Origin of the sequence: Microbacterium sp. MMO-56, assembly GCF_037146215.1 — a bacterium.
Classification (GTDB): domain Bacteria; phylum Actinomycetota; class Actinomycetes; order Actinomycetales; family Microbacteriaceae; genus Microbacterium.
Window position 1 is genome coordinate 57232 of sequence record NZ_JBBCVW010000002.1, and the last position, 57457, is coordinate 114688.

50 protein-coding genes and 2 tRNA genes (2 of these 52 running past the window's edge) are annotated in these 57457 nt (G+C 72.1%); 32 read left to right on the forward strand and 20 right to left on the reverse strand.

Annotated elements, in window-relative coordinates; all coding sequences use genetic code 11:
- On the reverse strand, positions 1–1497 hold the 5' portion of the coding sequence (locus WFI00_RS01985; protein WP_336630887.1) for a DHA2 family efflux MFS transporter permease subunit. The gene continues 120 nt to the left of window position 1, outside the view; 1497 of the gene's 1617 nt are visible here — the first part of the coding sequence; it begins with the start codon at positions 1495–1497; the stop codon falls past the left edge of the window.
- A gap of 136 nt (positions 1498–1633) precedes the next feature.
- Here WFI00_RS01985 and WFI00_RS01990 point away from each other — a divergent pair, with 136 nt between their 5' ends.
- The 3 genes from WFI00_RS01990 to WFI00_RS02000 are packed head-to-tail and all read left to right on the forward strand — an operon-like array spanning position 1634 to position 4518.
- Positions 1634–2506 carry an alpha/beta hydrolase gene (locus WFI00_RS01990; protein ID WP_336630888.1) on the forward strand — a complete coding sequence of 291 codons (873 nt, stop codon included), beginning with the start codon at positions 1634–1636 and terminating at the stop codon, positions 2504–2506.
- Positions 2507–2539: 33 nt separating this feature from the next.
- Positions 2540–3589, forward strand: coding sequence for a lipoate--protein ligase family protein (locus WFI00_RS01995; protein ID WP_336630889.1), 1050 nt, complete (start codon positions 2540–2542; stop codon positions 3587–3589).
- Positions 3568–4518 carry a DNA-methyltransferase gene (locus WFI00_RS02000; RefSeq protein WP_336630890.1) on the forward strand — a complete coding sequence of 317 codons (951 nt, stop codon included), beginning with the start codon at positions 3568–3570 and terminating at the stop codon, positions 4516–4518. Before WFI00_RS01995 ends, WFI00_RS02000 begins: the two co-directional genes overlap by 22 nt.
- Before the next feature lie 19 nt (positions 4519–4537).
- On the opposite strand, the gene WFI00_RS02005 is transcribed toward WFI00_RS02000, so the two are convergent.
- The 6 genes from WFI00_RS02005 to WFI00_RS02030 form a co-directional block, all read right to left on the reverse strand.
- Positions 4538–5191: a YdcF family protein gene (locus tag WFI00_RS02005; RefSeq protein ID WP_336630891.1), complete on the reverse strand. Its 654-nt coding sequence runs from the start codon at positions 5189–5191 to the stop codon at positions 4538–4540.
- A 14-nt stretch (positions 5192–5205) separates the two neighbouring features.
- A complete protein-coding gene (locus tag WFI00_RS02010) occupies positions 5206–6057 on the reverse strand; it encodes an alpha/beta fold hydrolase (RefSeq protein ID WP_336630892.1) in 852 nt (283 codons plus the stop codon).
- 99 nt (positions 6058–6156) lie between these two features.
- Positions 6157–6423, reverse strand: a complete 267-nt coding sequence (locus WFI00_RS02015) for a hypothetical protein (protein ID WP_336630893.1) — start codon at positions 6421–6423, stop codon at positions 6157–6159.
- Positions 6420–7628 (reverse strand): carboxylesterase/lipase family protein, encoded by a 1209-nt coding sequence (locus tag WFI00_RS02020; RefSeq protein ID WP_336630894.1) that lies wholly within the window; start codon positions 7626–7628, stop codon positions 6420–6422. The genes WFI00_RS02015 and WFI00_RS02020 overlap by 4 nt, the downstream gene beginning before the upstream one ends.
- Before the next feature lie 29 nt (positions 7629–7657).
- Positions 7658–8974: an MFS transporter gene (locus WFI00_RS02025; RefSeq protein ID WP_336630895.1), complete on the reverse strand. Its 1317-nt coding sequence runs from the start codon at positions 8972–8974 to the stop codon at positions 7658–7660.
- A 68-nt stretch (positions 8975–9042) separates the two neighbouring features.
- Positions 9043–10905, reverse strand: coding sequence for a glycoside hydrolase family 3 protein (locus WFI00_RS02030; protein WP_336630896.1), 1863 nt, complete (start codon positions 10903–10905; stop codon positions 9043–9045).
- Between the two features lie 104 nt (positions 10906–11009).
- Here WFI00_RS02030 and WFI00_RS02035 point away from each other — a divergent pair, with 104 nt between their 5' ends.
- Positions 11010–11669 (forward strand): TetR/AcrR family transcriptional regulator, encoded by a 660-nt coding sequence (locus WFI00_RS02035; RefSeq protein ID WP_336630897.1) that lies wholly within the window; start codon positions 11010–11012, stop codon positions 11667–11669.
- Between the two features lie 16 nt (positions 11670–11685).
- Here the strand turns inward: WFI00_RS02035 and galK are convergent, their stop codons facing one another.
- Both galK and galT read right to left on the reverse strand, forming a co-directional pair.
- Positions 11686–12834, reverse strand: coding sequence for a galactokinase (galK, locus tag WFI00_RS02040; RefSeq protein WP_336630898.1), 1149 nt, complete (start codon positions 12832–12834; stop codon positions 11686–11688).
- Positions 12831–14000, reverse strand: a complete 1170-nt coding sequence (galT, locus tag WFI00_RS02045; protein WP_336630899.1) for a galactose-1-phosphate uridylyltransferase — start codon at positions 13998–14000, stop codon at positions 12831–12833. Before galT ends, galK begins: the two co-directional genes overlap by 4 nt.
- Positions 14001–14124: 124 nt before the next feature.
- On the opposite strand from galT, the gene WFI00_RS02050 reads away from it, so the two are divergent.
- The gene (locus WFI00_RS02050) at positions 14125–15069 is read left to right on the forward strand and encodes a LacI family DNA-binding transcriptional regulator (RefSeq protein ID WP_336630900.1); all 945 of its coding nucleotides are present in this window, start codon (positions 14125–14127) and stop codon (positions 15067–15069) included.
- A 32-nt stretch (positions 15070–15101) separates the two neighbouring features.
- Here WFI00_RS02050 and galE read toward each other — a convergent pair whose 3' ends face one another.
- Positions 15102–16079: a UDP-glucose 4-epimerase GalE gene (gene galE / locus WFI00_RS02055; RefSeq protein ID WP_336630901.1), complete on the reverse strand. Its 978-nt coding sequence runs from the start codon at positions 16077–16079 to the stop codon at positions 15102–15104.
- A 27-nt stretch (positions 16080–16106) separates the two neighbouring features.
- Complete coding sequence (locus tag WFI00_RS02060; protein WP_336630902.1) at positions 16107–17861, reverse strand: glycoside hydrolase family 35 protein; 1755 nt, start codon at positions 17859–17861, stop codon at positions 16107–16109.
- Between the two features lie 139 nt (positions 17862–18000).
- Between WFI00_RS02060 and WFI00_RS02065 the strand changes: the two genes are divergently transcribed.
- From WFI00_RS02065 to WFI00_RS02105, 9 genes are all read left to right on the forward strand, one after another.
- Complete coding sequence (locus WFI00_RS02065; RefSeq protein WP_336630903.1) at positions 18001–19041, forward strand: LacI family DNA-binding transcriptional regulator; 1041 nt, start codon at positions 18001–18003, stop codon at positions 19039–19041.
- The gene (gene arfA, locus WFI00_RS02070; protein WP_336630904.1) at positions 19038–20537 is read left to right on the forward strand and encodes an arabinosylfuranosidase ArfA; all 1500 of its coding nucleotides are present in this window, start codon (positions 19038–19040) and stop codon (positions 20535–20537) included. Before WFI00_RS02065 ends, arfA begins: the two co-directional genes overlap by 4 nt.
- A 188-nt stretch (positions 20538–20725) precedes the next feature.
- Positions 20726–22756 carry a glycoside hydrolase family 31 protein gene (locus WFI00_RS02075; protein ID WP_336630905.1) on the forward strand — a complete coding sequence of 677 codons (2031 nt, stop codon included), beginning with the start codon at positions 20726–20728 and terminating at the stop codon, positions 22754–22756.
- 46 nt (positions 22757–22802) lie between these two features.
- Positions 22803–24254, forward strand: a complete 1452-nt coding sequence (locus WFI00_RS02080; RefSeq protein ID WP_336630906.1) for an alpha-N-arabinofuranosidase — start codon at positions 22803–22805, stop codon at positions 24252–24254.
- Positions 24255–24308: 54 nt separating this feature from the next.
- The gene (locus WFI00_RS02085; RefSeq protein WP_336631142.1) at positions 24309–25325 is read left to right on the forward strand and encodes a LacI family DNA-binding transcriptional regulator; all 1017 of its coding nucleotides are present in this window, start codon (positions 24309–24311) and stop codon (positions 25323–25325) included.
- A 131-nt stretch (positions 25326–25456) separates the two neighbouring features.
- Positions 25457–26722 (forward strand): ABC transporter substrate-binding protein, encoded by a 1266-nt coding sequence (locus WFI00_RS02090; RefSeq protein ID WP_336630907.1) that lies wholly within the window; start codon positions 25457–25459, stop codon positions 26720–26722.
- A 2-nt stretch (positions 26723–26724) separates the two neighbouring features.
- On the forward strand, positions 26725–27723 hold the full coding sequence (locus tag WFI00_RS02095) for a carbohydrate ABC transporter permease (protein ID WP_336630908.1): 999 nt from the start codon (positions 26725–26727) through the stop codon (positions 27721–27723).
- A 1-nt stretch (position 27724) separates the two neighbouring features.
- The gene (locus WFI00_RS02100) at positions 27725–28573 is read left to right on the forward strand and encodes a carbohydrate ABC transporter permease (protein WP_336630909.1); all 849 of its coding nucleotides are present in this window, start codon (positions 27725–27727) and stop codon (positions 28571–28573) included.
- A complete protein-coding gene (locus tag WFI00_RS02105) occupies positions 28574–29938 on the forward strand; it encodes an ROK family protein (protein ID WP_336630910.1) in 1365 nt (454 codons plus the stop codon).
- A 10-nt stretch (positions 29939–29948) separates the two neighbouring features.
- Here WFI00_RS02105 and WFI00_RS02110 read toward each other — a convergent pair whose 3' ends face one another.
- Complete coding sequence (locus WFI00_RS02110; RefSeq protein WP_336630911.1) at positions 29949–31718, reverse strand: ABC transporter ATP-binding protein; 1770 nt, start codon at positions 31716–31718, stop codon at positions 29949–29951.
- A gap of 98 nt (positions 31719–31816) precedes the next feature.
- Here WFI00_RS02110 and WFI00_RS02115 point away from each other — a divergent pair, with 98 nt between their 5' ends.
- On the forward strand, positions 31817–32986 hold the full coding sequence (locus tag WFI00_RS02115; RefSeq protein ID WP_336630912.1) for a glycerate kinase: 1170 nt from the start codon (positions 31817–31819) through the stop codon (positions 32984–32986).
- A 769-nt stretch (positions 32987–33755) separates the two neighbouring features.
- Here WFI00_RS02115 and pgm read toward each other — a convergent pair.
- From pgm to WFI00_RS02130, 3 genes are all read right to left on the reverse strand, one after another.
- Entirely contained in the window at positions 33756–35399 is a 1644-nt protein-coding gene (gene pgm / locus WFI00_RS02120; RefSeq protein ID WP_336630913.1) for a phosphoglucomutase (alpha-D-glucose-1,6-bisphosphate-dependent), read from the reverse strand.
- Between the two features lie 55 nt (positions 35400–35454).
- Entirely contained in the window at positions 35455–36126 is a 672-nt protein-coding gene (locus tag WFI00_RS02125; protein ID WP_336630914.1) for a hypothetical protein, read from the reverse strand.
- A 132-nt stretch (positions 36127–36258) separates the two neighbouring features.
- Positions 36259–36906, reverse strand: a complete 648-nt coding sequence (locus tag WFI00_RS02130) for a hypothetical protein (RefSeq protein ID WP_336630915.1) — start codon at positions 36904–36906, stop codon at positions 36259–36261.
- A 143-nt stretch (positions 36907–37049) separates the two neighbouring features.
- Here WFI00_RS02130 and pheA point away from each other — a divergent pair, with 143 nt between their 5' ends.
- Positions 37050–38051, forward strand: coding sequence for a prephenate dehydratase (gene pheA / locus WFI00_RS02135; protein ID WP_336631143.1), 1002 nt, complete (start codon positions 37050–37052; stop codon positions 38049–38051).
- 61 nt (positions 38052–38112) lie between these two features.
- Here pheA and WFI00_RS02140 read toward each other — a convergent pair whose 3' ends face one another.
- From WFI00_RS02140 to WFI00_RS02150, 3 genes are all read right to left on the reverse strand, one after another.
- Positions 38113–39162 (reverse strand): LLM class flavin-dependent oxidoreductase, encoded by a 1050-nt coding sequence (locus WFI00_RS02140; RefSeq protein ID WP_336630916.1) that lies wholly within the window; start codon positions 39160–39162, stop codon positions 38113–38115.
- Between the two features lie 618 nt (positions 39163–39780).
- Positions 39781–41136 (reverse strand): cryptochrome/photolyase family protein, encoded by a 1356-nt coding sequence (locus WFI00_RS02145; RefSeq protein WP_336630917.1) that lies wholly within the window; start codon positions 41134–41136, stop codon positions 39781–39783.
- 137 nt (positions 41137–41273) lie between these two features.
- Positions 41274–42272, reverse strand: a complete 999-nt coding sequence (locus WFI00_RS02150) for a diacylglycerol/lipid kinase family protein (protein WP_336630918.1) — start codon at positions 42270–42272, stop codon at positions 41274–41276.
- 23 nt (positions 42273–42295) lie between these two features.
- Between WFI00_RS02150 and serS the strand changes: the two genes are divergently transcribed.
- The 8 genes from serS (at position 42296) to WFI00_RS02190 (ending at position 48057) form a co-directional block, all read left to right on the forward strand.
- Positions 42296–43579: a serine--tRNA ligase gene (gene serS / locus WFI00_RS02155; protein ID WP_336630919.1), complete on the forward strand. Its 1284-nt coding sequence runs from the start codon at positions 42296–42298 to the stop codon at positions 43577–43579.
- On the forward strand, positions 43576–44496 hold the full coding sequence (locus WFI00_RS02160; RefSeq protein WP_336630920.1) for an HAD family hydrolase: 921 nt from the start codon (positions 43576–43578) through the stop codon (positions 44494–44496). The genes serS and WFI00_RS02160 overlap by 4 nt, the downstream gene beginning before the upstream one ends.
- Before the next feature lie 131 nt (positions 44497–44627).
- A tRNA-Ser gene (locus WFI00_RS02165) sits at positions 44628–44712 on the forward strand.
- A gap of 44 nt (positions 44713–44756) precedes the next feature.
- Complete coding sequence (locus tag WFI00_RS02170; protein ID WP_336630921.1) at positions 44757–46043, forward strand: LCP family protein; 1287 nt, start codon at positions 44757–44759, stop codon at positions 46041–46043.
- Between the two features lie 81 nt (positions 46044–46124).
- Positions 46125–46216, forward strand: a tRNA-Ser gene (locus WFI00_RS02175).
- A 175-nt stretch (positions 46217–46391) separates the two neighbouring features.
- A complete protein-coding gene (locus WFI00_RS02180; RefSeq protein ID WP_336630922.1) occupies positions 46392–46532 on the forward strand; it encodes a hypothetical protein in 141 nt (46 codons plus the stop codon).
- Positions 46522–46971, forward strand: a complete 450-nt coding sequence (locus WFI00_RS02185) for a hypothetical protein (protein ID WP_336630923.1) — start codon at positions 46522–46524, stop codon at positions 46969–46971. The genes WFI00_RS02180 and WFI00_RS02185 overlap by 11 nt, the downstream gene beginning before the upstream one ends.
- A 126-nt stretch (positions 46972–47097) precedes the next feature.
- The gene (locus WFI00_RS02190) at positions 47098–48057 is read left to right on the forward strand and encodes a S41 family peptidase (protein ID WP_336630924.1); all 960 of its coding nucleotides are present in this window, start codon (positions 47098–47100) and stop codon (positions 48055–48057) included.
- A gap of 77 nt (positions 48058–48134) precedes the next feature.
- On the opposite strand, the gene WFI00_RS02195 is transcribed toward WFI00_RS02190, so the two are convergent.
- Positions 48135–48734 (reverse strand): TetR/AcrR family transcriptional regulator, encoded by a 600-nt coding sequence (locus tag WFI00_RS02195; protein ID WP_336630925.1) that lies wholly within the window; start codon positions 48732–48734, stop codon positions 48135–48137.
- 101 nt (positions 48735–48835) lie between these two features.
- Here WFI00_RS02195 and WFI00_RS02200 point away from each other — a divergent pair, with 101 nt between their 5' ends.
- The 3 genes from WFI00_RS02200 (at position 48836) to WFI00_RS02210 (ending at position 51450) form a co-directional block, all read left to right on the forward strand.
- Positions 48836–49222 carry a DUF1304 domain-containing protein gene (locus WFI00_RS02200; protein WP_336630926.1) on the forward strand — a complete coding sequence of 129 codons (387 nt, stop codon included), beginning with the start codon at positions 48836–48838 and terminating at the stop codon, positions 49220–49222.
- A gap of 73 nt (positions 49223–49295) precedes the next feature.
- Entirely contained in the window at positions 49296–50312 is a 1017-nt protein-coding gene (locus WFI00_RS02205; protein ID WP_336630927.1) for an NADP-dependent oxidoreductase, read from the forward strand.
- Between the two features lie 55 nt (positions 50313–50367).
- Complete coding sequence (locus tag WFI00_RS02210; RefSeq protein WP_336630928.1) at positions 50368–51450, forward strand: GNAT family N-acetyltransferase; 1083 nt, start codon at positions 50368–50370, stop codon at positions 51448–51450.
- Between the two features lie 36 nt (positions 51451–51486).
- Here the strand turns inward: WFI00_RS02210 and WFI00_RS02215 are convergent, their stop codons facing one another.
- Positions 51487–53496 carry an acyltransferase family protein gene (locus WFI00_RS02215; RefSeq protein WP_336630929.1) on the reverse strand — a complete coding sequence of 670 codons (2010 nt, stop codon included), beginning with the start codon at positions 53494–53496 and terminating at the stop codon, positions 51487–51489.
- 141 nt (positions 53497–53637) lie between these two features.
- Here WFI00_RS02215 and WFI00_RS02220 point away from each other — a divergent pair, with 141 nt between their 5' ends.
- From WFI00_RS02220 to WFI00_RS02240, 5 genes are all read left to right on the forward strand, one after another.
- Positions 53638–54528 carry a carbohydrate kinase family protein gene (locus tag WFI00_RS02220; RefSeq protein WP_336630930.1) on the forward strand — a complete coding sequence of 297 codons (891 nt, stop codon included), beginning with the start codon at positions 53638–53640 and terminating at the stop codon, positions 54526–54528.
- A gap of 4 nt (positions 54529–54532) precedes the next feature.
- The gene (locus tag WFI00_RS02225; RefSeq protein ID WP_336630931.1) at positions 54533–55387 is read left to right on the forward strand and encodes a tRNA pseudouridine synthase A; all 855 of its coding nucleotides are present in this window, start codon (positions 54533–54535) and stop codon (positions 55385–55387) included.
- Positions 55388–55475: 88 nt separating this feature from the next.
- Positions 55476–56165: an endonuclease/exonuclease/phosphatase family protein gene (locus WFI00_RS02230; RefSeq protein WP_336630932.1), complete on the forward strand. Its 690-nt coding sequence runs from the start codon at positions 55476–55478 to the stop codon at positions 56163–56165.
- Positions 56166–56322: 157 nt separating this feature from the next.
- Positions 56323–56931: a hypothetical protein gene (locus WFI00_RS02235; RefSeq protein WP_336630933.1), complete on the forward strand. Its 609-nt coding sequence runs from the start codon at positions 56323–56325 to the stop codon at positions 56929–56931.
- A gap of 118 nt (positions 56932–57049) precedes the next feature.
- Positions 57050–57457, forward strand: the 5' portion of a protein-coding gene (locus WFI00_RS02240; protein ID WP_336630934.1) for a fructose 1,6-bisphosphatase. The gene runs 312 nt beyond the window's last position; only the first 408 of its 720 coding nucleotides appear in the window; its start codon is at positions 57050–57052; its stop codon lies beyond the right edge, outside the window.

Sequence of the window (57457 nt, forward strand, 5' to 3'; positions counted from 1 at the left end):
GGCATCCGAGAACGCGACCTTGGCGTCGTCGGCGATCGCGGCGGTGGCGGGGTCTGCAGCGAGTCCGGCGATCGCGCCGCCCGAACTGTTGACGACCGCCGAGACGATCTGATCGCGCTGCGCGGGCGGCAGTCCGCGGTCGTCGAGCGTGGTGGAGAGGATGCCCGCCGTGCCGGAGAACAGAACCGTGCCGAGGATCGCGATGCCGAGCGCCGCTCCGACCTGGCGTGCGGTGGACTGCGTGCCCGACCCCTGGCCGGACAGCTCCACGGGAACGTCCTGGAGGATGAGGCCCGTCAGCTGTGCCGTGGCGAGACCCACGCCGAGGCCGTAGACGAACAGGGAGGGCAGCAGCCAGCCCCAGGCGCCCCGAGTGCCGGCGTCCGCTCCGACGACGATGCCGACGAGCACGACGCCGACGATCTCGGCGACCAGGCCAGCGCGCACGACGAGAAGGGGGCGGACTCTGCCGCTTGCCGCTCCGGCGACGCCGCTCGCGACGAAGGATCCGGCGGCCAGCGAGATGAGAACGAGCCCGGTCTGCACCGCTTCGAACCCGAGGACGAACTGGAGCCAGAGCGGCAACGAGAGGATGATCCCGAACTCGCCGAGAGCGACGACGAGCGCGGCGATGTTGCCGTTGCGGAAGGTCGCTATGGAGAACAGGCGCGGGTCCAGGAGCGTCGGCCGGCCGGCGTGCGCCTGGCGACGGGACCAGGCGACGAACCCCGCCAGTGACGCGAGGGCGACCGCGAAGGCGACCGGCACCGGTGAGAGCGACCAGGGCCAGGTCCACCCGCCGATCCGGAACGGGTCGGCCGTCGTCCACCAGCCGAGGGTGCGTCCCTCGATCAGCCCGAACACGAGGCTGCCGAACAGGGCGATCGAGAGCAGTGCTCCGACCGCGTCGAGGGGGCCGATGCGGTCGGAGCGCGACTCCGTCACGGCCCAGAGGATGCCGGCGACGATGACGATCCCGAGGGGGATGTTGATCCCGAACGCCCAGCGCCAGGAGAACGACGTGGTGAGCCATCCGCCGAGCAGAGGGCCGACGGCCGCCATGCCCCCGATCGTCGAGCCCCACACCGCGAAGGCGATCCCGCGCTCCCGACCGTGGAAGGTGGCGTTCAACAGCGACAGCGTGCTCGGGAGCATCATCGCCCCGCCCACGCCCTGGACCAGCCGCGAGAGGATGAGCAGATCGCCGCTGGGCGCGAGGGCCGCCGCGACGGACGCTCCGGAGAACAGGGCGACGCCGATCAGCAGCAGTCGTCGGCGTCCGACGCGGTCGGCGAGCGACCCGAACATCAGGAGGAGCGACGCGAACACCAGGGTGTACGCCTCCTGCACCCACTGCACCTGCGTCGAGGTGATCCCGAGGTCGTCGACGATCGCGGGGATGGCGACGTTCACGATCGTCGAGTCGACGATGATCAGCGCGACGGCAAGGCTGATGAAGATCAGGCCGAACCAGCGGCGGGAGGAGCGCTCTTCCATGAAACGCTAGTTTATCTAGCTATTAGTCCGAGGGAAAGGCCCTCTCGCACTCATCGGGGGCGAACAGGCGATCGAACACTGAGTCCACGGCCGGGGCCGCTCCGTCGTCATCCGCGCCGCCCCTAGACTCGCCCCCATGGCGACGTCATCGCGCGAGGAGCGCACGTTCACCGACGCGTGGGGCATCCGCATCTTCTACGACGTCTACGCACCCGAGGGGCCGCCCCGCGCCGTCGTCCAGCTCCTGCACGGCGTGGGGGACCACGCAGCGCGCTACGCCCACGTCGCCGCCGCGCTGACGGCGGCGGGCTATCTCGTCTACGCCGATGACCATCGTGGTCACGGGCGCACGGGGATGGCCCAGCACGGCGGTGACCGCACGCGCCTGGGGCGGCTCGGGCCGGGCGGCCTGCGCGCTGCGACGGCCGCGTGCGCGCAGCTGACGGAGCAGATCCACGCCGAGCACCCCGACCTCCCGCTCGTGGTGGTCGGGCATTCGTGGGGATCGATCCTCGCGCAGATGCTGCTCGATCGGACTCCCGACGCCTACGACGGGATCGTGCTCACCGGCACCGCCCTGCGCTGGCCCGGCTCGATGAACGCCGGCGACCTGAATGCGCCGTGGAAGGCACCCGGGGCGATGGGCACGGAATGGCTCGCGTCCGACCTCTCCGTCGGCCGGGCCTTCCTCGACGACCCGCTCACGTCGACCGAGACGGTGCGGACCCTGTTCGGCGTCGTCGACGGGGCGCGGATGTTCGGGCGCCCGGCGCGTGCGCTGGGCCACGACGTGCCCGTGCTCATCGCGGTCGGACGAGACGACACCCTCGGCGGTCCGCGCAGCGCGCACCGCCTCGCCGACGCCTACCGCGCCCGCTCCGGACTGACCGACGTCACCACGCTCGTGTACCCCGACGTCCGCCATGAGATCTTCAACGACGTCAGCCGCGACGAGGTGATCGCCGACCTGCTCGCCTGGCTGGGCGCGCGCTTCCCGTCCCGGGCCTGAGCGCGCGGCGCGCCCAGCTCCTAGGCTGGAGGCATGCACGGGGAGTACAAGGTTCCGGGCGGCAAGCTCGTCGTCGTCGATCTCGAGGTCGAGGGCGGCCGCATCGCCGACTTCCACCTGGCGGGGGACTTCTTCCTCGAGCCCGATGACGCCCTCGGCGCCATCGACGCGGCCGTGACGGGTCTTCCCGTCGAGTCGGATGCGGCCGCCATCGCCGCCGCCGTGCGCGGGGCTCTCCCCGAGGGGGCGCAGCTGCTCGGGTTCACCCCCGAGTCGGTCGGCACCGCCGTGCGCCGGGCGCTGGTCACCGCGCCCGGCTGGAAGGACTTCACCTGGGAGATCGTGCACGACGGCGCCGTGTCGCCGCGCATGAACCTGGCGCTGGACGAGGTCCTCACCGCGCGGGTCGGCGCGGGTCTGCGCAACCCCACTCTGCGCATCTGGGAGTGGAACGAGTCGGCCGTCGTGATCGGCTCGTTCCAGTCGTACCGCAACGAGGTCGACCCGGACGGCGTCGCGCGTCACGGCTACGACGTCGTGCGCCGCATCTCCGGCGGCGGCGCGATGATGATGGGCGCCGACTCGATCGTCACCTACTCGCTCTACGTCCCGGCGTCCCTCGTGGCGGGGATGACGTTCGCCGACTCGTACGCCTTCCTCGACGACTGGGTGCTCCAGGCGCTGCGCTCGCTCGGCATCGACGCCACCTATCAGCCGCTCAACGACATCGCCTCGCCCACGGGGAAGATCGGCGGGGCCGCGCAGAAGCGACTGGCCGGCGGCGGGGTCCTGCACCACGCCACGATGTCGTACGACATGGACGGCGAGGTGATGACCGAGGTGCTCCGCATCGGGCGGGAGAAGCTCAGCGACAAGGGGACGACCTCCGCGGCCAAGCGCGTCGATCCGCTGCGCAGCCAGACCGGGCTCCCGCGCGAGGCGATCATCGCCCGACTCAAGGAGACCTTCGCCACCCTGTACGGCGCTGAGACCGGGCATATCACCGATGAGGAATACGCCGAGGCCGAGGCGCTGGTGACCTCGAAGTTCGCCACCGAGGCGTGGCTGCACCGCGTCCCGTGACGGCCGCGGTGCCGATCGGCGCGCCTGCCCCGGGCCGCGTCGAGATCGTCCAGGGGGACAATCTCGCGGTGGCGCGCACGCTGCCGGACGCCGGATTCACCCTCATCTACCTGGATCCCCCCTTCAACACCGGGAAGCGTCAGGGGCGGGTCATCGAGACTGCGTTCACAACTCCGGATTCTTCGGCCGCAGAACCCGCGCCGCCCGCCGATCCGTCGGAGCTGTCGCCCGATCTCCGGAGATATGAACGCGCACCGGTCAAAAGGGGCTTCCGCGGCACGGACTACGCCCGCCTGCGGGGCGACCTGCGGGCCTACGACGACCGGTTCGACGACTACTGGGACTTCCTCGAGCCGCGGCTGCGCGAGGCCTGGCGTCTGCTCGCCGACGACGGCACCCTCTACGTGCACCTGGACTACCGGGAGGCCCACTACGCGAAGGTGCTGCTGGATGCCCTCTTCGGCCGCGACTGCTTCCTGAACGAGCTGATCTGGGCGTACGACTACGGCGCCAAGTCGCGTCGGCGGTGGCCCACCAAGCACGACACGATCCTCGTCTACGTCAAGGATCCGCGCGCCTACTGGTTCGACTCCGAGGCCGTCGACCGCGAGCCGTACATGGCGCCGGGCCTCGTCACGCCGGAGAAGGCGGCGCGCGGCAAGCTCCCGACGGACGTCTGGTGGCACACCATCGTCCCCACCAGCGGTCGCGAGAAGACCGGGTACCCCACCCAGAAGCCGGAGGGCATCCTGCGGCGCATCGTGCAGGCCTCCACCCGCCCGGGCGACCGCGTGCTCGACCTGTTCGCGGGAAGCGGCACGACGGGGGCCGTGGCCGCCGCCCTCGGGCGCCACGCCGTGCTCGTCGACGACAACCCCGAGGCGATCGAGGTGATGCGCCGGCGCCTGCCCGAGGCCACCGTGCGCTGAGCGACCGGACCTCGGCGCCTCAGCCGCCGTCCCTCTCGCCGCGGGCCGCCCGCCGGGCGGCGACCGCGTCGTAGAAGGTCACGGCGAGGCGGAGAGGCCCGAGCTCCAGCGGGACGACGTCGCGCGTCCGCCGCAGCCGCCGCCACAGCCCGGGATCGAGCTCCCGCAGGTACCGGCGGGCGCGACGGGCGTGCGAGGTGTTCGACGCGAGGCGGATCGTGCGCGCGGCGCGCAGCCACGGCAGCGATCGCGAGAGGTTCTCGCGGGTGCTGCGCGCCTCCGGCTCGATCGCGATGTCGTCCGGTGCGATGCCGAGGCGACTCGTGGCGATGCGCGCCATGACGACGGCTTCCGGCTCGGGGCCGCGGACGGCTCCCCCCGAGAAGACGAACAGCGCCCCGGGCGGCGCCGAGCGCGCCGCGATCCGCGTGCGCCAGGTCTGCACGGCGTTCGGGCGTCCGTCCTCGCGCGAGCGGAACCCCAGCACGAGGACGACGTCTCGTCCGTCCCCCGGGCCCTGCCGGCGCTGCGCGCGAGAGGGGTACTCCGCGCGGGACGCCCACCACGCCTGCACCTCGCCGAACGCGAGGAGTCCGACGCCGAGGACACCGAGCGGCGCGAGCGCGCGACGGACGGACGGGCGGGCCGTCGCCCGTCGCCGCACGCCGTTCATCCGCTGCGCCGACCTCAGCCGCGGAGGAACGGGAGCAGAGCCTCGTTGACCTCGGCGCCGTGCGTGCGCAGGAGGCCGTGCGGTGCGCCCTCGACCTCCACGTAGGTGAGTGGTGTGCCCTCCGGCACCAGCTCCTTGAAGCGGCGGGCCGTCTTGTCGATCGGCAGGATGTTGTCGGCGGTGCCGTGCAGGATGAGCGTCGGGACCGTGATGGCGGGGATGTCCCCGCGGAAGTCCGTCGGCCACGTCAGCGGCGCCGCGGCGATCGCCGCGTTCCCCGCCTGATTGGCGACCTGGACAGACGCGTCGACCGCCTCCTGCGAGATGCGCTCGCCGAGGAGGTCCTCCAGGTTGTAGAAGTCGCGGAAGAAGCCGGTGAGGAAGGCATGGCGATCGGTCGCGACGGCGGCCGCCGTGCCGTCGAAGAACGCCTGATCGCCCGCGCCGTCAGGATTGTCCTCGGTGATGAGGAGGAAGGGCTCGAGCGAGCCGAGGAAGGCGGCGGCCCCCACCCGGCCGGCGCCGTAGCGCGACAGGTAGCGCGCGATCTCGCCGGTGCCCATGGAGAAGCCGACCAGGACGGTGTCGGTCAGGTCGAGGTCCTCCATCAGAGCGTGCAGATCCGCGGCGAACGTGTCGTAGTCCGACCCGGAACCGGTCTTCGACGAGGCGCCGAAGCCGCGCCGGTCGTACGAGATCACCCGGAAGCCCGCCGCCCGCAGCGCGTGCTGCTGGAGGTCCCAGGACTCGCCGTTGAGCGGGAACCCGTGGATCAGCACGACGGGTCGCCCGTCGGAGGGGCCCTGGTCGGTGTAGAAGATCTCCACATCCGTCGAGTTCTCGGTCGCCACGGTGAGGTACGCCATGTCCGTCTCCTTCCGACGCCGGCACGGTGCCGCCCGCCTGCCCTCGACGCTACGGGGGCAGACGGGCGGATGCCAGGCCTCGTCGTCAGACGCGCGCGGTCAGTCGCCGTTCTTCAGGGCGCGCTCGAACGCGTACGCGTCGGACCGGTAGCCGGAGTGCGCGTCGTAGCCGAACGCGCCGGCCGGGTCGTCCCCGATGGCACGCCACGGCGCGCGGCCCTCGCGGATCACCGACAGCCAGTCGGCGTGCATCCGATCGGCGAGCTCCTGCGGCGGGTGATCGCCGAACTGCACGTCGACCCCGTCGGCGTCGAGCAGATCCCACGCGAAGGGGATCTCGAAGCAGTGCGCGGCCGTCCCGGTCACGGGGGAGCGCCAGGCGAAGTCGTAGAGCCAGGTGCGGTCCGCCGCTCGTCGGCCACGGCCAGCACCGCCGCGCGGAACAGCTGCGACGTCACGAGCCGCGAGTGGGCGCGGTCGGAGCCGGTGGCGGCGACGTCGGAGAGGAACCCCGACAGCGACTCCTCGCCCACGCCCGCCGCGCGCAGACGCGCGACGACGTCCGCCTCCGGGATGGGGGACGGGAACGAGAACTCGTCTCGCGTGCTGCCCAGCAGGAGCGGCAGCGCCGCCCCGTGCCCGCTCGACAGCGCGCCGCGCGGGTCGGCCGCCACCGCGTCGCCGTCCATCACCGGAGAGAACAGCAGTCCCATCTCGGCATCGGCGTCGCCGATCGCGGCGATCAGCTCGTCCGTGGTGGACGCCGGGGACGGAGCCGTCGCCGAGTTCAGGAACTCGGGCTGGCGGTCGAGGATCTCGTCCTCGCCGAGCGTCCTCCATCCGGCGACGTCCGGGCTCACTCCGCAGGCGGCCGCGAAGGCCCGACCCCCGCGTTCGGCGACGTCGGGGCGCACTCCCGGCATCGGTCCCGACTCGCTGATCGCGGCCTGGAAGAGGCCCGCGGTGCGCGGCGAGGTGAGGAGGGTCAGCACGGCCGCCCCGCCGGCGGACTGGCCGGCGATCGTCACCCGGCTCGGATCGCCGCCGAACGCGCGGATGTTCTCCTGCACCCACTCGAGCGCGGCGATCATGTCGAGCACGCCCCGGTTGAGGGGCGCGCCGTCGATCCAGCCGAAGCCGTCGAAGCCGAGCCGGTACGACACGGAGACGGTGACGACCCCGTCGCGTGCGAACGAGCGGCCGTCGTACCAGGGGGCGGACGGCGACCCGGCGAAGAACCCGCCGCCGTGGATCCACACCAGCACGGGCAGACCGGCGGCGGTGTCGCCTGCGGCCGGCGTGAAGACGTTGACGTTGAGCGTCGCGTCGCCCGGGAAGGACGGCTCGGGGATGGTGGTGACGGGCCCGAAGGGGCGGCGCTGCGGCGTCGGCCCCGGCCGGAGGGCGTCGCGGACGCCCTCCCATCCGGTGACGCGGCGTGGTGCGGCGAACCGGAGATCGCCGACGGGCGCCTCCGCGAACGGGATGCCGAAGAACGCCGCACCGTGCGGGTGCGGGACTCCGCGGACGGCGCCGGCGGCGGTCGTGACGGTGGGACTCTGCGAGGACATGAGGTTCCCTCTCCTTATCGGGGCGCCGGTCACCGGACCGACTTGATCGGCAGGACGAGCAGCGACGAGATGATCACCGAGATCGCGGCGAAGAAGAAGATGATCGCGTAGTTGCCCGCCGACATCGCCAGCAGGGCGACGGCGACCGAGCCGACGAGCGCCTGCGGAACGTTGGAGGCGATGTTCAGCACGCCGAGGTCCTTTCCGGCGTCGCCGCGTGACGGCAGGACATCGACCATGAGGGCGAAGTCGACCGCGGTGTACGCGCCCGAGCCGATCCCCATGACGAGCGACATGAGGATCATGCCGGTGACCGTGGGCGAGAACACCGGGATCATCACGCCGATGACCACGACGATGCTCGCGCCGAACACGAAGATCTTGCGGCGTCGCATCACGTCGCTGAGCCGGCCGAACACGAGCGTGCCGATCACGGTGGTCACGACGGAGCAGAGCGAGAGCGTACCGGCGATGCCGCCCGCGCTGATGGGATCGAGGTGGATGTAGTCGGTGAGCACGTAGAACTGGTAGTTGGCGAGTCCCTGTGTGCCGAGGACCATGAAGAACCGGCCGCCGAACGCCCAGCCGAAGTCGGGGTGCTTGCGCGGGCTGACCCAGAACCCGCGGAAGAACGCGCCCCAGCGGAACGTGTCGGTCACCGGGGCGACCTCGGTGCGGTCGGGGTTGAGGAGCACGAACGCGACCGCCGCGACGATGACCAGACCGCCGAACAGGGTGTACGCGACGCCGAGGGTCGTCAGCAGCTGGCCGGCCACGACGATGCCGATCGTGGCTCCGAGGGCCGTGCCGACGCCCGTGAAGGCGGACGCCGTCGCGCGGTGGCGCTCGTCGACGCGGTCGGCGATGACCGCCGACATCGGTGCCTGGAAGGCGTTGAGCAGCACCTGGGCGAGCACCCAGAGCGCCGCGATCCAGAAGATCGTCGTGGAGAACTGCAGCGCGATCGTGAGGATGCCGCCGCCGATGCCGCCGAAGACCATCCAGGGCGCGCGCCGGCCGAGGCGGGTACGCGTGCGGTCGCTGAGGGCCCCGACGATGGGCTGGGCGACGATCGTCGCGAGCGCCGACAGGGACGTGACGATCGCGAGGTTGCCGACCTTCGCGTCCGCGTCGATGAGGCCCACCTGATAGGGGAGGAGGATCGCGATGACGCCCGCGTAGGTGGCGAACAGGAAGAGGTATCCGCCCAGCAGGGAGGCCATGAGCTTCCTGCGGTCGGCCCCGGTGGCGACGCCGGGGGTGGGGTCGGGCGGCGCCCCGGTCGCGGTGTCCGCGGGTGCCCGCCCGCCGGCGGAGGGGTCGCGGGGCGCGTCGAGAGAGGTCATGTGTACTCCTTTGTCACGGGTCGGTTGCGGGGGGAGCCGGCCGGGGCGCCACCCCCGGCCGGAAGGACTCAGCGGCCGGCGGCGAGGCCGTGGCCGAAGCGGAACAGCGGGTCCGCCGTGTCGAACGGCACGTCCTCGCGGGAGGCCTCGACGGCGGCCATCGATCGGGGCAGGTCGAACGGCAGGCGACCCTCGGGCGGAACGGTGCCCGCCAGCGCCGCCAGGACGGCGTCGTCGGAGGCGCCGAAGTCGACGAGTACCGCGTTGGCCGCCTCGACGATCGGGGCGAGGACGGCGGGGCGGTCGAGGTGGACGACGACGATCACGGGGCCGCGCGAGGCGACCTCGCGGACGCGGTCGATCGTCTCGGGGGCGAAGTCCAGCGAGCCGGCGTGGAACAGCGCGTCGAAGCCCGGGCCGCGCTCCTCGTACGGGGCGGAGAGGCGCAGCACGGTGACGTCGGCGGGCTCGCCCTCGGCGGCGACGACGAGCGGGCCGCGCGCGCCGGTGTGCGCGCCCGCCAGGTGCACGCGCGTGCCGGGGGCGAGCGGGAGGGCGGCCGCTCCCGCATCCGGGGCGGTCAGCACCGTGAGCGCGCGCGACTGCGCGCGCAGCCCCGCCGCCCGGCTCTGCGCGGTGCCGACCGTGCGCGCGGCGTCGTCGGGATCGACGTAGCGGCCCTCGTCGAACAGGCCGAGCAGGAACTTCTCGCGCAGCAGCCGTCCGACGGACAGGTCGATGCGCGCCTCGCCGATCCGGCCGGAGCGCACGAGCTCCACGACATGCTCCGGGCACGCCTCGCCGCCGAACTGGTCGGCGCCCGCATCGAGGACCTTCGCCACGCGCTCGACCGGGGTCAGATGCTCGACGCCCCAGGCGCGCGCCGGGAAGGGGGCGCCGAAGGCCTCGGCGTCGGTGATGAGTCCCCAATCGGTGCAGATCACCCCCGTGAAGCCGAGCCTCTCCCGCAGGAGACCGGTGAGGATCTGCCGGTTGAAGCCGAATCCGACCTCCTCGACGGGTTCGCCGTCCAGCACGAGCCCGATCGGCATCCCGTAGTACGGCATCATCTGTCGAGTGCCGGCGGCGATGAGGTCGCGGAACGGCCGGAGGTGGAGGTCGAACCGGTCGCCCGGGTACACCTGCTCCCGACCGTAGGCGAAGTGCGGGTCTTCGCCGTCCTTCTGCGGGCCGCCGCCGGGGAAGTGCTTGGTCATGGCGGAGACGCTGCGCACGCCGAAGCCCGCGCCGTCGGCGGTGCTCGCCGCGATCCGGCCCGTGCCCTGCAGGCCGTGGACGTATGCGGCGCCGAGCCGAGAGGTGAGCGCCGCATCCTCGCCGAACGTGCCCGCTCCGCGCGCCCAGCGCGGTTCGGTCAGAAGGTCGACCTGCGGATGCAGGGCGGTGCGCAGACCGACGGCGAGGTACTCGCGGCGCACGGTGTCGGCGAACTCCTCGACGAGTGCGGCGTCGCCGATCGCGGCGAGTCCCAACGTCTCGGGCCACTGCGAGAAGGGTCCCGCCGGCAGCCCCGCGCCGATGTTGTCGCTGAACGAGTGCCGCGGGTCGGTCGACACGGTCACGGGGATGCCCAGGCGCGTGCTCCGGGCGAGGTCCTGCAGGCGGTTGTGCCAGAGCGCGAACTGCCGCGCGGTCTCAGGCGCGCCGAGGGCATTGAGATGGGTGAGGCCGCGCTCGACGACGAGCTCGCTCGTGCCCGGGCGGCCGGAGCGTGCGGATTCCTCGACGATCGTCCCGCCGTCCCCGATCTCGACCATGGTCTGGAAGAGCTGCCCCGCCTTCTCCTCGAGCGTCATGCGCGCGAGGAGGTCGGCGACGCGCTCGTCGACCGGCGCGTCGGCGTCGCGGTAGACCGCGGTCGCCGGGACCTCGGTGTCGTCGGCGATCGGGGATCGGGGCAGGTGCGTCATCGGGAACCTCCGTGGATGTACTCAATTTATTCCACATGGAATGTATTCGCGCAAGTGGAGATTCGTCGCGATGCGCGGGGGGATTCGGGGCGATACTTGAGCGGATGTCGGATGCGAGGCGCGGGCCCTACCGGAACGGTGTCGAGACGCGTGCCCGCGCCGTCGACGCGGCCGTGCGTCTCTTCTCCCAGAACGGATATCGGGCGACCTCGATGCGCGAGGTCGCGGCCGAGATCGGTGCCACCCACACCGGCCTCAAGCATCACTTCCCGTCCAAGGAGGAGCTCCTGACGGCGGTGCTGCAGTACCGCGACGAGATCGACGACGAGGTCGTCGAGGAGGATCTCGCCGGGGGAGACGACCGCGTCACGGCGATCCTCCACCTCGTGCGACGGAACGCCGAGCGCCGCGCCCTCATCGACCTGTTCGCGACGCTGGCGGCCGAGGCGACGGACCCCGGGCATCCCGCGCACGCCTACTTCGACGCCCGCTATCGACGGGTCACGGCGTCGCTCACCGGCATGTTCCTGCATCTGCGGGACGAGGGGAGGCTCCGGTCGGGTATCGAGCCGGCCTGGGCGGCGCGCACCCTGGTGGCGATCATGGACGGCCTCCAGATCCAGTTCCTCTACCGGACGGCGCCGTCCGTCTCGGGAGACGCCGACCCCGAGGCGGCGACCGCGGAGGAGGCGTCGACGGAGATGCCGACGGATCTGCGCGAGTTCCTGCGACTCATCCTGGTCGACGGCGACACTCTGCGCTGACCCACGCGCGACCCGCTCACGCGTCGCGTCGGGCGCCCTCCGAGGGCCGGACGGTGAAGACGTGCGGCGGGGCGAAGCCGGCGGCGGCGAAGGCGGCGACGACCGCGGCCGCCACGTCCGGCACGCGTTCGCGGGCGACGAGTGCGATCGCCGCTCCGCCGAACCCGCCTCCGGTCATCCGGGCACCGATCGCGCCCGTGCTCCGCGCCGTCTCGACGGCGAGGTCGAGCTCCGGCACGGAGATCTCGAAGTCGTCGCGCATCGAGGCGTGCGACGCATCCAGCAGCGGGCCGATGGCCCGGGGGCCCTCCGCACGCAGGGTTGCGACGGTGTCGAGCACGCGCTGGTCCTCGGTCACGATGTGGCGCACACGCCGGAAGGTGACGTCGTCCATCCTCCGGCGAGCCTCCGGGAGGTCGTCCACCGTGAGATCGCGCAGCGCCGCGACGCCCATGAGTGCCGCGCCGCGCTCGCAGGACGCCCGGCGCTCGCCGTAGCCGCCCGTGGAGTGGGCGTGCGTGACCCGTGTGTCGATGACGAGCACCTCAAGCCCGGCGGCGTCGAACCCGAGGTCCACCACCTGCGCCTCGAGCGAGCGGCAGTCGAGGAACGTGCCGGCATCGGCGCGCCCCAGCATCGACGCCATCTGGTCCATGATCCCGGTGGGCGCGCCCACGGCGTCGTTCTCGGCCCGCCGTCCCGCGCGCGCCAGCGCCACGCGATCGAGTCCCAGCGCCCAGACGTCGTTCAGCGCCGCGGCGGTCGCGCCCTCGATCGCCGCGGACGAGGATAGGCCGGCCCCGACGGGGACGTCGGAGGTGAACACGAGGTCGACGCCCGGAACGGACGCCGGATCGGTGCCGGTCTCCCGCAGGAGCGCCCAGGCGACGCCGAGGGGGTAGCGGGCCCACTCCGCGACCTCGTCGCGGCGATGCGGGAACAGGTCGTCGAGGTCGCTCAGCCGAGCCTCCACCGCGCCCTCGGCGAACCGCGACGACACCCGCACGCGGCCGTCGGCCCGGGTCGTGAGATGCACCGTCGTGCGCTGAGCGATCGCGAACGGGAAGACGAACCCGTCGTTGTAGTCGGTGTGCTCCCCGATGAGGTTGACGCGACCGGGCGCCGACCAGGTGCCCGCGGTCGGCGCGGTCCGCCCGGCGCTCACAGGGTCACCCCCGCCACGGCGTCGCGCAGCATCCCGGCTGCCGTCTCGGGCGGGACGTCGCCGATCCACGCGCCCATCGCGGCCTCCGATCCGGCGAGGTACTTGAGCTTGTCCGCCGCCCGGCGGGGGCTGGTCAGCTGGAGGTTCAGCCGCACGGTGTCGCGCCCGACGCGGACCGGGGCCTGATGCCAGGCCGCGATGTAGGGCGTGGGGGTGTCGTAGAGGGCGTCCACTCCGCGCAGCAGACGTAGGTAGAAGGGGGCGAGTTCGTCGCGCTCCTCCGCGGTCAGCGCCGCGAGGTCGGGCACGTGCCGGTGCGGCAGCACGTGCAGTTCGATCGGCCAGCGCGCAGCGAAGGGGACGAAGGCGGTCCAGTGCTCGCCGCGCAGGACGACGCGCGGGCCCTCCTGCTCGAACGCGAGGATCCGGGCGAAGAGATCGGGCGCGGTGCGATCGATCCCCTCCCGCAGGCGCTGGGTGCGCGGGGTGATGTAGGGATACGCGTAGATCTGCCCGTGCGGATGCTGGAGGGTGACGCCGATCTCCTCCCCGCGGTTCTCGAAGGGGAAGACCTGCTCGACGCCCGGGAGCGCCGAGAGCGCGGCCGTGCGGTCGGCCCACGCCTCGATGACGGTGCGCGCCCGCGTCACCGTCTGGGTGCCGAAGGATCCGGAGCGGGCGGGCGAGAAGCACACGACCTCGCAGCGCCCGACGCTCGTCCGGGTGCGGCCGAGCCCGAGATGGTCGAGGTCGTCCAGCCCGCGCGGCGCGTCCACCGCAGCACCGTCCGCCCCGTCCGCGAGGGCGGGACCGAACGACGGGGAGCGGTTCTCGAACACCGCGACGTCGTAGGTCGAGGGGATCTCGGACGGGTTCGTCGGGGTCTGCGGGGCGAGCGGATCGAGTTCGGCCGGGGGCAGGAACGCACGGTTCTGGCGGGCGGCGGCGATCGAGATCCAGTCGCCGGTCAGCACGTCCTGCCGCATCGTCGCGGTCGTCGGGCGCGGATCGAGCACACGGGTGTCGACGGCGCGGTCGGGCCCGAGGCTCGTGCCGGGGTCGTCGAAGTAGATCAGCTCTCGACCGTCGGAGAGTCGGGTGGACCGCTTGACGACGCCCGCGCCGAGCTCGATCCCCGGAAGCGTGCGCAACTCCTCGATGTTCACGACACCACGCTAACGGGTCACCGTGTTATCGTCAACATGCGAGAAGGTGGCGGAGCGGGGCACCGGAGTCGTGGCCGCAGGACGGGAGGCGATCGTGGCGGGCGGGGAACGACGGAGGGTGTCGATGGCCGACGTCGCGGCCGCCGCCGGCGTCTCGGGGCAGACCGTCTCACGGGTCGTGAACGGAAGCCCCCGGGTCGACCCCGCCACACGTGCCGCGGTCGAGGCGGCGATGGCGAGCCTCGGATACCGGATGCATCGCGCCGCGCGAGCCCTGCGCACCGGCCGCACCGACACGATCGGCCTGCTGGTGTCGACCCTGGCGACGGTCGGCAACTCCCGCATGCTGCAGGCGGTGGCCGACGCGGCATCCGTCCGCGGCTACGCCCTCACCGTCGTCACCGCCCGCGGCGAGGACGCCGTCGCCGACGCGTTCGCCCGGCTCCACGACCAGGGTGTCGACGGCGCGATCGTCCTCAACGAGGCGACGGCGGCGGCACGCGCCGTCCCGGCCCCGGCCGATCTCGCCCTCGTCGTGGTCGACTCGCCGATCGATGCGCGCTACGGCATCGTCCAGACCGACCATGCCGCCGGCGCTCGGGCCGCCACCGCCCACCTGGCGGCTCTCGGGCGCGGGCGCGTCTGGCACCTCGCCGGGCCCGAGGGGTCGTTCGCGGCCGCCGAGCGCGAGCGCGGCTGGCGCGAGGCGGCCGGGGCCGTGCCGCCCCCGCCCGTCCTGCGCGGCGACTGGTCGGCGGCGTCCGGGCACGTGGCGGCTGCCGCGCTCCCCGCGGATGCGCGCGCCCTGTTCGTCGCGAACGACCAGATGGCGCTCGGCGCGCTGCGCGCCCTGTCGGAGCGGGGGCGGCGCGTCCCCGAGGACGTGGCGGTCGTCGGCTTCGACGACGTCGCCGACGCGGCGGACTACCGTCCGCCCCTGACGACCGTGCGGCAGGACTTCGATGCGCTCGGCGCCGCCGCCGTGGACGCGCTCGTCGCGCGGATCGGCGGGGACGCGCCGGAGGCGCTCGTCCTGACGCCCACGCTCGTGGTGCGCGCGAGCGCCTGAGCGCGCCATCCGACTCGAGGCCGCGCGCGGCGTCAGACCGCGGCGCGCCGGGCCTCCCAGCCGGTGCGGACCATCTCGTCGACCGTGTACCGGTTCGCCCACTCCAGGTCGCGCGCCGCGAGCTCGCCCGTGGCCACGATCCGGTCGGGGTCACCGGGCCGGCGCGGGCCGACCCGCGGCGTGAAGTCGACGCCGGTCACGCGTGCGACGGCATCCATGATCTCCCGCACGCTCAGGCCGTTCTGCGAACCCAGGTTGTAGGCGGCCTCGATCGGGGCGCCGGACTCGAGGCGCTGCGCCGCGACGACGTGGGCCGCGGCGATGTCGCCCACGTGGACGTAGTCGCGGACGTTCGTGCCGTCCGGGGTGTCGTAGTCGTCGCCGTTGATCTGCGGGGTCTCGCCCGCGATGAGCTTCTCGAAGACGATCGGGAAGAGATTGTGCGGGCTCGTGTCGTAGACGCTCGGGTCCGCCGAGCCGACGACGTTGAAGTAGCGCAGGGAGGTGTGACGCAGCGGATGGGCGTCGGACGCCGTCGCGACGCCCTGGTCGCGCAGCAGCCACTCGCCGATGAGCTTCGACTCCCCGTAGGGCGAGGCGGGCCGCTTGGGGAGGTCCTCGGTGACCAGCGGCACGTCGGGCGTGCCGTACACGGCGGCGGACGAGGAGAAGACGATGTTGTGCACCCCGGCATCCGCCATCGCGGCCAGGACGATCCGCGTGCCGTCGACGTTCTGCTCGTACGTGTGCAGGGGCCGCTGCACCGAGACGCCGGCGTACTTGAAGCCGGCGACGTGGATGACCCCGGTCACCCCGTGTGTGCGCATGGTGTCGACGAGGAGGTCCCGGTCCAGGATCGTGCCCTCGACGAACGGAACCCCGTCGGGGACGAACGACGCGTGACCGCTGGAGAGGTCGTCGACCACGACCGGCGCGATGCCGGACGCCTGGAGTGCGCGCACCACGTGCGCTCCGATGTATCCCGCTCCGCCTGTGACAAGCCAACTCATGTCATCCATCCTGCCCGATTCGTCCGGTCACTCCGCACGGTGGCCGAGCGCCGGTGCCGCCACGAACGGCGCCGTCGGCTCCGTCACCTGCTCCAGCTCGAGCACCACGATCTCGTTGACGCCTGGGCGGGTCACCGGTGCGGGCACGTAGAGAGTGCGCTGGGGGCCGTTGACCCAGTAGCGCCCGAGGAAGAACCCGTTGACGAAGACGAAACCCTTGCCCCAGTGGATCGTGTCCAGATGCAGATCGACGGCCTCGTCGAGCACGAACGTGCCGCGCAGAGCCGTCCGACCCGCGGCGCCGGCGGGTGACGCCGTCATGCCCTGCCGAGCCGCGACGGCCTCGACGTCGACCGGCGACGCGGTCCACTCGGTCAGGGGACGACCGCCGACACGCGCCTCTCCGATCAGCCCCTTCTCCTCGCCGAGCCGATGGTCGTAGTTGACCCGGCCCTGGTCCTCGACGAGCACGGTCAGCCGCGACCCGCGCGGGATCGTCAGGGCGCGCTCGTGGAGGGCGCGGGAGAGTCGTCCGACGCGGATGCCGTCGACCTCGATCCAGGCGAGGTCGCGCACCTCGTCGAAAGCCAGGACCGCGTGCTCGCCGCCGTCGAAGGCCGCCGGCGGCAGGGGCGCGTCGTACCGCACGAGCGGTCCGAGCTGCCCGAGCGACTCAAAGGACGGGGGAGCGGAGGAGGACGGGCCCGCGGGGTCGTGCGCCGGGACCCAGTCGCCGGTGACCTCGAGCGGGACGTCGAACGCCGGGGCATCCGACGCCTCGGCGACGGTCTCGTCCGGGAGGTCGACGTAGCGGCCGATGACCTCGCGGAAGGCGTGGAACTTCGCGGTCGGGGCGCCGGACTCGTCGAGCGGGGCGTCGTAGTCGTACGAGGTGACGATCGGCGCGTAGCGGCCCTTGTCGTTCGCCCCGTTCGTGGTGCCGAAGTTCGTACCGCCGTGGAGCATGTAGATGTTGACGGACGCCCCGGCCGCCAGCAGCGTGTCGAGCTCGGCGGCGGACGCCGCGGCGTCGGTCGTGTGGTGCACCCCGCCCCACCAGTCGAACCAGCCGTCCCAGAACTCCGAGCACATGAGCGGCCCCGTGCTCTGGTGGGCGCGCAGGGTCGTGAGGCGCTCGGCGGCGCGCGATCCGAACGAGCCGGTGCGGTGCAGCTCGGGAAGGCTTCCCGCCTCGAGCATCTCCGGCTCCGGCTGGTCGACGGTCGTCAGCGGCACGGTGATCCCGCACGCGCGGGTCAGCTCGGTGAGGGTGCGCAGGTAGTCGCGGTCGGAGCCGTAGGCGCCGTACTCGTTCTCGATCTGGACGAGCACGACGTTCCCGCCGCGGTCGATCTGCCGGGGTGCGACGATCTCGTAGACGCGGCGCAGGTACTCGGTGACCGCCTCGAGATACTGCGGCTCGCTGCGGCGCAGGCCGATCCCGGGGGTGCTGGTGAGCCATACCGGCAGGCCGCCGTTGTGCCATTCGGCGCAGATGTACGGGCCCGGCCGGACGATCGCGTGCAGCCCCTCGGCGGCCACGAGGTCGAGGAAGCGCCCGAGGTCGACGGCGCCCGTCGCATCCCACGAGCCGCGGACGGGCTCGTGCGCGTTCCACGCCACGTAGGTCTCGATCGTGTTGAGGCCGAGCAGGCGCGCCTTGCGGATGCGGTCCGCCCAGTGGTCGGGATGGATGCGGAAGTAGTGCAGCGCTCCGGAGATGATCCGGTGCGGCTGTCCGTCCAGGAGGAAGTCGGTGTCGCCGATCGAGAATGCCGCCAACGTCGGTGCTCCGTTCCTCGCTCGCCACGCCCTCATCGGCGTGGGTCTGGCGCACCCGCTATGTTTGCGCAATCATACGATATACCGATCGACGCATCCTGCGCGACGATCGTACGAGATCGATGCGGACGGAGCGACGATGGAGCCTCTCGGACGACGCGGCGGCGTGCCCCACCGCGGGCCGTCGCAGGCCGAGGTGGCGGCGCGCGCGGGGGTGTCCGCCCAGACGGTGTCACGCGTCGCGAACGGCCACGACAACGTGGATCCGGCCACGCGCGACCGCGTGCTCGCCGTCATGCGCGAGGTCGGCTACCGCCGCAACCGTTCCGCGGTGGCGCTGCGGTCGGGGCGGCACGCGACCATCGGCGTCGTGATGTTCGCCCTCGGCTCCTTCGGCAACCTGCGCACGTGGGAGGCGCTCGTCCTCGCGGCGGACCGCGCGGGGCTCGCGGTGACCCTCGTGCTCGCCGAACGCCGCACCCGCGAGGCGGTCAGTGCCGCGTTCGGCCGCATCGCGGAGCAGTCCGTGGACGGCATCGTCGTGCTCCTGGAGGAGCACTTCCTGGACGTCGAGGAGATGCCGACCTGGGCGGATCTCCCGGTCGTCGTCGTCGACGCCGCGGACCGCAGCGGCCTCCCGTTCGTGGACACCGACCAGGGGCTCGGCGCACGTCAGGCGACCGAGCACCTGCTGGCGCTCGGACACGAGACCGTCTGGCACGTGTCGGGCCCCGTCTCCTCCTACTCCGCCGAGCGTCGCGAGCGATCGTGGCGCGAGACGCTGGCTCGGGCGGGATGCGCGGTCCCGGAGGTCGTGCGCGGCGACTGGACGGCGGCCTCCGGCTACCGGGCCGGCGTCTCTCTGCGCGGCCGGCCCGAGGTGACGGCCGTCTTCGCCGCCAACGACCAGATGGCGCTCGGGATGCTCCGCGCCCTCCACGAGCACGGCGTGGCCGTGCCGCGGCAGGTCAGCGTCGTGGGGTTCGACGACGCGCCGGACGTGTCGGAGTTCTGGCCTCCGCTGACGACCGTCCATCAGGACTTCGACGCCGTGGGCAGGGCGGCGGTCGCCATGCTGCTCGATCGCATCGACCGACGCGCCGTCCCCGCGCCCACCGTCATCCCCACCCGCCTCGTCGTGCGTGAGAGCACGGCACGTCCCCCAGAAGGAACACCATGACCGGACCCCGCACCGCACGGCTCCGCATCGACGAGGAGGCCACGGTCGCCGATGTGCCGCGACGGCTGTTCGGCTCGTTCGTCGAGCACATGGGCCGGTGCGTGTACACCGGCGTCTTCGAGCCCGACCACCCGACCGCCGACGAGGAGGGGTTCCGCGGCGACGTCCTGGAGCTCGTCCGCGAGCTCGGGGTCACCGTGGTGCGCTACCCGGGCGGCAACTTCGTCTCCGGCTATCGGTGGGAGGACGGGGTGGGTCCCCGTGCTGCGCGGCCGCGACGGCTGGACACCGCATGGCACGAGATCGACCCGAACACGTTCGGCCTCCACGAGTTCGCCTCGTGGGCGGCCAAGGCCGGAGTCGAGGTCATGGAGGCGGTGAACCTCGGCACGCGCGGGATCGCCGACGCGATGCGCCTGGTCGAGTACGCCAACCATCCCGGCGACACCCAGCTGAGCGAGTGGCGGCGCGAGAACGGCGCCGACGAGCCCTTCGGCATCCGGCTGTGGTGTCTCGGCAACGAGATGGACGGGCCGTGGCAGCTCGGTGCGAAGACGGCGGAGGAGTACGGCCGCCTCGCCCACGAGACGGCGAAGGGGATGCGGGGGGTCGATCGCGACATCGAGCTCGTCGTCGCGGGCTCGTCCGGCCCTGACATGCCCACCTTCGGGGAGTGGGAGCGGACGGTCCTGAGGCACACCTACGCCGATGTCGACTACGTCTCGCTCCACCTCTACGTTCAGGAGCGCCCCGGGGAGGCCGAGACCTTCCTCCGGTCGGCGGATCGACTTGACGCGTTCATCGGCGACGTCGTGGCGATCGTCGACGAGGTGCGTGCGGAGGGAGGGCACCAGAAGGTGGTCCATCTCTCCCTCGACGAGTGGAACGTCTGGGATCAGGATGCGTTCAACGACCCCGCCGAGCAGGCGCGGATGCTCTCGGCGCCGTGGAGCGAGCATCCGCGTGTGATCGAGGACGAGTACACCGTCACCGACGCGGTCGTGGTCGGAACCCTCATGCACACGCTGCTGCGGCGCAGTGACCGGGTCAAGATCGCCAATCAGGCGCAGCTGGCCAACGTGATCGCGCCGATCATGACCGAGCCGGGTGGACCGGCGTGGCGGCAGACCATCTTCTGGCCGTTCGCACGGATCGCCCACTGGGCACGCGGAGCGGTCGTCCGCGTCGACGTCGCGGACGACGACGTCGACGCCGTCGCCACCGTGGACGGCGACGGCGGTGCGCTCTTCGTGGCGAACCGCTCGCTCACGGAGGCGGTGACCGTCGAGCTCGCCCTCGCCTCCGTGGCGGGGGACCTCCGCCGGGTGGTCGAGGCCGAACTGCTCGCGCCTCCGGCGGGCGACCGCACCGCGACCAACTCCCGCACGGAGCCCGATCGGGTGCGGATGACGCCTCTCGATCTCGCGGAGGGCGAGGGCGTCGTGTCCTTCACCCTGCCGCCGGTCTCGTGGGCGTGTCTGCGTCTGGCGCGCTGAGGCGGGACCCGTCGTCGCCTCACCCCCGGAGCGTCGACGACCCGGCGGGGATCGGCCCTCCGGAATTCGTTGTGTAACGTTAAAACTTCTTGTACCGTTTCCCCGGATGCGACGGAGCATCCCTTCTCGGCAGGGTCTCCCGGGCCCCCGAGAAGCCCGACCACCACCGGGATGCGAGGAGATCGGCGATGACCTGGGAGATCGTGGACGGCGGCGTCCTGTGGCGCGGTGACGGCGAGAGCGTGCGGATCGAGGGGTGGGGCGACGGCATCCGCGTGCGCGCCGTCATGCTCGGCGACGTGGTCGACAACGAGTTCGCCCTGCTCGACGACGTGAGCCGTGCCGCGGAGGTGGACGTCACCGACCGCACCGCGCGCGTCCGCGTCGGCGGGACGACGGTGATCGCCGAGGAGAGCGACTACAACGACTGGTCGATCGGCTACCTGACCACGCGACTGCGCCTCAGCGTCGTGCGTGCGGACGGCGCCGTCGTGCTGCGGGAGATCGGTGACGGCGGGGCCCTGAAGCTGACGCCGCGCGACTACCGGCCGTCGCCGTTCGGTGGCGCGTCGCTGCGCGTCCGCTTCGACTCGGCGGCGAGCGAGCACCTCGCCGGCATGGGGCTGTACCAGCAGCCGTTCATCGACCTCAAGGGCACGACGCTGGAGCTCGCCCACCGCAACTCGCAGTCGTCCGTGCCCTTCGTCGTGTCGAGCGAGGGCTACGGCTTCCTCTGGAACAACCCCTCGATCGGGCGCGCGAGCTTCGGGCTCAACTACACGGAATGGTTCTCGGAGGCCGCCGACCAGATCGACTACTGGGTGACCACCGGCTCTCCGGCGCAGATCGCCGACGCGTATGCGGGCGCGACGGGTCGAGCGCCGATGATGCCCGAGTACGGCCTCGGGTTCTGGCAGTGCAAGCTCCGCTACTGGAATCAGGAGCAGCTCCTCGAGGTCGCGCGCGAGTACCGGCGCCGCGACATCCCGATCGACGTGATCGTCGCCGACTTCTTCCACTGGCGCAAGATGGGGGACTGGAGCTTCGAGTCCGAGTTCTGGCCCGACCCGACGGCCATGGTGCGCGAGCTGACGGAGCTGGGGATCACGCTGGTCGTCTCGGTCTGGCCCCAGGTCGCGAAGGAGTCGGACAACTTCGATGCGCTCCGCGACGGCAGCATGCTCGTCAAGGCGGGGCGCGGGATCGACGTGCAGTACTTCTTCGAGGGCGACTACATCCGCTTCATCGACATGACGAATCCGCGTGCGCGCGCCTTCCTCTGGGAGACGCTCGAGCGCAATTACGGCTCCCACGGCATCGAGGTCTACTGGCTCGACGAGGCGGAGCCCGAGTACGGCGCCTACGACTTCGAGCAGTACTACTACGCCGCCGGGCCCACGGCGAAGGTCGGCAACCTGTACCCGCGGGAGTACACCCGCACCGTCGCCGACGGCATGCGTGCGAAGGGCCGCGAGCCCGGGGTCTCCCTCGTGCGGGCCGCCTGGGCGGGCTCCCAGCGCCACGGGGCGCTGGTCTGGTCGGGCGACGTCCACTCGACCTTCGCGGATCTGCGCGCCCAGATCACGGCGGGCATCCACATGGGCACGGCGGGCATCCCGTGGTTCACGACCGACATCGGCGGCTTCACGGGAGGAGTGACGGACGACCCCGCCTTCCACGAACTGCTCGTGCGGTGGTTCCAGTTCGGGGCGTTCAGCCCCGTGATGCGCCTGCACGGGGCGCGGGTGCCCGAGGTCGAGCTCGTCACCTCCGCGGGCGAGCACCGGCTGGCGACCGGCGCCGACAACGAGGTGTGGAGCTTCGGTCCGGACATCGAGGAGGTGCTCGTCGGCTACATCCGGCTGCGCGAGGCCCTGCGGCCCTACACGCGGGAGCTCATGCGTGCCGCGCACGAGCACGGTGCTCCGGTCATGCGCGGCCTGTTCTACGAGTTCCCCGACGACGAGCGCGCCTGGACGGTCGCGGACGCCTACCTCTTCGGGCCGGACATCCTGGTCGCGCCCGTGGTCGAGGCGGGGGCGACGTCCCGCGAGGTGTACCTCCCCGCCGGCGCGACGTGGACGGATGCCTGGACGGGCGCCGTCCACACGGGCGGTGCCACGGTCTCGGTCGAGGCGCCGCTGCACCGGCTGCCGCTCTTCGCGCGCACCGACGACGCGCTCGCTCTTCTCGCCGGACTCACCGGCATCCACCGCTGACCCATCGGCATCCGCCGCTGACCCATCGACGAGATCGGACACTCCCATGATCACCGCACGTCCCACCGCGACCGCGCCCCTCATCGACCGCCGGATCTACGGCCAGTTCGCCGAGCACCTCGGCCGCGGCATCTACGAAGGCCTCTGGGTCGGCCGCGATTCGACCATCCCGAACCGGAACGGCTTGCGCAGCGACGCGATCCAGGCACTGCGCGAGATCCGCGTGCCGGTCGTACGCTGGCCGGGAGGATGCTTCGCCGACGAGTACCACTGGCTGAAGGGCGTCGGTCCGCTCGAGGGACGTCAGGCCATGGTGAACACCCACTGGGGCGGCGTCGTCGATCCGAACGAGTTCGGCACGCACGAGTACTTCGAGCTGCTGAACCAGCTCGACGCCGAGGCGTACGTCAACGGCAACGTCGGCAGCGGCAGCGTGGCCGAGATGCAGGACTGGATCGAGTACATGACCCTCGACTCCCACACGCCCATGGCGGAGCTCCGGGCGCACCACGGCCGGGAGCAGCCGTGGAAGCTGCAGTTCTTCGGGGTCGGCAACGAGAGCTGGGGATGCGGGGGCAACATGCTCCCGCTGCACTATGCCAACCTCTACCGCCAGTTCCAGACGTACGTGCGCGACTACGGCGACACCCATGTCGCGAAGGTCGCGTGCGGGGCGAACGCCGACGACTACGAGTGGACCGAGGTGCTCATGGCGCGCGCGGCGGGTCACATGGACGCCCTGAGCCTGCACTACTACACGCTCCCCACCGGGGAGTGGGACGCGAAGGGCGCGGCCGTCGACTTCAGCGACCGCGACTGGTACGAGACGATCCGCCGCACCCTCTACATGGACACCCTCCTGACGCGCCACGGCGAGATCATGGATCGGCACGACCCGGCGCGGCGGGTCGGTCTGTTCGTCGACGAATGGGGCACCTGGTACGACGTCGAGCCGGGCACGAACCCCGGGTTCCTGTACCAGCAGAACACGGTGCGCGACGCCGTCGTCGCCGCCCTCAACCTGAACGTGTTCCATCGCCACGCCGCTCGGGTGCGCATGACCAACATCGCCCAGATGGTGAACGTGCTGCAGGCGATGCTGCTGACCGATGGGCCGCGCCTGATCAAGACGCCGACCTATCACGTGTTCCATCTGTACGTCCACCATCAGGACGCGACCTTCGTGCCCACCAGCGGAGAGCTCCCGCCGCACACCGACCTCACGCTCTCCCGGCGGGACGGGGTCTTCACGGCGAGCGTCGTCAACTACGGCCTCGACCGCGAGGTGGAGATCGACCTCGAGCTTCCCGGCGCCGTCACCGACGTGCGCGAGGCGCGGCTGCTGACCGCCGATACGCCGCGGGCGCACAACGACGCCGACCACCCCGACCGCGTCGCGCCGGTGCCCTTCGACGGCGTCGTCGTCGACGGCGCCCGCGTGCGCATCGTCCTCCCGCCGCACAGCGTCGCGACGGTGCGGTTCGTCGTCGCCGCCTGACCCCGTTTCCGCGATACGCTCGCGCGACGAGGCGAAGGAGGGGCCGTGGCCACGATGCACGATGTGGCCCGTCGCGCGGGGGTGTCGGTGATGACGGTGTCGAACGTCATCAACGAGAGGCCGCACGTGCGCGCGGCCACGCGGGAGCGGGTGCGGGCGGCGATCGACGAACTCGGCTACGCCGTCAACGCGACCGCGCGCAGCCTGCGGCAGGGCCGGACCGGCGTGATCTGTCTCGCGGTGCCCGAGATCGACCGTCCCTACTTCGGCATCCTCGCCCAGCTGGTCATCGAGCGTGCCGCGACGGACGGGTTCGAGGTCGTCATCGAGCAGACCGGTGCGGCGCGGGCGGGGGAGCTGGGCGCGCTCGCGCATTCGCGACTGCGCAGCTACGACGGGCTCATCATCAACGCCGTGCGTCTCGCGGGCGCCGACGCGGCGCTCCTGCGCTCCGAGCTGCCGGTGGTGGTGCTGGGTGAGCGGGCCTATGCGGAGCCGGTCGATCGCGTCGCCATGGACAACGTCGCGGGCGGCGCCCTGGCCGTGCGGCACCTCGTCGACAGCGGGCGCCGGTCGGTGGCGATGATCGGCGGCCGGATGTCGTCGGGCCCCGCCGACATCGACGCGGCGACCGAACGAGCCCGCGGATTCCTCGCCGGCGCCGCCGAGCGAGGCGTCGACGCGGATCCGCGGCGCATCGTCGAGAGCGACTTCTCGCTCGAGGGGGGCCGGGACGGCGTCCGACGCCTGCTCGAGGCGGGGATCGCCGTCGACGGTCTCTTCTGCGCCACCGACCTCATCGCCATCGGGGCGGTCCGCGCTCTGGCCGACCACGGGCTGAGGGTGCCGGTGGATGTCGGGGTGGTGGGGTTCGACGACGTCCCCCTGGCGTCGTTCACGACGCCCTCTCTGACGTCGGTGGCCCCCGACCGCATCGGCATGGTCGACGCGGCCGTGTCGATGGTCGTCGCGCGGATCCGTGGAGAGCGCGCCGACGCCGACTACCGCGAGGTCGTCGGCGCGATGGCGATCATCGAGCGGGAGTCCACCGCCACGATCGACCCGAACTGACGGATGTAGCGTTAAAAAACCTCTTGACGAACTTTAAACAAGGGTTATGCTAACTCCCAGATCAACGCGACGACGCGTGATCGGCGACAGTCACAGCGTCGCACCTGGAACCGCAGAGAGGCGGAAAGACAATGGTCGGAATCTCCACACGGGGGCGGGCGGCTGTCGCGGTCGTGGCCGCGGCATCGGCGCTCGTGGCGCTGGTCGGATGCTCCGGATCGAGCGGGGGCGGCGCATCGGGCGGGAAGCCCGCGCTGACGCAGTTCTACCACCAGTACGGAGAAGACGGCGTCGAGGCCGCCGTCAAGCAGTGGGCCGCGGACTACAAGGACGCCGCCATCGACGTGCAGTGGGTGACGGGCGACTACAACCAGAAGATCACCGCCCTGCTGCTCGCGGGCAAGGGCATCGACCTGTACGAGAACAACGCGATCGACGTGCAGTCGGCCCGCCAGGGCAAGTACGCGGACCTGACCGACATCGTCTCGCCCATCGTCGACAAGCTGAGCCCGATCTCGCTCAAGCCCGTGACGATCGACGGCAAGTACTACGGCGTGCCGATGATCACCGACGCGCAGGTGTTCCTCTACCGCAAGAGCATGTTCGCGGAGGCCGGCATCACGGCGGCGCCGACGACCTGGGACGAGTTCGTCGAGGACGTCAAGAAGACGACCACCGACGCCCACAAGGGCCTGTTCATCGGCAACGACGGCGGCGCGGGTGTCGTGGGCACCATGGCCCCGGTCGCCGCGGGCACCAACCTCCTGAGCGACGACAACACCAAGATCACCTTCGACAGCGACGGCCTCGCGCAGGCGCTCACCGACGTGCAGGGCCTCTACAAGAACGGGAACCTGCTCACGGGCGCCGCCACCGACTGGTGGGACCCGACGAGCTTCATCGCCGGTGACGCCGCGATCACGTGGCAGGGTCTGTGGGCCGTCCCGAAGATCACGGAGGCGCTCGGCGACGACGTGGGCGTGTTCGCGATGCCCGCCATCGGCAGCAAGGGCACCGGAGCGGTCGCCGTGAGCCAGTGGAACATGCAGGTCGCGGCCTCGTCCTCCGACGTCGACGCCGCCAAGGCCGTGGTCAAGGCCCAGTGGATCGACGACACGGCGTGGCAGCAGAAGTTTAGCGTCGGCTTCGGGTTCCACATCCCGCCGATCAGCGCGACGGCCGCCTCGACCGACAAGCTGCAGACGGGCCTGCCCAAGGAGATCGTGGATCTGACCACGAAGTACGGCTACAGCGCGGGACCGTTCTGGACCCCGGCCATGGCGACGGCTCTGACCGACGCGGCATCCCACGTCATCCTCGACGGCGCGGACGCCAAGAGCGAGCTCGCCACGGCCCAGTCGACCGCGCAGGGTCTCCTCGACGCGCTCAACAAGTGACCATGAGCGGTCTCACCACTGAGGCGGTGGTCCAGGTCGATGGCCTGGGCCGCCGCCCCGGGCGGCGCACGCCGTCGGGCCTGCCGCCGCGTCGCCCCATCAAGGGGGCGCGCGTCGCCTTCTGGATGTTCGTCTCACCGTTCTTCCTCGGCATCACCGTCTTCGGCCTCGTCGCCATCGTCTGGAGCGTCTACCTCAGCTTCTTCGACGCGCGCTCGACCCTGACGCCCACCACGTTCAGCGGCATCGACAACTACGTCGCGCTGATCACCGATCCCGGCTTCCTGCAGTCGCTGGGCACGTTCGCCGTCTTCGCGATCTTCATCGTCCCCACCTCGCTCGTGTTCGCCCTCGTCCTGGCGATGCTGGTGAACAACCTGCCCTTCGCGCGTGCGTTCTTCCGCTCGGTCTTCTTCCTGCCCACGGCGTTCTCCTACGTCGTCGCCGCCCTCATCTGGAAGCTCGGCATCTTCAACGGGCAGGCGTCCGGTGTCGCCAACAGCGTGCTGGGCGCTCTGGGCATCGACCCGGTGAGCACGTGGCTCACCCAGTCGCCCCTGTACTGGGTCGCGATCGTCAGCATGCGGCTGTGGCTGCAGGTCGGGTTCTACATGCTCCTGTTCCTCGCGGGGCTGCAGCGCATCCCGCAGGTCCTCTACGAGGCGGCGGCGATCGACGGGCTGTCCCGCGGCCCCCGGCGGTTCTGGATGATCACCTGGCCGCAGCTGCGTCCCACGGTGGCCGCCGTCGTGCTGCTGCTCACGATCGCCGCGTTCCAGGCGTTCGACGAGTTCTACAACCTCGTGCCCAAGATCTCGGCGGCACGCCCGCCGCTGCTGTACATCTACAACGTGTCCTTCGCGCAGCTCGACTACGGCAAGGGCGCCGCCGGCGCCCTCATCCTCACCGCGATCATGATCGTCGTGGCGCTGCTGCAGAATAGATTCCTGGGCTTCAACGCGGCCGAGGACACACCACGGCGTCGGCGGAAGGCGGCCTGACATGGCGGTTTCGGCATCCAAGGCGCGCGACGGCGTCGAGCTCGCACTGCGGTACCTCGTGCTCAGCGTCCTCGCCGTCCTCTTCCTGCTCCCGCTCTACATCATGGTCAAGACGGCGATCTCCTCCCCGATGGACGTGGCGTCCAAGACGTTCGTCTGGTGGCCGGCCGATCCGGACTGGACGAAGTTCGGCGATGTCCTGGCCGATCCGGACTTCTCCCAGGCGATGCTGACGTCCACGATCATGGCCATCGCGATGACGGTGGGTCAGATCGTGATCGGCGCGCTCGCGGGATACGCGCTCGCGCGCATCCCGAACCGGGCCGCCGGGCCGCTGCTGGCGCTCACCATGGTGATGCTGCTGATCCCGGCGGCGACCACCTTCCTGCCCAACTTCCTGATCGTGTCCTCGCTCGGATGGCTCAACACCCTCGAGGGGCTCGTCATCCCGACCCTGTTCCTGGCGTTCAACGTCTTCCTGTTCCGTCAGTTCTTCCTCTCGTTCCCGAAGGAGCTCGAGGAGGCGGGCAAGCTGGACGGCCTCGGCTACGTCGGCACGTTCCTGCGGATCGTCGTGCCGAACTCCCTGGCCTTCGCCTCGGCGCTCACGGTGCTCGGGTTCGTCGGCGCGTGGAACGCGTTCCTCTGGCCCCTGGTGGTCGCCGGCAGCGGCGCCGGATCGTTCACGGTGCAGGTCTACCTGTCGTCGTTCCTGACGGCGCAGACCTTCGACTTCACGGGACTGTTCGCCGCGGGGCTCCTGGCGGCGCTCCCGGTGCTGGTCGTGTTCATCCTCCTGCAGAAGTGGCTCGTCCGCGGTGTCGCCGAGACCGGATTGGGTGGTCAGTAGATGACCGAGGCGGAGCGGGTCTTCCCTGCACGGGTCAGGTCGCGTCCCGGTGTCGCCGGGGCCGTCCCGCCGGATCCCGATGCCGGCGGGACGGGCCCCGGTGTGGCCGGGCCGGCGGGGACGACCGGGGCGACGGGCGCGCGCAAGCGCACGTCGCGGGACATCCGCAGCGAGTCGCGCCTCGACCTGCTGCACGCGATGCTGTCCGTCGAGACGTCGACCCGCAACGAGCTGGCCCGGATGACCGGCCTGAGCGCGGCGACGGTGGGAACGCTCGTCACCGAGCTGCTCGCCGAGAACCTCCTCGCCGAGGCGGGACTGGAAGCCGGCGGGACGGGACGCCCGACCACAGTGCTGCGGATCAACGGAGCCCGCGGTCACATCGTGGGCATCGACGTGGCGGAGACGTACGTGCGCGCGGTGGTGTTCGACGCGGCGCTGGACGAGCTCGGCTCGGCCGAGGTGTCGCTCGACGAGTCCTTCGCCTCCGTCGAGCACATCGCGGCGGGCGTCGTGCGCGCCGTCGACGCCGCGGTCGAGACGATCGGCATCGACCGCCGGTCGCTGCTGGGAGTGGGGGTCGCCCTTCCCGGGCTCGTCCACGACGGCACCGGCATGGCCGGGGTCGTGCCCTCGTGGGCGTGGCGGAACGTCGAGCTCATCCAGCGGCTGCGCGACCGGATGGGCGCGCCGATCGTCCTGGAGAACCCGTTGAAGGCGATCGCGACGGCCGAGCTCTGGTTCGGTCAGGGACGCACCAGCGAGAACATGGTCATCGCGAACCTCGGCACGGGCGTCGGGGCCGGCGTCGTCATCGGCGGGCGCATCCTGCGCGGGGCGACCGACAGCGCGGGCGAGTGGGGCCACTCCCTGCTCTCCCTCGACGGGCGGATGTGCCGGTGCGGGCGTCGCGGCTGCGTCGAGGCCTATGTCGGAGCGCCCGGCATCCTCGAGACGCTGCGCGAGGTCGACCCCGAGCACCCGCTCACCGCCCGGCACCAGCGCGAGTTCATCGAGGCGGTCGCCGCCGCGGCGAGGGCGGCGGACCCGGACGCGGCCGTCGTCGAGACGATCGATCGCACCGCCCGCTACCTCGGATCCGCCCTGGCCGACATCGCCGCGATCCTCAACCCCGAACAGCTCATGCTGACGGGATGGACGGCGTGGACGCTGGGCGACCTGCTCCTGCCCGGGACGATGCAGGCCCTCATGGACCGGGCCCCCCGGGGGTCCGTGGCCGGACTCGAGCTGGTGATCTCCACGGTGCGCGGCAACTCGGTCGCGATCGGCGTCGCCACCCTCGCCTTCGAGCGGTTCCTGGGCGACGTGGGCCTGCCCACGCCGCAGATCCCGGTCGCGCTGTAGCGGCGACGGCTCAGCTCGGGCGCTGGATGCGCTGCATCCGCGCGTAGACGCCGTCGACGTCGACCAGCTCCGCGTGCGTGCCGATCTCCACGATGCGTCCGTGCTCCATGACGACGATCCGGTCGGCGCCCTGGATCGTCGACAGGCGGTGCGCGACCACGAGCGTCGTGCGCCCCTCCATCAGGCGGTCCAGCGCCTGGCGCACGAGCGACTCCGACTCGGGGTCGAGCGCGGAGGTCGCCTCGTCGAGCAGGAGGATCCGCGGGTCGCGCACCAGGGCACGGGCGATCGCGAGCCGCTGCCGCTGCCCGCCCGACAGGCGCGCCCCGCGCTCGCCCACGATCGTGTCCCAGCCCTCGGGGAGCAGGTCGACGAACTCCGTCGCGTTCGCCCCCTGCAGCGCGGCGCGGACGCGGGCGTCCGAGACGTCGCCGAGACCGTAGGCGACGTTGTCCCGGATGGATCCCTCGAACAGCACGGATTCCTGCGGGACGACGGAGACCATCTTCCGCACCGTGCGCAGGTCGAGCGACGCGGCATCGACGCCGTCGATCAGGATGCGGCCCGCCGTGGGACGAAGGAAGCCGAGGGCGAGGTTCAGGATGGTCGACTTGCCCGATCCGGAATGCCCGACGAACGCGACCGTCTGCCCGGTCGGGATGTCGAGGTCCAGGTCGCGGATGGCCGGCTCGTCGGCGTCCGGGAAGCGGAAGTCGACGTGCTCGAAGCGCAGGTGCCCCTGCACCGCCGACACGACCGACTTGCCCGCGTTGTCCTCGAGGTCGGGCTCGGTGAGGACTTCGGCGATGGAGCGCATCGACTCCATGCCCTTGGTCGCGACGGGGATCAGCATCAGCACCTGGGTGACGCCGCCGGTGATCAGACCGAAGTACGCCGAGAGCTGCACCACCTGGCCGGCGGAGATGTCGGCGAGATGCGAGATCGAGGCCCAGGCCGCCGCGATCAGGCATCCGACGCTCAGCAGCTGGAGGACCACCCACGACAGCGACTGGAACCGCCCGTTCAGCATGTCGAGCTCGTAGCCGGACGAGCGCACGCCCTCCGCGCCCTCGGCGACGCGCTCCTGCGCCGTCCGCTCCAGCCCGTGCGCGCGGGTCACCGGGATCAGGCTCGCCATCTCGCCGACGCGGCTCGCGAAGTGCTCGACATCGCGGCGGAACTCCTCGTTCCGCCGACGCGAACGGCGCGCGAGCAGCAGGCGCATGAGGACGGCGAGGGGGATCGTCAGGGCGTAGACGGGCAGGAAGTACGGCATCGTGATTGCCGTCATGACGATCGCCCCCGTGATCACCATCGTCTGGGCGAGGATCGCGTGCGTGACCTGCTGCAGCATCAGTTCGATGTTCTCCACGTCGCGCACGACCTTCATCTGCACGAGGGACGACGAGACGCGGGCGTGGAAGCCGATGGAGAGCACCTGGAGGCGTGCGGTGAGGGCGTTGCGCAGGTCCGCGCCGATGTGGCGCACGGCGCCCAGATACAGCCTCGTGTAGAGCACGTGGGTCGGGTAGTTCTGCGCGAGCGCGACGACGGCGATCGCCGACCAGAGGAGGAGGGCATGGGCGGGCCCGCCGGCGACGACGATGTCGATGACCTGCGCCGTGATGACCGGCATGAGCCACTGCGGGGAGTCCTTGAGGGGGAACACGCACAGCGCGGCCAGGACACGGCCACGGTAGGGCGAGTGCAGGCCGATCAGGGAACGGAACGGGCGATCGTGCCACACGCGCGTGCGCGCGGCCGGGTGCGATTCGGTCATGCTTCTCTGCCTGAGGGGTCCCGGGGGCGAATCGATGTTGACGCAAACATAGCTCTCGCCGCGCGGAGGTGTCAACGATCGCGCGTACGATCGCGACCATGCCGTTCCGTGTCGTCATCGCCCTCGACAGCTTGAAGGGGAGCATCGCGGCGGCGGCGGCCTCGCGCGCCGTGGCGGAGGGCTGGCGGACCGTCCGCGACCGCGACGGGCTCGTGCTGCGGCCGATGGCGGACGGCGGCGAAGGCACGCGGGACGCCTTCGCGGTCGCGGTCCCCGGCGCGCGCCGGATGCCCGTGGTCGTCGCCGGCCCCGATGGGCGCGACCACGGCGCGGACTGGCTGCTGCTGCCGGACGGCACGGGCGTGGTGGAACTCGCCGCGACGAGCGGGATCGAGCTGCTCGGCGGCGCCCTGCGTCCCTGGGACGCCGACACCCGCGGGTTCGGACAGGCCATCGCGGCGGCCCTCGATCACGGCGTGCGGCGTCTCATCCTCGGCATCGGCTCGAGCGCGTCCACCGACGGCGGGACCGGCATGCTCGCCGCGCTCGGCGCGCGCTTCCGCACGGCCGGCGGCGACCCGATCGCCCCCGGCGCACGGGGGCTCGCGGATCTCGCCTCGGTCGACCTGTCCGGGCTCCGACTCCCGCCGCCCGACGGGATCGACGTCCTCACCGACGTCGCGAATCCGCTCCTCGGTCCGCGGGGCGCGGCCGCGGTGTTCGGACCGCAGAAGGGGTTCGCCCCGGGGGACGTGCCCTCCGTCGATGCCGCGCTCGCGCGCCTCGCCGCGCTGCTCTCCGCGGGGCTGCGCGACCGCGCGGGCCGTTCGGGCGGCGCAGAGGATGGGGCCGGCATCGACCCGGCGGAGGCGGGGTCGGGCGCCGCCGGCGGCACGGGCTTCGCCCTGCGGGCGTGGGGCGCCCGACTCGTCCCGGGAGCCGCGGAGGTCGCGCGTCTGATCGGCCTCGCCGAGGCGATCGCGACCGCCGACCTCGTCGTCACGGGGGAGGGCGCCTACGACGGGCAATCCGCCGCCGGCAAGGCTCCCGCGCACGTCGCGGACTTCGCCGCGCGGGCCGGCGTCCCGGTCGCCCTCGTCGCCGGACGGATCGCCCCCGACGCCGACACATCGCCGTTCGCCGCGTGCCTGTCGCTGAGCGACCTGGCCGGTGGCAGCGCCGCGGCTCTCGCCGACCCGCTCCGCTGGCTGCGCCGGGCCGGGGCCGAGCTCGCCGCCCGTGGGGCCGCGGGCTCCGCCCGTCCCTGACGCCCGCCCTCAGATCCGGAGCCCCCGGAGCCCCGCCTAGCTCCGGGAGCCCCCGGAGCCACGGAGCGCCTGGGCCCCCAGGTCACCGGCGGGGTTTCGCCCCGCCGGGCTCGCCCCGTCTCGCGCGGCCTGCGCGTCCACAACTCCGGAGAAACCGGCTCCGACGGCCCGGATCAGCCCGGATAGCCGCCCCCGGTCACCTTTCTCCGGAGTTGTGCACGCCGGCCCTCCGTGCCGATGGTCCGCCCGCTGCGGCGGGGCTCGCCCGCGGGGATAGCGCCGTCTCGCCCGGCTGCGCGTTCGCAACTCCGGAGGATCCGGCTCCGACGGCCCGGATCGGCCCGGATAGCCGCCCCCGGTCACCTTTCTCCGGAGTTGTGCACGCGGGCCCTCCGTGCCGATGGTCCGCCCGCTGCGGCGGGGCTCGCCCGCGGGGCTCGCCCCGTCTCGCCCGGCCGCGCGTTCGCAACTCCGGAGAAACCGGCTCCGACGGCCCGGTCAGCCCGGATAGCCGCCCCCCGGTCACCTTTCTCCGGAGTTGTGCACGCGGGCCCTCCGTGCCGATGGTCCGCCGGCTGCGGCGGGGCTCGCCCGTGGGGATAGCGCCGTCTCGCCCGGCCGCGCGTCCGCAACTCCGGAGATACCGGCTCCGACGGCCCGGATCAGCCCGGATAGCCGCCCTCCGGTCACCTTTCTCCGGAGTTGTGCACGCGGGCCCTCCGTGCCGATGGTCCGCCCGCTGCGGCGGGGCGGGACGCGCCGAGGGAGGTCAGGCGTCGCCGAGGGCCGCCGACACGACCGCGCGCGCCTCGGCCTGGACCTCGCGCAGGTGCTCCTCGCCCCGCAGGGACTCGGCGTACAGCTTGTAGACGTCCTCGGTGCCCGAGGGGCGCGCGGCGAACCACGCGTGCTCGGTCTGCACCTTGAGGCCGCCGATCGCCGCACCATTGCCCGGAGCGTGCGACAGTTTCGCAGTGATCGGCTCGCCCGCGAGCTCGGTGGCCGAGACCGCCTCGGGCGCGAGCTTGGACAGCGCCGCCTTCTGCGCCGGCGTCGCCGGAGCATCGACCCGCTGGTACGCCGACGCCCCGAACTGCGCCTCGAGCTCCGCGTAGCGCTGTGTCGGGGTCTTGCCCGTCACCGCGAGGATCTCGGCGGCGAGCAGGCACAGGAGGATGCCGTCCTTGTCGGTCGTCCACACGGTGCCGTCGAAGCGGAGGAAGGACGCACCCGCCGATTCCTCGCCGCCGAAGGCGACGGAGCCGTCCAGCAGACCCGGCACGAACCACTTGAACCCGACCGGGACCTCCAGCAGGCGTCGGCCGAGCGCCTCCGCGACGCGGTCGATGATCATCGACGACACGAGGGTCTTGCCCACCGCGGCGTCCGAGGGCCACTGCGGGCGGTTCGCGTACAAGTAGTCGATCGCGACCGCGAGGTAGTGGTTCGGATTCATCAGCCCCGCGTCGGGGGTCACGATGCCGTGCCGGTCGGCGTCCGCGTCGTTGCCGGTGAGGATGTCGTATTCGTGGCGGCGCGCGACGAGCGAGGCCATCGCGGAGGGCGACGACGGGTCCATACGGATCTTCTCGTCCCAGTCGAGCGTCATGAAGCGCCAGGTCGGGTCGACTTCGGGGTTCACGACCGTGAGGTCGAGGCCGTAGCGCTCGCCGATCAGAGCCCAGTACTCGACGGATGCCCCGCCGAGCGGGTCGGCGCCGATGCGGACGCCCGCCTTCGCGATCGCCGCGACGTCGATGATGTTTTCGAGATCGGCGACGTAGCCCTCGCGGAAGTCGTACGTGCCGAGCGTGTCGCCGTCGATGTCTTTGAACGGGGTCCGCCGGACGCCGTCGAGCCCCGCGGCGATGAGGGCGTTCGCGCGATCGGCGATCCAGCCCGTGGCATCCGTGTCGGCCGGGCCGCCGTGCGGCGGGTTGTACTTGAAGCCGCCGTCGCGCGGCGGGTTGTGCGACGGGGTGACGACGATGCCGTCGGCGCGCGCCGGGTCGTCCAGCGCGCGGCCGCGGTTGTAGGTGAGGATCGCGTGGCTCAGGGCCGGCGTCGGCACCCATGAGTCGCGCGCGTCGATGCGGACGTCGACCCCGTTCGCGACGAGGACCTCGACGGCGGTGCGCTCGGCCGGACGGGACAGGCCGTGGGTGTCGCGGCCGAGGAAGAGGGGGCCCGTGATGCCCTGCGCGGCGCGGTAGTCGACGATCGCCTGGGTCGTGGCGAGGATGTGGTCCTCGTTGAAGCTCGTGCTGAGCGACGACCCGCGGTGGCCGCTCGTGCCGAACGCGACCCGCTGCTCGGGCACCGAGGCATCCGGCTTGCGATCGTAGTAGGCGGCGATCAGCTCGTCGATGTCGATGAGGTCGGATGCTTCTGCGGGTGATCCTGCGCGGCTCATGCGTTCAGTCTGTCACCGCACCGCGGCATTCGCACCGCGGATGACGAAGGTGCCCTCACTCGCGATGCAGGACCGAGGTCGCGGTGCTGTCCGAGAAGGTGGAGACGAGCACCAGCGTGTCGGAGGAGCAGGACAGCCGGGCGTCGCCGATGGGCACGGCGCCGATCTGCTGGCTCAGGGCGCCCGCGTCGGTGGGCTTGCTGTCGGCGGTGGCCAGTACCCGCAGCGCCTCGGTGGACTGGTTCGGGGTCCAGATGCGGTCGCCGCGGCTGCTGCGCTCCTGGTCGTAGGTGCCGGTGACCTCGCCGCTGAAGGACACGACGATCGTCTGCCCGGAGACCTGTCCCGTGACGGCGATGTCCGGGGTCCAGGTGAAGGTCCCATCCGCTCCCAGCTCCAGGGTGGCCTTGCCTGCGGGCAGGAAGGTGCCGCCCGAGCGGGACATCAGCCGGTTGACGTCGTCGTAGTAGCCGACGAGGTCCTCCTGACCCATCGTCCAGGTGCCCACGAGGCAGGCCGCCGTCGTGGGCGTGGGGCTCGGCGTCGGGTCGGCGGACGAGGTCGCGGTGGCGGTCGGCGTCGGGCTCGCCGTCGCGGATGCGGAGTCGCTCGGCGTCGGGCGGGCTCCGCCCTCGGTCGTTCCGGTCTCGGCGGTGCAGGCGCTCAGCGTGAGGGTGAGGGCTGCGGCGACGGCGACGACGGACAACGATGCGAGGCGGCGGGGCATCCTCTCAGCGTAGGGCGTCTTTCCTGGTCTCCAGCCGTGAACCCGGCCCGCTGCGGCGTGGCATTCGGTGGGTGTTCCGATGCGGCGTCCGCCGCGGTTTCCGGCGCCCTCGGGAGACGTCGCCGTCCGCGGTCAGCGGTGGAGGATGCTGGTCGCCGTGCCGCCGGCGATCGGGGTCTGCAGCGTCAGCGTGTCGGTCGTGCAGGTGTACCCGGCGTCGGTGATCGGTGCGGCCGCGATCTGCTCGGCGATCGGGCCGGGATCGGTCTCTACGCCGCCGATCGTCGCGACGACCACGAGGTCGTCGGTGGACTGGGTGTCGGTCGTGAGGCGGTCAGCGGTGGCCGAGAAGGTGCCGGTCGTGTCGCCGCTGAGACTGATCTGGATGGTCGTGCCCGAAGCGACGGCGGTGATCTGCGTATCCGGCGTCCAGGTGAACCCGCCCTCCGGGGTCAGTGCGAGGGTCGCCGATCCCGACGGGGTGAAGGAGGCGCCCGCGCCGCCCGTCAGGGCGTTGACGTCCCCGTAGAACCGATCGAGCCCCGCCTGGTCCATCGTCCAGGTGCCGGCCAGGCACGCACGGCCGTCGACCGTGGGCGAGGCGGACGTCGCCGTGCCGGACGGCGTCGGCGCGGCCGACGTCGCCGAGCCCGAGGCCGCTCCCGACGTGCTCGTCGACGGTTCCGGGCGGGATCCCTCGGGCACGCAGGCGGCGAGGCCCGCGGTGAGTGCGGCAGCGCAGACGAGGGTCAGGACGGTCGTGGCGCGGCGTCGGTTCATGCTCCCCACAGTACGGGGCAGCGTGGAGCGGGACGAGGCCTCGATGATCGCGCCCGTGCCCGGCCGTGCCCGCCGGTGCCCGGCCGAGGCGAGCGCATCGCGCGCCGCCGCCCGCCGGCATCGCAACTAGGCTGGTGCGCGTGATTGACGCGCCCGACCGGTCCGGCGATGCGAGCGGCTCCGCCGCGGACGCCGCGCCCGCCGTCCCCACTCGCCGCACCTACAGCTATCTCGGCCCGGCGGGCACGTTCACGGAGGCGGCGCTCGGTCAGGTCCCCGAGGCCCGCGATCAGATCTGGCGCCCGGTGCGCAACGTCGGCGAGGCGCTCTCCGATGTCGTGGAGGGTCGTTCGGATGCCGCGATGATCGCCATCGAGAACTCCGTCGACGGCGGCGTCTCGACCGCCCAGGACGCGCTGGCGACGATGCCGGGGCTCCGGATCGTGGGCGAGTACCTCGTGCCCGTGAACTTCGTGCTGGTCGCGCGCCCCGGCGTGCGTCTCGACGAGGTCACCCTCGTCGCCGCCCACCCGGTCGCGTACGCCCAGTGCCTCCGGTGGCTGTCCGAGCGTCTCCCCGCGCACGCGCACCTGCCCGCCGCGAGCAACGTGGCCTCCGCCGTCGGGATCGTCGACGGGGTGAGCGACGCGGATGCCGCGATCGCACCCCCGGGCATCCTCGACCACTACGACCTCGAGCTGCTCGCCGAGGGCATCGGCGACAACCCGAATGCCGTCACGCGGTTCGTGCTGGTCAGCCGCACGGTCGCGGCGCCCCCGCCCACAGGGGCGGACAAGACCTCCCTCATCGTCGAGCTGCCGGAGGAGTATCCCGGCGCTCTGCTCGAGCTGCTGGAGCAGTTCGCGACGCGCGGCATCAACCTGTCGCTGCTCGCCTCGCGCCCCATCGGCGATGCGCTCGGTCGCTATCGCTTCGTCATCGACGCGGACGGCCACGTCCAGGACGAGCGGATGGCGGATGCGCTCCTCGGCCTCCGCCGGTTCAGCCCCAAGGTGATCTTCCTCGGGTCGTATCCGCGCGCCGACCGGGCGATCGTGCACTACCCGGAGCGGTACGCCGACGATGTGTTCGTCGAGGCGCGCGATTGGCTTCGCGGACTCATCTCGGGAGAGCCCGAGGCCTGAGCCGCGCCCGGTCTGGGTCGGGGTGCGCTCCGGGCCGGGGTGCGGTCCGGCCGGGGTGTGCTCAGCCCGCGAGCAGCTCGAGGGTGCGGGTGCGGCCCGTCGGGGCATCCATCGGCTCGCCCTCGTAGGAGCCGGCGACGGGGGAGACCATGATCTCCTCGACGCCGTGGGCGGCGGCGAACGCGGCGAGGCGCTCGCGCACGTCCGCGGCTTCGCCGACGAACCAGCGGTGGCGCAGCGCATCTACGATCGGGGCCGCGAGCCGGTCGGTCGCCTCCGCGGTCGCGGCCTCCTCGACGGTCTCGAGGGCCGTCAGCGGGCGACCGCCACGCAGGCGCGCCATCATCCGGGCCTGGGGGAGCATCCGCTCCTCCGCCTCGGCGACGGTGTCCGCGACGACGGCGTTGGCCGTCAGGAAGGTGCGCGGCGCGTCGAGGAGCTCGGACGGCTGGAAGCCCTGCCGGTACAGGTCGAGCGCCCGGTCGAGGCCCTCGCCGGAGAAGTGGTTCGCGAACACGTACGGCAGGCCGAACGCGGCGGCGAGCTGGGCGGAGTAGTCCGAGGATCCGAGCAGCCACAGCTCGGGCGAGGCCGTCGCGGCCGGGGTCGCGTGCACGCTGTAGCGGTCGTCGCCGTCCGGGCGGCCGGTGAGGCGGACCGTCGCGCCCTCGCTCGAGGTGAGGGCGAGGATGTCTCGGATGTGGTCGGGGAAGCGGTCGACGTCGCTCGTCGTGCCCGACATCCGCAGCAGCTGCGTGATGACCGGATCGCTGCCCGGCGCCCGCCCGATGCCGAGGTCGATCCGCCCGGGGGCGACGGCCTCGAGGGCTGCGAACTGCTCGGCGACCACGAGAGGGGAGTGGTTGGGCAGCATGACGCCGCCGGAGCCCACGCGGATGCGCGCCGTGCGCGCGGCGGCGGCCGCGGCGAGCACCGGCGGCGTCGTCGAGGCGACCGCCGGCATGTTGTGGTGCTCGGCGAACCAGTAGCGCCGGTAGCCGAGCGCATCGGCGCTCTGCACGAGGGAGAGCGACGCGGCAATCGCCTGCGCACTGGTCTGCCCGGTGCGGACGGGAACGAGATCCAGGACGGAGAGCGCGGGAGGAGTCATCCCCGTCCCCAACGCCCTCCGCCCCGTCCCCATTCCCGCCCCCACCCCCGCGCCCCCCTGCCGAGTGTCCAGAACACGCGGGAAGCCCCGACCCGAATCCCGCGCGTCGTGGACACTCGGCGGAGGTGGGGTCGGGCGGGAGGCGGCGCCCGGACCGCGGTGGGACGCGGGTCGGAGGGACGGCGGGGACTCGGGTGGAGTGACGGCGGGGACACGGGTGGGGAGTGACGGCTTGGACGCGGGTGGGAGGGACGGGTGGGAGGGTCGGGTCGGGGGACGAGGGGACAGCCGGGTCCGCCGAGCGCCCGCCGCCCGCCCGCCGCTCGCCGAGCTCCGGCCGCCCGCCGAGTGTCCACGACATGCGGTGCGCCGGGGTCCGCGGCCCGCGCGTCCTGGACACTCGCCGAGGCGAGGGACGCGGGAGGGGCGTAGGCGAGGGGCGCGGGAGGGGACCGTGGCGGAACAGCCAGGTCCGCCGCCGTCCCTCCCTCGCCCTGTCGAGCGCCCGCATAATCCCGCCGAGTGTCCACGACATGCGGTGCGCCGGGGCCCGCGGCCCGCGCGTCGTGGACACTCGACGAGGGGAGAGGCGGGCGACGGGCGGGCGGGGGGCGGACGTCAGCGGGCGCGCTTGACGGCCTCGTAGGCGGCGAGGGCGGCCTTGCGCGTCTCGCCCAGGTCTACGACGGGGGTCCGCTCCGCGGCATCCGGCGCCCACTGCGCGACGTAGCGGCCGTCCGGGTCGAACTTCTTCGCCTGCAGCTCCGGGTTGAAGATGCGGAAGTACGGGGCGGCATCGGCTCCGGAGCCGGCGACCCACTGCCAGTTGAACGGATTGCTCGCCGCGTCGGCGTCGACGAGGGTGTCCCAGAACCACTGCTCGCCCACCCGCCAGTCGACGAGCAGGTTCTTGACGAGGAAGGATGCCGTCACCATCCGCACCCGGTTGTGCATGAACCCCGACGTCCACAGTTCCCGCATCCCCGCGTCGACGAGGGGGATGCCGGTCTCGCCGCGCTGCCAGGCGCGCAGCATCGCCGGGCGCAGGCGCGGCCAGGGGAAGGCGTCGAACGCGGAGCGGAGGTTCTTCGTGGCCAGATCCGGGAAGTGGTACAGCGTGTGCCAGGCGAACTCCCGCCAGCCGAGCTCCGAGAGGAAGCCGCCCACGGGAGCATCCGACGACACGGCGGCGTGCCACACCTCGTGCGGGCTGAGCTCGCCCCATCGCAGCCGGGGCGACAGCTGCGAGGTCGTCCCGCCGGCGGGCTCGTCGCGCGCGCGGTCGTAGTCCGCCGCATCCTCGGCGAGGAATGTGCGCAGCTGCGTCTTCGCCGCCGTCTGGCCGGGCGTCCACCGCTCCCGCAGCCCGCCCGCCCAGTCCGGTGTCGTGGGCAGCAGCGCCCACTCGGCGAGGTCGTCGGATTCCGGATGCCTCGCGGAGCGCGGCGGGCCGGGGATCTCCCGTGGCTCGGGCAGCGGCGCGCGCGGCGCCGGCAGCTGCCGGCAGGCGTTCCAGAAGGGCGTGAACACCCCGTACGGCGTACCCGCGCCGGTGCGCACCGTCCACGGTTCGAACAGGACGGATGCGGCGAACGAGGCGACGTCCACCCCCTCACCTCTCAGCGCGGTCTTGAGACCGGCGTCCACCTCCCGCTCGGGCCCGCCGTACCGGCGGTTCCAGAAGACCGCACCCGCCCCCGACTCGCGCACGAGCGCGGGCAGGACGTCCGCCGCGGCTCCGCGCCGCAGCACGAGGGCCGACCCCTTCTCACGCAGCCGATCGCCGAGTTCGGCCAGGCTGTGATGCAGCCACCACCGCGCGGCCCCGCCGAGCGGACGGATGCCCGGCGAGCTCTCATCGAGGACGTAGACGCCGATCACCGGTTCGCCACGGTCGACGGCGGCGCGGAGAGCGGGATGGTCGCTCAGCCGCAGATCGTCGCGGAACCAGACGAGGGAGGGCGAGGCCGGCATCCCCCCATCGTGCCCGTCGCGGCGATCGCGGAGGGAGCCCTTGACAGCGCGCCCCGAGGACAGCGCGCCCCGTGGGCAGCGCACCCCGAGGGCAGCGCGCCCCGAGGACAGCCCGCCCCCGACCCGCCCGCCCGGCGCTACAGGTTCGACGACGTGTGCCCGCGGGGCACGGCGAGCTCCAGCCCTCCGGCGTGGATGCGCACGCTCGCCGCGGTCGCCTCGCCGAACTCGTCGCCGTCGAGCTGCACCGGCTGCGGGCCGGAGGCGGCCAGCTCGATGCCGGCGCCGCGTGCGTACCGCACCGAGTTGTCCTTCGTCCGCAGCCGCAGGAAGCGGCGGCCCGCGCGGAAGCGGCGCAGCACGCTGTTGTCCCACGCGACGCGTCGCCAGACGGCGAGCCAGCCGATGGGATTCTTGGGCTGAAAGATGACGATGTCGAGGTCGCCGTCGGACACGGATGCCTCCGGGATGAGCTCCAGCCCGGCGGGGAGCGACCCGCAGTTGGCGAACAGGACGCTCTGCACGGTCGCCCGGTGCATCCGGTGCCCGGCCACCTGGTACATGATCGGGAACGGCTTCGCGTTCACGAGGGAGCGCGCGGCGCCGTCGACGTACGCCACCCAGCCGACCCTCTTCTTGAGGTCGCCGTTCGTGTTGGCGATCATCGCGGCGTCCAGTCCCATGCCGCCCATGACGACGAACGCGTACTCCTCGGGGTCGCCGTCCGGGCGCACGAGCTTCGCGTAGCCGATGTCGATCGCGCGGACGTCGCCGTCGAAGGCGGCGGCGACCATCGCCGCCGGGTCGCCCAGCGGCAGACCGAGGTTCCGGGCGAGGAGGTTCCCCGTCCCGCTCGGCACGATCGTGAGCGGAACCCCGGATCCGGCCATCGCCTCGCTGACCGCTCGCACGGTCCCGTCGCCGCCCGCGACCAGCACGGCCGACGCGCCGGCATCCAGCGCCTCGCGCGCGACCCCGTCGCCGAGGTCGTCGACCGTCGTCTCGTAGAAGAGGGGGGCGTCCCACCCCGCGCACTCGGAGCTGCCCGACACGAGGGCGCGGAGGGCCTCGGCGTCCACCTTCGTCGGGTTGTAGACGAGGGCGGCGCGACGGGGAGTGACGGGACCGTCGGTCATGAGCCAAAGCCTAGACTGACCTGGTGATCGATCTCGCTCTCCTCCGTGATGACCCGGACCTCGTCAAGCGCTCGCAGGCGGCGCGCGGCGAGTCGCCCGACACCGTCGACGCGGCCCTCGAGGCCGACCGCGCGCGACGCGCGGCGATCACCTCGTTCGAGGAGCTGCGCGCGGCTCAGAACGCGCACGGCAAGACCGTGGCGCAGGCGCCGAAGGACGAGAAGGCCGCGCTCGTCGCCCAGGCCAAGGAGCTGAGCGAGCGGGTCAAGCGCGCGCAGCAGGCGGTCGCCGAGGCGGAGGAAGCGGCGGAGGACGCCCTCTCGCGCATCGAGAACATCGTCGTCGACGGGGTCCCCGCCGGGGGCGAGGCGGATTTCGTCACGCTCCGCACGCACGGCGAGCCGCCGTCCTTCGACTTCGAGCCGCTCGACCATCTCGCGCTCGGCGAGAAGCTCGGGGCGATCGACATGGAGCGCGGCAGCAAGGTGTCGGGCTCGCGCTTCTACTTCCTCACCGGCATCGGGGCGCTCCTCGAGCACGCGCTCATGTCGCTCGGGCTGCAGCGCGCCGTCGAGGCCGGGTTCACCCCGGTCATCCCGCCGACCCTCGTGCGGCCCGAGGTGATGCGCGGCACCGGCTTCCTCGGCAAGCACGCCGACGAGGTGTACCGCCTCGAGGAGCAGGACCTCTATCTCGTCGGCACGAGCGAGGTGCCCCTCGCCGGCTACCACATGGACGAGATCCTCGACCTCTCCGCCGGCGCCCGGCGCTACGCGGGCTGGTCGACGTGCTACCGCAGCGAAGCCGGCTCCTACGGCAAGGACACCCGCGGCATCATCCGCGTGCACCAGTTCAACAAGCTCGAGATGTTCGTGTTCACGACGCCCGAGGATGCCGAGGCCGAGCACGAGCGCCTCGTCGCCCTGCAGGAGCGGATGCTGCAGGACCTCGGTCTCGCGTACCGCGTGATCGACGTCGCCGCGGGAGACCTGGGATCGTCGGCCGCGCGCAAGTACGACGTGGAGGCGTGGGTCCCCACGCAGGGCGCGTACCGCGAGCTGACCTCGACCTCCAACTGCACCACGTACCAGGCGCGCCGCCTGGACATCCGCTACCGCCCGGCCGTGGACGGCGGCGGCGTGGCCGCGAAGACGACGCCCGTCGCGACGCTCAACGGCACCCTGGCCACCACCCGGTGGATCGTGGCACTCCTGGAGACCCATCAGCGCGCGGACGGCTCGGTCGTCATCCCCGAGGTGCTGCGTCCGTTCCTCGGCGGGCTCGAGGTGGCGGAGCCGATCGCATGAGCGGCGAGGAGCGGCTGCCCGCGTCGGGGTCGATCGAGGTCGTGCGGCCGGTCGAGGCCGCGCACCTAGTCGAGGACCTCGCGGAGGATGCCGAGAACCCGGCGGTCGAGACCGAGCGGCTGCTCATCGCGCTCGACGTCGACGGGACGGTCCTGCTGGAGGACGAGACCCTGAGCCCCGGGGTGGTCGACGCGATCGCGCACGCGCACCGGGCAGGGCACGAGGTGATGCTCGCGACCGGACGGTCGTGGGAGGGGACGCGCGGCATCCAGCACGTCCTCGCCCTCGCGCCGGAGTACGCGGTGTGCTCGAACGGTGCCGTCATCATGCGGCGGGTCGGCGGCGACCTCGCCGAGGAGAGCGTGTACGAGCGCTTCCACGTGGAGACGTTCGACCCGACCGAGGTGGTCGGGCTGCTGCGCGAGCACCTTCCGCACGCGAAGTACATGGTCGAGCTCGCCGACGGCGAGCGGCTGTACACCGAGCAGCTCGACGACTGGAACCTCGCGCACGCGCGTCGGGTCGGGTTCGAGGATCTCGTCGCGCAGCCGGTGTGCCGCGTCGTGGTCGTGGCTCCGGACGAGACCGACCAGGACTTCGTCGAGCTGGTCGCCCGCATCGGGCTCAACAAGGTCTCGTACGCGGTCGGCTGGTCGGCCTGGCTGGACATCGCGCCGCAGGGCGTCGACAAGTCCACCGCGCTCGAGCGCGTGCGCACCTGGCTCGATGTCGAGCCGACGCGCGTGCTCGTCATGGGCGACGGCCGCAACGACGTCGGCATGTTCCGCTGGGCGCTCGAGCACGGCGGCCGGGCGATCGCGATGGCCCAGGGGCCGGACGAGGTGCGCAGTGCAGCGGGCGAGGTGACGGCATCCGTCCACGCCGGCGGCGTCGCCGACATCCTCCGGGACCTCTGAGCGCCGCCGCGTCGGTCGATCCGGGCGCGCCTTTCAGGGCGCGCTCAGGCGCACGCGGCAAGATGAGGGCGTCTCTCGACTAGACTCGTCGCCTGTTCGACGGTGCCCCCTGCTCGCAGGAGTCGCCGCCGGGAGGGTTGTCCGAGCGGCCGATGGACCTGGTCTTGAAAACCAGTGGGCAGCAATGTCCCGTGGGTTCGAATCCCACACCCTCCGCTGTGACGGCGAGGCGTCCCGCCCCGCCCTGTGAAAGGACGTCTGTGAGCGCACGCACCGACCGGTCGCGACGGGTTCCCGTCGCGCGGCACGGCATCCTCCGCTCGCCGAACCCGTTCCTGCAGGTCCTCACGGTCCTCGGCGCGATCGTCGGTGTCGTCGTCCTGAGCGTCGGAGCGATCGGTGCCTTCACGGTGTGGGATTCGGCGCGCGCCGTCGAGGCCGCCGGCGTCTCCATCGGCGGCGACGATGCCGCGCTCCCGCCGTCGATCGGCGAGATCGAGGGCGGCGTCAACATGCTGCTCGTGGGCACCGATTCGTGCGAGGGGCCCAACGAGGCCCTGTCCGGCGCGTGCCAGAACAAGGACACCGAGGGGGAGCGCAACGACGTCACGATGCTCGTGCACATCTCCGACGAGCCGCGGCGGGTGACGGTCGTCTCGTTCCCGCGCGACATGCTCGTGCCGATCCCCGCGTGCACGGGAGAGGACGGCACCCAGTACTCCTCGATGAGCCAGCAGATGCTCAACGTGTCGTACATGTACGGCGGGCTCCAGTGCACCGTCCTCACCATCAAGCAGCTGACGGGCGTCGACATCCAGTTCGCGGCCGCGATCCGCTGGACCGGCGTCATCAACATGTCCGACGCCATCGGCGGGGTCGACGTCTGCGTCTCCGGCGACATCAGCGACTCGCACACCGGACTCAACCTGACCGCCGGCACGCACACGCTCCAGGGCGCCCAGGCGCTCCAGTTCCTGCGCATCCGGCACGGCATCGGCGACGGATCGGACCTCGGCCGCATCTCGAACCAGCAGCAGTTCATGAGCTCGATGGTGCGCAAGCTCCAGTCGGACGGCGTGCTCGGCAATCCCGCGACGCTGCTCAACCTCGCCTCCACCGCCGTGCGTCAGGTGACCAGCGGACAGCTCGTGCTGAGCTCGTCGCTGTCCAACCCGCAGCGGATGGTGCAGATCGCGATGGCGGTGCGCAGCGTCCCCTACGAGGACATCGTCTTCGTCCAGTACCCCACCGCATACGCCGATGACGGGTCCCGCGTCCTGCCGCTGACCGACGACGCCGACATCCTCTTCCAGGCCCTGGCCGCCAACCAGCCGCTGCTGCTCAGCGGGACCACCAGCGACGGCCACAGCACGGAGGTCGTCGGCGAGGCCGAGGCCCCCGCCCAGAGCCCGGCGCCGACCGACTCCGCGAACCCGGACGCCTCCGCGCCGCCGGCCACCGATCCCCCCGCGGACGCGGTCCAGCTGCCGAGCACGGTGCCCGGCCAGACGGCGAAGCAGGTCACCTGTACCGTCGCCGAGCAATGACCTGCTGAGGCGGTTCGGATGCTGCTCTCGGACCGGTTATGATTGCGGGGTGCATTCGCGCCGCGGCGCGGCCGGATGCCTGGAGACGTCGCATAGTCAGGCCTAGTGCACCACCCTGCTAAGGTGGAGTCCCCTTACGGGGACCGAGGGTTCAAATCCCTCCGTCTCCGCCATATCTTCCTTGGTCGGACTCCGCTTTCCAGAACGGCTCGACCGGTCCCTCCCCGATGATCCGTCGCGCGACGCGCGTCCGCGGGAGGGGCACCGCGTCCGTCGATACAGTGGACGCATGTCCTCTCGTCGTGCCCGGATCGCCGTTCTCGCGGCACTGCTCGTCACTCTGTGCGGATGCGCGGCGCAGTCCCCTGGCACCGTCTCCTCCACCTCTCCGGCCCCGGGCGGCGGATCGCCAGCGACCACCTCTCCAACCACGTCTCCGACGCCGACACCGGAGTCGTCGCGCACGGCGGAGCGCATCGTGCTCCCTGAGTGCGCAGATCTCCTCAGCCTCGAGCAGGTTCATGCCGCGCTGGGTGACGACCGGCCGGAAGGCCCCTACCCCCGCGATGCGGCGGAGGCTCCGTCCGTGCTGGGGCCGTCGGCACGCGAGACCTTCGCAACCGCCACCGGTGCGGTCGAATGCGGCTATTCCATCCCCAACTCGGACGGCGGCTTCCACATCATCGTCCTCGACGTCGATGCGACGTCGGCGTCGGAGCTCGTGTCCGAGCTCGACGCGTCCGACGAGTACGAGCGCACCACACGCGGTGACATCGTCATGTTCTCCACGGAGATCCCCGACGGCATCGGCATGTACCTCGGCTACGCGTTCGACGGCAACGTCTGGGGCATCGTCTACGGCACCATAGTGGGCCCGGCGAGCTCGGTGAACGTGGCCGCCGCAGCCGTCACCGCCGTATTGGGCTAGGCCTGTCCTGCATCCGTGTCGCAACCCGTCGCCATGCGGGCGCTGAAGCGTCAGCTTGCGCCACGTTTCCGCGGGTGGGCGGGATGCGCCATGTGTGCGCGACGGGCACGACGTAGGCTCAGGGGCGTGCGGTGGAGGCGTGGCGGGGCCGGCGCGGCGGCTGCAGTGGGTGCGGTGCTGATGCTGGCGGGATGCTCGGCGGACCCCGTGCGCGACTACGTCGACCGCTCGGTCGAGATCCTCGACCAGGGGCTCTACGCGGACACTCCGGAGTGGGCGGAGGCGGTCGACCGGATGCGGCCCGAGCTGTACGCCAAGGACAGCATCCCCGAGACGTACGCCGGCATCGGGGAGCTCGGCCGGGTCGCGGGAGGCGATCACGCCTTCCTCATCGATCCCGCGGCGGTCGTGGCGATGGCACGGGCGGCGGCGCCGGAGGCTACGTTCCCGGTCCCCTCCGTCTCGACGACGGCGGGGATCAGCACCGTCACGCTGCCCTCGTTCAACGGCCAGGAGCAGGAGGCGATCGATCGCTACCAGGATGCCGGGGTCGCCGCCGTGCGGTCGGCGGCGCCGGCGACTACGTGCGGATGGATCGTCGATCTGCGGACGAACCGCGGGGGTAACGCCTATCCGATGCTCTCTTCCGTCGGCCCGCTCCTCCGGGACGGCCACGTCCTCGGATTCCAGTACCGGGACGGGCGCACCTCGTGGATAGACGTCGAGAACGGCGCCGTGGTGCCCCCGGCGGGCATCGACGACGGCACCGCCGCGGCCGGCTTCTCGATCGACCAGCCGGTCGCCGTCGTGACGGGCCCTCTCGCCGCCAGCGCCGCGGAGACGGTCGTGGTGGCCTTCGCCGGGCAGGCGGACACCGTCAGGGTCGGCGAGCCGACGGCCGGCCTGACGACGGCGAACGACGTGTTCGACCTCCCCGACGGTGCACGCATCGCGCTGTCGGTCGCGTTCTACGTCGATCGGGGCGGCACGGTCTACGACGGCCCGATCGCGCCCGACATCACCCATGCGTCGTCACCGGCGACGGTGCTCGACGCCGCCGCGGACTGGCTGCGCGCTCGCTGCTGAGCGGATGCGCCCGGCGCCCGGACCCCCCCCGGCGCTCCGACTCGCCCGCCGCTCAGGCCCCCGGGCGGGCTCAGCGCTCAGACATCGGAAGGGGCGCGTCCGGCGGTGCCGGCGATGGCGAGCGCCGCGTCGAGGTTCGCGACGGCCGCCGCGTGGTCGGCCCGGGCGAGTCCGAACGCGGCGACGACGAGGGACGTGATGGTGAGCACCGACCGATCCACGGCCTCCTCCGAGGCGTCCGGATCGGCGGCGAGCAGCCCGCGGCGGAACGCGGTCGACAGCTCGCGGTGGTAGGAGACGATCGCCGCGCGCACGGTGTCGTCCTCGACGACCGGCGCCGCGGCGGCGCTCACGAGGAGGCATCCGTAGCTCGAGATCGCCGTGTTCTGCGCCATCGCCGCCCGAAGCCCCGCGAGGTAGTCGACCAGCGCGGACGGCGGGACGACCTCCGCCTGCAGCGGGCGCAGACGCGGGCGGATGACCTCGGTGAGGTAACTGTCGATCACGGCGTCGAACAGGCCGCTCTTGTTGCCGAACGCGTGGTACAGGCTCGAGCGGCGCAGCCCCGTCGCCGCCTCGAGGTCGGCGATGCCGGTGCGCTCGTAGCCGTGCTCCCAGAACACGCGACGGGCAGCGCGGACGACGGTGTCGGTGTCGAATCCCTGCGCACGTCCCACGTCGTCTCCTTCCGGCCGCCGGCTTTATGTACCGATCATTCTACTATCCTGTTATAGTGGAACGGTCAGTTCATTTCGAAAGCCCTCCGGAGGGAAGACCCATGATCATCGCCGCCACGATCGTCGCCGCGCTCGCCGCGCTGCTGCACGTCTACATCTTCGTGATGGAGTCCGTGACCTGGACCTCGCCGAAGACCCGCGGCACGTTCGGCCTCAGCGCCGACGAGGCCGAGGCGACCAAGCAGATGGCCTTCAACCAGGGCTTCTACAACCTCTTCCTCGCGCTGGTCACCGTCGTGGGCATCGTGCTGCTGCTCGCCGGAGCGTCCGCCGCCGGCACCGCCCTGGTCTTCGCGGGGATCGGATCCATGGCCGCGGCCGCCCTCGTGCTGCTCCTCTCCGACCCGTCCAAGCGCTCCGCGGCCCTGACGCAGGGCACCCTGCCGCTTCTCGGAGTGATCCTGCTGCTCATCGCCGTCGTGCTCTGACGACGCCGCCCTCCCGAACCGACCGCTCCCGACCCGACCACCCCTCCCGACCCGACAGAAGGACCCGTTCGTCATGACCGCCACCAGCACCCAGATCCGGCTCGCCTCGCGCCCGAACGGATGGCCCACCCCCGAGGACTTCACCGTCGCGCGCGTCGAGTACGGCCCGCTCCAGGACGGCGAGGTGCGGGTGGCGAACGAGTTCGTCTCGGTCGACCCCTACATGCGCGGCCGGATGAACGACGTGCGCAGCTACGTCCCGCCCTTCGCGCTCGGCGAGCGCATCACCGGCGGCGCGATCGGCCGCGTCGTCGCCTCCGCGAGCGACGCCCTCCCGGTGGGCGCCGTCGTGCTGCACCAGCACGGCTGGTCCGACATCGTGCAGGCGGATGCCGACACGTTCCGGTCCGTTCCGGAGCTCCCCGGAGTGCCGCTGTCGCTGTACCTGCACGTCCTCGGGATGACGGGCCTGACCGCCTACGTCGGTCTCACCCGGATCGCGGGCCTGCGCGAGGGCGACACCGTCTTCGTCTCGGGAGCGGCCGGCGCCGTCGGGACGGCGGTCGGACAGATCGCGCGCCTGCTCGGCGCGAAGCGCATCATCGGATCGGCCGGCACCCCCGAGAAGGTCGCCCTGCTGACGGAGAAGTACGGCTACGACGCGGCGTTCGACTACAAGGACGGGCCCGTGCGCGAGCAGCTCGCAGCTCTCGCCCCCGAGGGCGTCGACGTGTACTTCGACAACGTCGGGGGAGACCACCTCGAGGCGGCCCTCGACGTCATGAACACCGGCGGACGCATCGCCCTGTGCGGAGCGATCACCGGCTACAACCGCACCGAGCGCCCCGCCGGCCCCGACAACATGGCCAACATCGTCACCCGGTCGCTGACGCTGCGCGGGTTCACCCTCGCCGCGCACCTCGACCTCGCCCCCGAGTTCAACGCCCGCATGGCCGAGTGGTTCGGCGCCGGCGAGATCGTCTACGACGAGACGGTCGTCGACGGCATCGAGCACACGGTCGACGCCTTCCTGGACATGATGCGCGGAGCCAACACCGGCAAGATGCTCGTGCGCACCGCCCGGTCCTGACGCCGCGCGACGCCCCCGCGCGACCGGTCCCACCCGCGCCGGATAGGGTGACCGGGTGAGCGAGAACACCCTGATCGACAGGATCGCGGCGCTGCGCGCCCCGACCGCGGCCGCCCTCCCCGACGCCGCACCGATGCCCGCGGACCCGCCCGCGGGCATCCGGTGGCGGACGGCCACCCCGGACGACCTCGACGGGATGCACGCCGTCATCGCCGCAGCCGACGCGGTCGACCACTCGACGTGGCTGACGCCGCGCGAGGAGATCGCCGACACCTTCGATCTGCCCTTCATCGACCACGCGCGCGACACGATGCTCGCGGTGGACGGCGACGGCACCGTCGGCGCGGTCGGCTCCGCGTTCCTGCACCCGGCGCGCGAGGGCACCCTCGTCGTCAACCTGGGCGGTGCGGTGCATCCGCGCTGGCGTCGTCGCGGCATCGGGACCGCCCTCGTCGGCTGGCAGCGGGAGCGCGCTCTGCAGGCGCTCGCCGAGGCTGTGGCGACCGGCCTGCCGACCCCACCGGACGGTGCGTGGACCGCGGAGATCAAGTCGTACGCGGAGGAGAGCAATCCCGATCAGGCGGCGATCGTCGAGCGTGCCGGCTTCACGCCGGAGCGCTGGTTCACGACGATGGAGCGCGACATGTCCGTCGCCGCCCCCGTGGTGGCCGCACCCGACGGCGCGCGGGTGGTCGCCTACTCCCGGGACCGCGACGACGACGTGCGCGTGGCGCGCAACGACGCCTTCCGCGATCACTGGGGCAGCCAGCCCTCGCATCCGCAGACCTGGGCGCAGTTCGTCGGAGGCGCGTTCTTCCGCCCCGACCTGTCGAGGCTCGCCGTCGGCCCCGACGGCAGCGTCCTCGGGTTCTGCCTGGCGTCGGTCAACGAGGACGACTGGGCCGCGATGGGCGCGTCCAGCGCGTACATCGACCTCATCGGCGTCGTCCGAGGCTCCCGCCGTCGCGGCGTCGCGCCCGCGGTGATCGCCGGAGCCCTGGCGGCGATCGCCGAGGCCGGCCTCGAGCGGGCTGTCCTCGACGTCGACACGGCGAGCCCGACCGGGGCGAACACGCTCTACGAGGGGCTGGGCTTCCGCGCGACGGAGCGCTCGGTCGCCTTCGTGCTGCACGTCTGAGGACGAGCGGGCCGGACCGGCCGGATCGGCGCGGGTCTAGCCTCCCGTCGGGAGCCGGTCGAAGGCGCGCAGCGTCTCCCAGCGGATCAGGTCCACCTGATAGCGCGCCTGCGTCTGCTGGTTCTCGATCGTGTCGACGGCGGCCGTGACCGTCTCGGCGTACAGGGCGCCTCCGGTGGGGCCGGGATGGATCTCGTCGCCCGCGAGCAGATCGAGGTGCGGCGCGATCGCCTGCGCCCAGTCGGCGACGACCACGCGGGGGTGCGAGGTGGCGAACGAGGCGAGCGTCGCGTTCACCCCCGGGATCCAGTCGCGCGGGGCGAAGGCGTTCACCAGGACGAGGTGCCGGTCGGGTCCGATCGCGTCGTAGACCGTCTGCAGCTCGTCGTCCTCGACCGGCCCGTTCGTGCCGAGTCCGACGACGACGTACTCGCGCAGGGCGCCCTGCGCGGCGAGGGTCTGGACGATGTCGCCTCCCGCCCACATGGATCTCGACACCGCGGCGTCGATCTGGATGCCCGGGCGGGCGGTGAGGAGCCCCTCGGCAGAGGCGAGCATCACCGAGTCGCCGACCGCGCTGATGCGCTCGCCGGACACGGTCGACGGCGCCGGTGGCCGGGGGCGTGCGGCCGGATCGTCGCTCGGCTCGGTGGGGGAGACGGATGGCGTCGCCGTGGCGAGCGGCGCGGGGGTCGTCCCCGCCGTCGAGGCGGCGGCGCGCGCGAGGGCGTCGGCACCGGCCTGGACGACGGCCTCGCTCGAGCTCATGCGCGGGGTCGCGGTGACCGCGGCCCCCGTGCCGCCGACCAGTACCGCCACCGCGGCGATCGCCGTCAGCGCCCGCAGCCGGGAGACGGGGCTCGACGCGAACCGGGCGCGCAGCGCGCGCAGGGCGCCGCCGAACCCGAGGCGCCGCACGGGCTGCTCGACGAGGCGATAGGAGACCGTCGCGGCCAGCAGAGTCGCGACGAAGGCCGTGAGCCCGATCGGCACCGGGATGGCGGCCTCGGCGAACCGCCCCGTGAGCGCTGTCGTCAGCAGGACGACCAGGGGCCAGTGCCAGAGGTAGATCGCGTACGAGCGCTCGCCGATCCAGCGCAGCGGGGCGATGTCGAGGCCGGGGCCGAGCGCGGATCCGGGACGCACGGCGACGGCGATGAGGACGACCGTGCAGATCGACGCGAGGACCGAGACCAGGGGGAAGGCCCCGGCACCGGACGGCCACGACGCGACGACGACGAGTCCCGCCCCCGCCGCGACGCCGGCACCGGCGAGCAGCCCGGCACGGATCGGCCGGGTGACGGGACCGGCGGCGCCCGCGGGTCCGGCGAGACCGTCGGTGACCGGTGCGCCGATGCGACCCGACAGGGCGAACGCCAGCGCCACTCCGAGGAGGAGTCCGAACGCGTGCGTGTCGGTGCCGTAGTAGGCCCGCGTGGGGTCGCCCGCGAGGGCGCCGGTCGCGTCGACGACCGGTCCCGCCGCCTGGGCGAGGGCCCACAGCGCCGATGCCGCCGCCGCGGCGACGGCGATCGCGACGCGCAGCGCGCGTCCGCGGACGAGGAGCAGCAGGGGGAGCAGCAGCGGCCACAGGACGTAGAACTGCTCCTCGACGGCGAGCGACCAGAGGTTGCGGAACAGCTCCGGCCGACTCGCGGTGAAGTACGAGGCGCCCGCGGAGATCGACAGCCAGTTGTACGAGAACGTCATCGCACCCAGCACCTGCCGCCCGAGCCCCAGGAGCAGATCGCCGCCGATCAGCCACGCGATGCTCGCGCACGTCACGACCATCGCGACGAGCGCGGGAACGAGACGCCGGGCGCGTCGCACCCAGAACGCGCGCAGGGCGATGCGGCCGGTCGAGGCGCGCTCGCGCAGCAGCAGCGCGGTGATGAGGAACCCGGAGATCACGAAGAACACGTCGACGCCGACGAACCCGGAGTGCAGGAACCCGCCCGGGAAGAGGTGGCAGAGCACGACGAGGAGGACGGCGACGGCGCGCAGGCCGTCGAGCCCGGCGAAACGGGGCGCGGGAGTCGGAGTCATGAGGTGCGGGTGCCGGCGATCGGTGGGCGGGGATCCATGGGGGAGGCGGTCACCCCGGGCAGCATCCCAGTGTACGGACCCCTGCTGTGCGTGCGGACCGCCGACTAGGTCGAGGGCGTCCGCGTCGGGTAGGACTGGAGTATGGATGCAGAGGTGCTGGTGATCGGCGAGGCGCTGATCGATATCGTCGAGACCCCGGACGGGGATCGAGAACTGGTCGGAGGGAGCCCCGCCAACGTCGCGGTCGGACTCGCGCGGCAGGGGCACGCCGTGCGTCTGCTGACCCGACTCGGGCGCGATGACCGGGGGACGCGGATCGCCGCGCATGTCCACACGTCGGGTGTCGGGGTGGACGAGCGGTCCTGGGCCGACGAGCCGACCTCGACGGCGCGGGCGCGCCTGCGGGCCGACGGCTCGGCCGAGTACGAGTTCGCGATCGCGTGGGACGTGCCGGTCTCGCCGCCCGCGGGGCTGCGGGCCGTGCACACCGGGTCGATCGCGCTCTTCCTCGAGCCCGGCGGCGCCGCGGTCCTGGAGACGCTGCGGGCTGCGGCGGGCGAGGTGCTCGTGAGCGTCGACCCCAACATCCGTCCCGCCCTCGTCGGCGACCGCGAGGCCGCGCTCGCGCGGTTCGCGGACGCTGCCGCGTCCGCCGACCTGGTCAAGCTGAGCGATGAGGACGCCGCGTGGCTGTACCCCGGCATCGACGCGGAGGGGGTGCTCGAGCGCATCGCCGGCTACGGCCCGCGTCTGGTCGTCATGACCCGCGGCGCGGACGGCGCGATCGGTCGCGGGCCGGGGGGAGTGGTCGCCGTCCGTCCCCTGTCCGTCTCCGTCGTCGACACGATCGGTGCGGGCGACGCGTACATGGCGAGCCTCGTCTCGAGCGCGCTCGACGACCCCGCGGTGTTCGAGGACGCCGAGGCGTTCGCGCGCGCTCTGCGCCGCGCCGCCGTCATGGCGGGGATCACCGTCTCGCGCGCGGGGGCGAACCCGCCCACACGCGACGAGATCGACGCGCGGCTGGACTGAGCCGGTGCGTCTGCGCCTCGACATCTCCTACGACGGCACCGACTTCCGCGGGTGGGCGCGCCAGCCGGGCCTGCGCACCGTGCAGGGCACGCTCGAGGCGGCGCTCGGGCGGATCCTCGGCGGATCGCCGCAGCTCGTCGTCGCCGGACGCACGGATGCCGGTGTGCACGCGTCGGGTCAGGTGGCCCATCTCGACCTCACCGACGCGCAGCGTGAGCGTCTCGAGAAGGTGCGATCCCCGCAGCAGGGCGACAGGCCGCGCGCCGAGGCGCTCGCCGCGCGGCTGAGGGGCGTGCTCGGCCCGTACCCCGACGTGGTCGTGCACCGCAGCGCCGAGGCACCCGCCGGGTTCGACGCACGCTTCTCGGCGGTCTGGCGCCGTTACGCGTACCGGGTCGCCGACCTCGACGTCCCCTACGACCCCTTCGAGCGCGCACGTACGACGACGGTCGCCGCGCACCTGGACGCGGCGGCGATGGACGCCGCCGCCCGCTCGCTCATCGGTCTCCACGACTTCGCCGCCTACTGCAAATGGCGCGAGGGCGCGACGACCATCCGCACGCTCCTGGAGTTCGGCTGGCGACGCGACGCGGACGGGGTCCTCGTCGCCGAGGTCAAGGCCGATGCGTTCTGCCACAGCATGGTGCGGGCACTCGTGGGCGCCTGCGTCGCCGTGGGGGAGGGGCGGATGGATCCCGCGGACGTCGTGGCGATCCGCGACGGGGGCGTGCGCACGAGCGACACGAAGGTCCTCGCCGCGCGCGGACTGACTCTCACCGAGGTGGGCTACCCCGCCGCCGCGCTCCTCGCGGCGCGCGCGGAGCAGACCCGCGCACGGCGCTCGCTGGACGCCGACTGAGACCCGGGCGAACGGCACGGGAACTCTCGGGCACGCCTGGGCGTCCTCACGGGGTACGCCACGGCATCCGCACTATGCTGGCGCCACGATGAAGGTCATCTCCTACAACCTCAACAAGCACAAGGCCGTCGGTGAGCTGGATGCGCTGGTCGAGTCGACCGACGCCGACATCCTGTGCCTGCAGGAAGCCGTGACCGAGAGCCTCCCGCACGAGATCTCCGGGCTGCACCTCGTCGAGGCGACCGCGAACAACCGCCTGGGGCTCGCCGTCTACCTCCGGCGCAACACCTTCGTCCCGCTGGAGGCGCGCACACTCGCCCTGAAGAAGTCGCTGCACGACCGCGTGCTCAAGCCCGCCGAAGAGCGGATGCTGGCAGTCCGGCTGCGCGACATCGACCTGGGGCGCGAGATCATCGTCGCGAGCTTCCACGCGGCGCCGCTCACGGCGCTGAACTCGCTGCGTCGCAAGCAGATCACCGCCGCCCTGGACGAGCTGTCGATGCTCGGCGACCAGCTGCCCATCCTCATGGTCGGCGACTACAACTATCCGGTGTTCAAGGAGAACCTCGGCCAGAGGGTGCGCGACGCCGGATACGAGCTGAGCCTCAGCGACTCCCGCACGTACACGCGGTACAAGGTGTTCCGCGGGCACTACGACTTCGCGACGAGCGTCGGGTTCGACATCGACACCATCACGACGCTTCCGCAGGGCCGCAGCGATCACCTGCCGATCCTCGTGACGGCGAGCCCGAAGGCCGTCGCCGTCGCCGTCGCCTGAGCGTCCGTCGGCACCCCCGGGATGCCGGTCGCGCACCGCTGTCACCGCTATCGTGGACGTGCGTGCTCCTCGTCGACCGATGCGGTGCACGGAACACCCCGCTCGATGCGTCCCGTGCCCGCACGGGACCCGTCGATACGCCAGACGGAAAGGGATCGTGGTGCGAGAGCGCGGCATCCGCATGGCCCTCGGGGCCACCACCTTGACACTGTGCGCCGCACTGCTGACCGCCTGCGGCCCGGCCCCGTGGGATGCCGGCGCGACCACTCCGTCCCCGTCGTCGTCCCCCACGGCCGTCCCGACGCCCGTGTCGAACGACCTGTCGGGCGGGTCGACGCAGCGCACGCTCACGGCGGGAGCCGTCACCGCGACCGTCAACTACTGGTCGACGCTGCGCATGGATCGGTGGACGGCCGACGCGGTGAAGCCGCTCAGCGTCTCGATGGTCACGACCGTGACGCCCAATGACGGTCAGAAGGTCTTCCTGCAGCGCGCGACGATGACGGCGATCCCGGCGAACGCGAGCTCGGCGTTCGCCCCGCTGGACCCGCAGGTCGACCAGTCCACCGTGTCGCCCGGGTACCTCGTCCTCGACCCCTACAGCTACTCGAACTCGTTCAACATCGGCACCGTGCCGGCGGAATCGACGTACATGACGGTCGAGTTCGTCTACGACTTCCTCGTGCAGACGACGCCGACGTCGAGCGAATACGCGAAGCAGACGGCGACCGACACCCTCACGATCGCCGTCGCACCGGCCGGATGACCCCGTTCCCGCATCGATGGGCGCCCTGAACGCCCCGAACCTCAAGATCGTGTAAAGACGACGTCGAGATTCCCTGAAGTCGTGCGAATCGGGCGGTCGGCACTGTCAGCATGAGGTCATGCCTTCCTCCTCCCGCTCCCTCCGAGTGGCCGCCGCCGCCGCGACCGGCCTCGTCGTGATCGGTGCGCTGACGGGCTGCTCCCAGGTCGCGAACGCGTTCAACGGGCTTCAGCAGAACGTCGTCGCCACTCCGACGCCGCCGGCGTCGACTGCCGGCCCCAGCAAGCCGTTCGACTCGTCCTTCACCTACGACGGGTCCGTCTCGCTGTCTTCGGAGGTGGCCGACGGCCTCGAGGTCCGTCTGGACGTGTGGGCGGCAGACCCGAAGCGCACGCTGGAGTGGGCACCGGGCAACGACAAGACCTTCGGGTTCGCGGTGAACGTCTACGACCACCGCGTCGATGAGAAGGCGGTGCTGACGCAGAAGCGTCGCGTGTACCTGTCGCTGGTGAACATCACCTCGCAG

Excerpts from the sequence above, each read along its gene's own strand:
- arfA (WP_336630904.1), top strand. The coding sequence starts at position 19,038 with ATGACCGGACCCCGCACCGCACGGCTCCGCATCGACGAGGAGGCCACG.
- WFI00_RS02125 (WP_336630914.1), bottom strand. The coding sequence starts at position 36,126 with ATGCCCCGCCGCCTCGCATCGTTGTCCGTCGTCGCCGTCGCCGCAGCC.
- WFI00_RS02180 (WP_336630922.1), top strand. The coding sequence starts at position 46,392 with ATGCGCGGCGCAGTCCCCTGGCACCGTCTCCTCCACCTCTCCGGCCCC.
- WFI00_RS02095 (WP_336630908.1), top strand. The coding sequence starts at position 26,725 with ATGAGCGGTCTCACCACTGAGGCGGTGGTCCAGGTCGATGGCCTGGGC.
- WFI00_RS02020 (WP_336630894.1), bottom strand. The coding sequence starts at position 7,628 with ATGTCCTCGCAGAGTCCCACCGTCACGACCGCCGCCGGCGCCGTCCGC.
- WFI00_RS02200 (WP_336630926.1), top strand. The coding sequence starts at position 48,836 with ATGATCATCGCCGCCACGATCGTCGCCGCGCTCGCCGCGCTGCTGCAC.
- WFI00_RS02215 (WP_336630929.1), bottom strand. The coding sequence starts at position 53,496 with ATGACTCCGACTCCCGCGCCCCGTTTCGCCGGGCTCGACGGCCTGCGC.
- WFI00_RS02090 (WP_336630907.1), top strand. The coding sequence starts at position 25,457 with ATGGTCGGAATCTCCACACGGGGGCGGGCGGCTGTCGCGGTCGTGGCC.
- WFI00_RS02160 (WP_336630920.1), top strand. The coding sequence starts at position 43,576 with ATGAGCGGCGAGGAGCGGCTGCCCGCGTCGGGGTCGATCGAGGTCGTG.
- WFI00_RS02110 (WP_336630911.1), bottom strand. The coding sequence starts at position 31,718 with ATGACCGAATCGCACCCGGCCGCGCGCACGCGCGTGTGGCACGATCGC.
- WFI00_RS01990 (WP_336630888.1), top strand. The coding sequence starts at position 1,634 with ATGGCGACGTCATCGCGCGAGGAGCGCACGTTCACCGACGCGTGGGGC.
- WFI00_RS02205 (WP_336630927.1), top strand. The coding sequence starts at position 49,296 with ATGACCGCCACCAGCACCCAGATCCGGCTCGCCTCGCGCCCGAACGGA.
- WFI00_RS02010 (WP_336630892.1), bottom strand. The coding sequence starts at position 6,057 with ATGGCGTACCTCACCGTGGCGACCGAGAACTCGACGGATGTGGAGATC.
- WFI00_RS02050 (WP_336630900.1), top strand. The coding sequence starts at position 14,125 with ATGGCCGACGTCGCGGCCGCCGCCGGCGTCTCGGGGCAGACCGTCTCA.
- WFI00_RS02140 (WP_336630916.1), bottom strand. The coding sequence starts at position 39,162 with ATGACTCCTCCCGCGCTCTCCGTCCTGGATCTCGTTCCCGTCCGCACC.
- WFI00_RS02150 (WP_336630918.1), bottom strand. The coding sequence starts at position 42,272 with ATGACCGACGGTCCCGTCACTCCCCGTCGCGCCGCCCTCGTCTACAAC.
- WFI00_RS02115 (WP_336630912.1), top strand. The coding sequence starts at position 31,817 with ATGCCGTTCCGTGTCGTCATCGCCCTCGACAGCTTGAAGGGGAGCATC.
- WFI00_RS02085 (WP_336631142.1), top strand. The coding sequence starts at position 24,309 with ATGCACGATGTGGCCCGTCGCGCGGGGGTGTCGGTGATGACGGTGTCG.
- galE (WP_336630901.1), bottom strand. The coding sequence starts at position 16,079 with ATGAGTTGGCTTGTCACAGGCGGAGCGGGATACATCGGAGCGCACGTG.
- WFI00_RS02220 (WP_336630930.1), top strand. The coding sequence starts at position 53,638 with ATGGATGCAGAGGTGCTGGTGATCGGCGAGGCGCTGATCGATATCGTC.
- WFI00_RS02230 (WP_336630932.1), top strand. The coding sequence starts at position 55,476 with ATGAAGGTCATCTCCTACAACCTCAACAAGCACAAGGCCGTCGGTGAG.
- WFI00_RS02075 (WP_336630905.1), top strand. The coding sequence starts at position 20,726 with ATGACCTGGGAGATCGTGGACGGCGGCGTCCTGTGGCGCGGTGACGGC.
- WFI00_RS02025 (WP_336630895.1), bottom strand. The coding sequence starts at position 8,974 with ATGACCTCTCTCGACGCGCCCCGCGACCCCTCCGCCGGCGGGCGGGCA.
- WFI00_RS01995 (WP_336630889.1), top strand. The coding sequence starts at position 2,540 with ATGCACGGGGAGTACAAGGTTCCGGGCGGCAAGCTCGTCGTCGTCGAT.
- pgm (WP_336630913.1), bottom strand. The coding sequence starts at position 35,399 with ATGAGCCGCGCAGGATCACCCGCAGAAGCATCCGACCTCATCGACATC.
- WFI00_RS02065 (WP_336630903.1), top strand. The coding sequence starts at position 18,001 with ATGGAGCCTCTCGGACGACGCGGCGGCGTGCCCCACCGCGGGCCGTCG.
- WFI00_RS02030 (WP_336630896.1), bottom strand. The coding sequence starts at position 10,905 with ATGACGCACCTGCCCCGATCCCCGATCGCCGACGACACCGAGGTCCCG.
- WFI00_RS02130 (WP_336630915.1), bottom strand. The coding sequence starts at position 36,906 with ATGAACCGACGCCGCGCCACGACCGTCCTGACCCTCGTCTGCGCTGCC.
- WFI00_RS02100 (WP_336630909.1), top strand. The coding sequence starts at position 27,725 with ATGGCGGTTTCGGCATCCAAGGCGCGCGACGGCGTCGAGCTCGCACTG.
- WFI00_RS02005 (WP_336630891.1), bottom strand. The coding sequence starts at position 5,191 with ATGAACGGCGTGCGGCGACGGGCGACGGCCCGCCCGTCCGTCCGTCGC.
- WFI00_RS02080 (WP_336630906.1), top strand. The coding sequence starts at position 22,803 with ATGATCACCGCACGTCCCACCGCGACCGCGCCCCTCATCGACCGCCGG.
- WFI00_RS02035 (WP_336630897.1), top strand. The coding sequence starts at position 11,010 with ATGTCGGATGCGAGGCGCGGGCCCTACCGGAACGGTGTCGAGACGCGT.
- WFI00_RS02105 (WP_336630910.1), top strand. The coding sequence starts at position 28,574 with ATGACCGAGGCGGAGCGGGTCTTCCCTGCACGGGTCAGGTCGCGTCCC.
- WFI00_RS02145 (WP_336630917.1), bottom strand. The coding sequence starts at position 41,136 with ATGCCGGCCTCGCCCTCCCTCGTCTGGTTCCGCGACGATCTGCGGCTG.